The sequence below is a fragment of the Kitasatospora sp. NPDC056651 genome (assembly GCF_042792155.1).
Lineage (GTDB): Bacteria > Actinomycetota > Actinomycetes > Streptomycetales > Streptomycetaceae > Kitasatospora.
This window is the reverse complement of the sequence record NZ_JBHTWX010000060.1, coordinates 1-52,401: the sequence shown is the minus strand read 5'-3', so window position 1 is coordinate 52,401 and position 52,401 is coordinate 1. Positions and strand designations below refer to the sequence as shown.

The 52,401-nt window shown below is 72.2% G+C and carries 44 protein-coding genes and 1 riboswitch; of the genes, 18 read left to right on the top strand and 26 right to left on the bottom strand.

The genetic code is table 11. The features are described 5' to 3' along the window. Positions 1–240: 240 nt before the first annotated feature. From ACFRAR_RS22935 to ACFRAR_RS22925, 3 genes are read right to left on the bottom strand one after another with little or no spacing between them, the layout of a single operon-like run. Positions 241–1,317, bottom strand: coding sequence for a threonine aldolase family protein (locus ACFRAR_RS22935; RefSeq protein ID WP_380700002.1), 1,077 nt, complete (start codon positions 1,315–1,317; stop codon positions 241–243). Beyond that, a complete protein-coding gene (locus ACFRAR_RS22930; protein WP_380699998.1) occupies positions 1,314–2,072 on the bottom strand; it encodes an SDR family NAD(P)-dependent oxidoreductase in 759 nt (252 codons plus the stop codon). Before ACFRAR_RS22930 ends, ACFRAR_RS22935 begins: the two co-directional genes overlap by 4 nt. Beyond that, entirely contained in the window at positions 2,069–3,469 is a 1,401-nt protein-coding gene (locus tag ACFRAR_RS22925; RefSeq protein WP_380699997.1) for a DUF6421 family protein, read from the bottom strand. The genes ACFRAR_RS22930 and ACFRAR_RS22925 overlap by 4 nt, the downstream gene beginning before the upstream one ends. Positions 3,470–3,995: 526 nt before the next feature. On the opposite strand from ACFRAR_RS22925, the gene ACFRAR_RS22920 reads away from it, so the two are divergent. From ACFRAR_RS22920 to ACFRAR_RS22900, 5 genes are all read left to right on the top strand, one after another. Beyond that, positions 3,996–4,883 carry an ABC transporter substrate-binding protein gene (locus ACFRAR_RS22920; RefSeq protein ID WP_380699996.1) on the top strand — a complete coding sequence of 296 codons (888 nt, stop codon included), beginning with the start codon at positions 3,996–3,998 and terminating at the stop codon, positions 4,881–4,883. Between the two features lie 89 nt (positions 4,884–4,972). Continuing rightward, complete coding sequence (locus ACFRAR_RS22915; protein ID WP_380700001.1) at positions 4,973–5,857, top strand: amino acid ABC transporter permease; 885 nt, start codon at positions 4,973–4,975, stop codon at positions 5,855–5,857. Further along, positions 5,854–6,612, top strand: coding sequence for an amino acid ABC transporter ATP-binding protein (locus ACFRAR_RS22910; protein WP_380699995.1), 759 nt, complete (start codon positions 5,854–5,856; stop codon positions 6,610–6,612). Before ACFRAR_RS22915 ends, ACFRAR_RS22910 begins: the two co-directional genes overlap by 4 nt. Before the next feature lie 225 nt (positions 6,613–6,837). Continuing rightward, positions 6,838–7,479 (top strand): DUF5134 domain-containing protein, encoded by a 642-nt coding sequence (locus ACFRAR_RS22905; RefSeq protein WP_380699994.1) that lies wholly within the window; start codon positions 6,838–6,840, stop codon positions 7,477–7,479. A 155-nt stretch (positions 7,480–7,634) separates the two neighbouring features. Continuing rightward, positions 7,635–8,582 (top strand): M56 family metallopeptidase, encoded by a 948-nt coding sequence (locus tag ACFRAR_RS22900; protein ID WP_380699993.1) that lies wholly within the window; start codon positions 7,635–7,637, stop codon positions 8,580–8,582. 93 nt (positions 8,583–8,675) lie between these two features. Here ACFRAR_RS22900 and ACFRAR_RS22895 read toward each other — a convergent pair whose 3' ends face one another. Continuing rightward, on the bottom strand, positions 8,676–9,119 hold the full coding sequence (locus ACFRAR_RS22895; RefSeq protein ID WP_380699992.1) for a MarR family winged helix-turn-helix transcriptional regulator: 444 nt from the start codon (positions 9,117–9,119) through the stop codon (positions 8,676–8,678). Positions 9,120–9,206: 87 nt separating this feature from the next. Between ACFRAR_RS22895 and ACFRAR_RS22890 the strand changes: the two genes are divergently transcribed. After that, positions 9,207–10,727, top strand: coding sequence for an MFS transporter (locus ACFRAR_RS22890; RefSeq protein ID WP_380699991.1), 1,521 nt, complete (start codon positions 9,207–9,209; stop codon positions 10,725–10,727). 234 nt (positions 10,728–10,961) lie between these two features. After that, positions 10,962–11,567 carry a TetR/AcrR family transcriptional regulator gene (locus ACFRAR_RS22885; protein ID WP_380699990.1) on the top strand — a complete coding sequence of 202 codons (606 nt, stop codon included), beginning with the start codon at positions 10,962–10,964 and terminating at the stop codon, positions 11,565–11,567. An 80-nt stretch (positions 11,568–11,647) separates the two neighbouring features. Here ACFRAR_RS22885 and ACFRAR_RS22880 read toward each other — a convergent pair whose 3' ends face one another. Next, the gene (locus ACFRAR_RS22880) at positions 11,648–12,514 is read right to left on the bottom strand and encodes a helix-turn-helix domain-containing protein (RefSeq protein WP_380699989.1); all 867 of its coding nucleotides are present in this window, start codon (positions 12,512–12,514) and stop codon (positions 11,648–11,650) included. A gap of 416 nt (positions 12,515–12,930) precedes the next feature. On the opposite strand from ACFRAR_RS22880, the gene ACFRAR_RS22875 reads away from it, so the two are divergent. Next, a complete protein-coding gene (locus ACFRAR_RS22875; protein ID WP_380699988.1) occupies positions 12,931–13,506 on the top strand; it encodes an ATP-binding protein in 576 nt (191 codons plus the stop codon). Positions 13,507–13,896: 390 nt separating this feature from the next. Here the strand turns inward: ACFRAR_RS22875 and ACFRAR_RS22870 are convergent, their stop codons facing one another. Next, positions 13,897–14,160 (bottom strand): DUF397 domain-containing protein, encoded by a 264-nt coding sequence (locus tag ACFRAR_RS22870; RefSeq protein WP_380699987.1) that lies wholly within the window; start codon positions 14,158–14,160, stop codon positions 13,897–13,899. A gap of 553 nt (positions 14,161–14,713) precedes the next feature. Between ACFRAR_RS22870 and ACFRAR_RS22865 the strand changes: the two genes are divergently transcribed. Next, on the top strand, positions 14,714–15,667 hold the full coding sequence (locus ACFRAR_RS22865) for a sirohydrochlorin chelatase (protein ID WP_380699986.1): 954 nt from the start codon (positions 14,714–14,716) through the stop codon (positions 15,665–15,667). Between the two features lie 489 nt (positions 15,668–16,156). Further along, positions 16,157–16,327, top strand: a riboswitch (cyclic di-AMP (ydaO/yuaA leader). Further along, a complete protein-coding gene (locus ACFRAR_RS22860; protein ID WP_380699985.1) occupies positions 16,314–17,609 on the top strand; it encodes a transglycosylase family protein in 1,296 nt (431 codons plus the stop codon). It overlaps the preceding riboswitch by 14 nt. Positions 17,610–17,964: 355 nt before the next feature. On the opposite strand, the gene ACFRAR_RS22855 is transcribed toward ACFRAR_RS22860, so the two are convergent. The 5 genes from ACFRAR_RS22855 to ACFRAR_RS22835 form a co-directional block, all read right to left on the bottom strand. After that, positions 17,965–18,984, bottom strand: a complete 1,020-nt coding sequence (locus tag ACFRAR_RS22855; protein ID WP_380699984.1) for a LacI family DNA-binding transcriptional regulator — start codon at positions 18,982–18,984, stop codon at positions 17,965–17,967. A 25-nt stretch (positions 18,985–19,009) separates the two neighbouring features. Then, positions 19,010–20,725, bottom strand: a complete 1,716-nt coding sequence (locus ACFRAR_RS22850; RefSeq protein WP_380699983.1) for a glycoside hydrolase family 13 protein — start codon at positions 20,723–20,725, stop codon at positions 19,010–19,012. A 109-nt stretch (positions 20,726–20,834) separates the two neighbouring features. Further along, positions 20,835–21,740, bottom strand: a complete 906-nt coding sequence (locus tag ACFRAR_RS22845; RefSeq protein ID WP_380699982.1) for a sugar ABC transporter permease — start codon at positions 21,738–21,740, stop codon at positions 20,835–20,837. Positions 21,741–21,780: 40 nt separating this feature from the next. Further along, on the bottom strand, positions 21,781–22,782 hold the full coding sequence (locus ACFRAR_RS22840) for a carbohydrate ABC transporter permease (RefSeq protein WP_380699981.1): 1,002 nt from the start codon (positions 22,780–22,782) through the stop codon (positions 21,781–21,783). Between the two features lie 189 nt (positions 22,783–22,971). Then, positions 22,972–24,249 carry an extracellular solute-binding protein gene (locus ACFRAR_RS22835; RefSeq protein ID WP_380699980.1) on the bottom strand — a complete coding sequence of 426 codons (1,278 nt, stop codon included), beginning with the start codon at positions 24,247–24,249 and terminating at the stop codon, positions 22,972–22,974. 311 nt (positions 24,250–24,560) lie between these two features. On the opposite strand from ACFRAR_RS22835, the gene ACFRAR_RS22830 reads away from it, so the two are divergent. Continuing rightward, positions 24,561–25,061 (top strand): GNAT family N-acetyltransferase, encoded by a 501-nt coding sequence (locus ACFRAR_RS22830; protein ID WP_380699979.1) that lies wholly within the window; start codon positions 24,561–24,563, stop codon positions 25,059–25,061. 75 nt (positions 25,062–25,136) lie between these two features. Here the strand turns inward: ACFRAR_RS22830 and ACFRAR_RS22825 are convergent, their stop codons facing one another. Then, the gene (locus ACFRAR_RS22825; RefSeq protein ID WP_380699978.1) at positions 25,137–26,201 is read right to left on the bottom strand and encodes an aldose epimerase family protein; all 1,065 of its coding nucleotides are present in this window, start codon (positions 26,199–26,201) and stop codon (positions 25,137–25,139) included. A 326-nt stretch (positions 26,202–26,527) separates the two neighbouring features. After that, a complete protein-coding gene (locus ACFRAR_RS22820; RefSeq protein WP_380699977.1) occupies positions 26,528–29,545 on the bottom strand; it encodes an ATP-binding protein in 3,018 nt (1,005 codons plus the stop codon). A 309-nt stretch (positions 29,546–29,854) separates the two neighbouring features. Here ACFRAR_RS22820 and ACFRAR_RS22815 point away from each other — a divergent pair, with 309 nt between their 5' ends. From ACFRAR_RS22815 to ACFRAR_RS22805, 3 genes are all read left to right on the top strand, one after another. Continuing rightward, on the top strand, positions 29,855–30,802 hold the full coding sequence (locus ACFRAR_RS22815) for a terpene cyclase (RefSeq protein ID WP_380699976.1): 948 nt from the start codon (positions 29,855–29,857) through the stop codon (positions 30,800–30,802). Positions 30,803–31,298: 496 nt separating this feature from the next. Next, positions 31,299–32,822 carry an aldehyde dehydrogenase family protein gene (locus tag ACFRAR_RS22810; protein ID WP_380699975.1) on the top strand — a complete coding sequence of 508 codons (1,524 nt, stop codon included), beginning with the start codon at positions 31,299–31,301 and terminating at the stop codon, positions 32,820–32,822. 257 nt (positions 32,823–33,079) lie between these two features. Then, positions 33,080–33,403 carry a nuclear transport factor 2 family protein gene (locus ACFRAR_RS22805; protein WP_380699974.1) on the top strand — a complete coding sequence of 108 codons (324 nt, stop codon included), beginning with the start codon at positions 33,080–33,082 and terminating at the stop codon, positions 33,401–33,403. A 3-nt stretch (positions 33,404–33,406) separates the two neighbouring features. On the opposite strand, the gene ACFRAR_RS22800 is transcribed toward ACFRAR_RS22805, so the two are convergent. Continuing rightward, entirely contained in the window at positions 33,407–34,630 is a 1,224-nt protein-coding gene (locus tag ACFRAR_RS22800) for a serine hydrolase domain-containing protein (RefSeq protein ID WP_380699973.1), read from the bottom strand. A gap of 183 nt (positions 34,631–34,813) precedes the next feature. Here ACFRAR_RS22800 and ACFRAR_RS22795 point away from each other — a divergent pair, with 183 nt between their 5' ends. The 3 genes from ACFRAR_RS22795 (at position 34,814) to ACFRAR_RS22785 (ending at position 38,392) form a co-directional block, all read left to right on the top strand. Further along, positions 34,814–35,323, top strand: a complete 510-nt coding sequence (locus ACFRAR_RS22795) for an NUDIX hydrolase (protein ID WP_380699972.1) — start codon at positions 34,814–34,816, stop codon at positions 35,321–35,323. Positions 35,324–35,356: 33 nt separating this feature from the next. Further along, on the top strand, positions 35,357–36,262 hold the full coding sequence (locus tag ACFRAR_RS22790) for a TetR/AcrR family transcriptional regulator (RefSeq protein WP_380699971.1): 906 nt from the start codon (positions 35,357–35,359) through the stop codon (positions 36,260–36,262). Positions 36,263–36,493: 231 nt separating this feature from the next. Continuing rightward, on the top strand, positions 36,494–38,392 hold the full coding sequence (locus ACFRAR_RS22785; protein ID WP_380699970.1) for a hypothetical protein: 1,899 nt from the start codon (positions 36,494–36,496) through the stop codon (positions 38,390–38,392). Positions 38,393–38,498: 106 nt separating this feature from the next. Here ACFRAR_RS22785 and ACFRAR_RS22780 read toward each other — a convergent pair whose 3' ends face one another. The 12 genes from ACFRAR_RS22780 to ACFRAR_RS22725 all read right to left on the bottom strand — a co-directional run bounded on the left by ACFRAR_RS22780 (position 38,499) and on the right by ACFRAR_RS22725 (position 50,954). Then, positions 38,499–39,593, bottom strand: coding sequence for a TetR/AcrR family transcriptional regulator C-terminal domain-containing protein (locus ACFRAR_RS22780; protein WP_380699969.1), 1,095 nt, complete (start codon positions 39,591–39,593; stop codon positions 38,499–38,501). A 165-nt stretch (positions 39,594–39,758) separates the two neighbouring features. Next, positions 39,759–40,469, bottom strand: coding sequence for a spermidine synthase (locus tag ACFRAR_RS22775; RefSeq protein WP_380699968.1), 711 nt, complete (start codon positions 40,467–40,469; stop codon positions 39,759–39,761). A 91-nt stretch (positions 40,470–40,560) separates the two neighbouring features. Continuing rightward, on the bottom strand, positions 40,561–41,673 hold the full coding sequence (locus ACFRAR_RS22770; protein WP_380700000.1) for a YeiH family protein: 1,113 nt from the start codon (positions 41,671–41,673) through the stop codon (positions 40,561–40,563). 59 nt (positions 41,674–41,732) lie between these two features. Continuing rightward, positions 41,733–42,314 (bottom strand): cysteine dioxygenase, encoded by a 582-nt coding sequence (locus ACFRAR_RS22765; protein WP_380699967.1) that lies wholly within the window; start codon positions 42,312–42,314, stop codon positions 41,733–41,735. Positions 42,315–42,390: 76 nt separating this feature from the next. Further along, on the bottom strand, positions 42,391–43,296 hold the full coding sequence (locus ACFRAR_RS22760) for a LysR family transcriptional regulator (RefSeq protein ID WP_380699966.1): 906 nt from the start codon (positions 43,294–43,296) through the stop codon (positions 42,391–42,393). A 245-nt stretch (positions 43,297–43,541) separates the two neighbouring features. Beyond that, positions 43,542–44,411: an amino acid ABC transporter permease gene (locus ACFRAR_RS22755; RefSeq protein WP_380699965.1), complete on the bottom strand. Its 870-nt coding sequence runs from the start codon at positions 44,409–44,411 to the stop codon at positions 43,542–43,544. Continuing rightward, positions 44,408–45,052, bottom strand: a complete 645-nt coding sequence (locus ACFRAR_RS22750) for an amino acid ABC transporter permease (protein ID WP_380699964.1) — start codon at positions 45,050–45,052, stop codon at positions 44,408–44,410. Before ACFRAR_RS22750 ends, ACFRAR_RS22755 begins: the two co-directional genes overlap by 4 nt. 12 nt (positions 45,053–45,064) lie before the next feature. Then, a complete protein-coding gene (locus ACFRAR_RS22745) occupies positions 45,065–46,003 on the bottom strand; it encodes a glutamate ABC transporter substrate-binding protein (RefSeq protein ID WP_380699962.1) in 939 nt (312 codons plus the stop codon). A 9-nt stretch (positions 46,004–46,012) separates the two neighbouring features. Beyond that, a complete protein-coding gene (locus ACFRAR_RS22740; RefSeq protein WP_380699999.1) occupies positions 46,013–46,741 on the bottom strand; it encodes an amino acid ABC transporter ATP-binding protein in 729 nt (242 codons plus the stop codon). Positions 46,742–46,788: 47 nt separating this feature from the next. Further along, entirely contained in the window at positions 46,789–47,034 is a 246-nt protein-coding gene (locus ACFRAR_RS22735; protein ID WP_380699961.1) for a LapA family protein, read from the bottom strand. Between the two features lie 253 nt (positions 47,035–47,287). After that, positions 47,288–49,060 carry an ABC transporter ATP-binding protein gene (locus tag ACFRAR_RS22730; RefSeq protein ID WP_380699960.1) on the bottom strand — a complete coding sequence of 591 codons (1,773 nt, stop codon included), beginning with the start codon at positions 49,058–49,060 and terminating at the stop codon, positions 47,288–47,290. Between the two features lie 118 nt (positions 49,061–49,178). Next, positions 49,179–50,954 (bottom strand): ABC transporter transmembrane domain-containing protein, encoded by a 1,776-nt coding sequence (locus ACFRAR_RS22725; protein WP_380699959.1) that lies wholly within the window; start codon positions 50,952–50,954, stop codon positions 49,179–49,181. A 511-nt stretch (positions 50,955–51,465) separates the two neighbouring features. On the opposite strand from ACFRAR_RS22725, the gene ACFRAR_RS22720 reads away from it, so the two are divergent. Beyond that, positions 51,466–52,329 (top strand): aldo/keto reductase, encoded by an 864-nt coding sequence (locus tag ACFRAR_RS22720; RefSeq protein WP_380699958.1) that lies wholly within the window; start codon positions 51,466–51,468, stop codon positions 52,327–52,329. Positions 52,330–52,401 lie beyond the last annotated feature (72 nt).

Genomic DNA, 52,401 nt, shown 5'->3' with positions numbered 1-52,401 from the left:
AGGAACGGACGCTTCCTTCGGACTGCCTTCCAGCAGGCCCTCCGGGCTTCGTTCTTTCGTGTTTCCAGCTTACCAGACGCTTTCCGCTCCGTTTTCCGGAGTTTCATTCATCGGATTTGCTTTCCGCTTTGTCCGCCCCGGTCTCCCGCGGCGACTCCGGAACTGTACGGGCACCGGCCCGCCACATGCAAATCGTCCCGCCCTGCTCTCGCAGGACGGGACGATCTTGTTCCGGCACCGTCAGGCACGGCCCATCTCTTCGACGATGGCCTCCACGAAGGCGTCGATGTCGGCCTCCGTGGTGTCGAAGGAGCACATCCAGCGCACCTCTCCGGTGTGCTCGTTCCAGAAGTAGAAGCGGTAGCGCTTCTGGAGCCGCTCGCTCACCTCGCGCGGAAGGATCGCGAACACCGCGTTCGCCTGGACCGGGCGGACCAGCTCGATGCCGTCGATCTCGCGGACCGCGGCCTCCAGGCGGCGGGCCATCGCGTTGGCGTGGCCGGCGTTGCGCAGGTACAGGTCGTCGGAGAGCAACGCCTCGAACTGGACCGAGGCGAAGCGCATCTTCGAGGCGAGCTGCATCGAGGTCTTGCGCAGGTACTTGATGTTGCGCACCCGCTCGGGGTTGAGCACCACCACGACCTCGCCGAACAGCAGGCCGTTCTTCGTCCCGCCGAAGGACAGCACGTCGACGCCGACATCGGTGGTGAAGGCGCGCAGCGGCTGGCCGAGCGAGGCGGCGGCGTTGGCGAGCCGGGAGCCGTCCACGTGGACGAGCATGCCCAGCTGGTGGGCGTGCTCGGTGATCGCGCGGATCTCGTCGACGGTGTAGAGGGTGCCGAGCTCGGTGCTCTGGGTGATGGAGACCGCGAGCGGCTGCGCGCGGTGCTCGTCACCGAAGCCAAAGGCCTCCTGGTCGAGGAGTTCGGGGGTGAGCTTGCCGTCCGGAGTGGGGACGGTGAGCAGCTTGATGCCGCCCATCTTCTCCGGGGCGCCGCCCTCGTCCACGTGGATGTGGGCCGTCTGGGCGCAGACCACCGCGCCCCAGCGCGGGAGCAGCGATTGGAGGGCCACCACGTTGGCGCCGGTGCCGTTGAAGACCGGGTAGGCCTCCGCCTTCTCGCCGAAGTGGCGGCGGAAAACGTCCTGCAGGTGTGCCGTGTAGTCGTCCTCGCCGTAGGCGACCTGGTGGCCACCGTTGGCGAGGGCGATCGCGGCGAGGACCTCGGGGTGCACGCCCGCGTAGTTGTCGCTGGCGAAGCCGCGGACGGCGGGGTCGTGCCGCCGTACCGCGTCCGTACGGGTGAGGTCGGTCATCGAGCTGTCAGCCACAGGTGCTGTCCGTTCAGTTCTGCTGCGGGGCGGTCCCAGAGGCCCGCCAGGTGTCCGGCGAGGTCGGCCGTGTCGGTGAAACCGGCGAACTTCGCCTCCGGCTTCTCCGCCCGCATCTCCGGGCTGACCAGCGCCTTGATGACCAGGATCGCAGCCGCGGCGGTGGGCTCGCCGTCGGGGGCGGTGGTCTCCTTCTTGAAGGAGTCGGCCATGGCGAGGGTCCACGCCTCGGTGGCGGCCTTGGCGGCGGCGTAGGCGGCGCCGCCGGCGGTGGGCTTGTGCGCGGCCGCGGCGGAGATCATCGCGTAGCGGCCGGCGGAGCTGCGGACCAGCGCGGGCTGGAAGGCGAGCGAGGTGTGCTGGAGGGTGCGCACGACGGTGTCGTGCAGGAAGTCCCAGTCGTCCAGCCGGGTGTCGAAGAAGGTCTTGCCGCCGCGCCAGCCGCCGACCAGGTGGAACAGGCCGTCGACGTGGCCGTGCTCGGACTCCAGGTGGTCGGCCCAGTCGTGGACCTCCTGCGGGTCGAGCAGGTCGATCACCTGGCCGCTGACCTTCGCTCCGCGGACGGCCACCCGGGTGGCGTCCAGCGCGGACTCCAGGCGCTGGGCGTCGATGTCGGCGCCGATCACGGTGGCGCCGTCGGCGGTGAGGCGGCGCAGCACGGCGCGGCCGGCCGGGCCGCTGGCTCCGGCGACGGCGATGACCTTGCCGGCGAGCGGGGCGTTGGTGGAGGTGGTCACGCGGCGACTCCCTGGGTCCCGGCGCCGGTGATGCCGGCGGTGGCGGCGATGACGCCGCTCAGCTTCTTGTTGAGGGCCTCGTAGAACATGCTCAGCGGGAACTCGTCCGGGACCACGGCGTCGCACAGGGCCTTGTTGAGGGCCTTGCCGTCGGTGATGTCCAGCGGCAGGGCCTCGGGGCCCTTCGCCCAGGTGGAGGCCGGGTGCGGGGTGAGGTAGCGGGAGACCAGCTCGTAGGCGGCGATCCAGTGGGCCGACTTCGGCCGGTCGATGCCGTCGCGGTACAGGGTCTCGATCTCGGCGCAGAGCGCGTTGGTGACCTTCGGGGCACGCTCCCAGTCGATGCTGAGGCGGTTGTCGCGCCAGCGCAGCGCGTCGTGCTTGTGCAGGTAGGCGAAGAGCAGCTGGCCGCCCATGCCGTCGTAGTTGCGCACCCGGTCGCCGGAGACCGGGAAGCGGAACAGGCGGTCGAAGAGGACCGCGTACTGGACGTCGCGGGCGTGCGGGTTGCCCTCGGCCTCCAGCTGCACCGCCTCCTTGAAGGTGGTGAGGTCGCAGCGGAGCTCCTCCAGGCCGTACATCCAGAACGGGCTGCGCTGCTTGATCATGAAGGGGTCGAACGGCAGGTCGCCGTGGCTGTGGGTGCGGTCGTGGATCAGGTCCCACAGGACGAAGGTCTCCTGCGCGCGCTGCTGGTCCTGGAGCAGGCCCTCGGCGTCGGCCGGGATCTCCAGGCCGAGCTGCTGGACGGCGCTGGTGGAGACGGCGCGGAAGCGGGCGGCCTCGCGGTCGCAGAAGATGCCGCCCCAGGTGAAACGTTCCGGCGCCTTGCGCACGGCGACCGTCTCGGGGAAGAGCACGGCGGAGTTGGTGTCGTAGCCGGCGGTGAAGTCCGTGAAGGTGATCGGCACGAACATCGGGTTGTCGAAGCGAGTGCGCTCGAGCTCGGCCAGCCAGTCGGGCCACACGACGGTCAGCAGGACGGCTTCCAGGTTGCGGTCCGGGTTGCCGTTCTGGGTGTACATCGGGAACACGACCAGGTGCTCCAGCCCGTCCTCGCGCTGGTCGGCGGGGTGGAAGGCGAGCAGCGAGTCCAGGAAGTCGGGCTCGCGGTAGCCGGTGTCGGCCCACTTGGCGAGGTCCGCGTCGACGGCGGCCAGGTAGGCGGCGTCGTGCGGGAAGTTCGGAGCGAGCTCCTCGATGGCGGCGCGGACGGTGGCGACCAGCGGGTCGACGGTGTGCCGCTGGACAGCGGACAGGTCGATCGAGCCGTCCTTGGACTGGAGCGGGCGCAGCGTCTCGACGGCCTCCTTCAGGCGCAGCCAGGCCGGGTGGCCGGCGAGGGTCGGGACCGGGGCGTCGGCCGCCACAGCGAGCCTTGGCGAAAGATTCTGCATCGTGGACTCACTTCGACAGGAGTTATTTCAACGGGAACACCATAAGTACGAAAGGTTCTCCCGTTCAAGGGGGGCATGGCCGACAAAGTTCCGGCGCGCCGCCGCTTCGGCGCCGAATCCTTCGGCGGGAAGGGGGTTGTCCGGCATGTGGACAGTGATCTGGAGGTTCTGGACAGATGTGCCGTTCTGATGCGAACCTCCCGGCATGCTCCCGGCGGTGATCACGGTGGCCGAATGCCACGACAACCCCTTCCGGGTGCCCTCCCGTCGGCAGGTCGGCCGTCGCTGTCGCGCGCGCGGCCTCCGCTGCCGCTGTCGCCGCTGCTGTTGACCGGCCGCCGCTTCGGCCGCTGCCGATCCGGCTCGGGGGGCGCCGCGGACGCGGGCCCGTACGCCGACCATGCCGCGTGTGTTCCGGCACCGCCACCGGGGGGAAGTGACCCGCCGGGCTGCGGGCCGCCGACCACGGCCCTCCCGCGCCCTCCCCTCTGTTCCCGTCCCGCCGGTCCTTCCCTGGAGCCCCGCCATGACCATCCGCAAGCCGTCCGTCGTACTGCCCCTCGCCGCGCTGGTCGCCGCCGCGGCCGCGCTGACCGCCTGCGCGCCGCAGGACTCGAAGTCCGACGCCGCTTCCGGCGCTCCGGGCGCAGCCGGGTCGGCGACGAGCTGCGCGCCCGGGGCGCTGGCGACGCGCACCGCCGGGACGCTCACCGTCGGTACCGACAAGCCCGCCTACGACCCGTGGTTCTCCGACGACAAGCCGGAGAACGGCAAGGGCTTCGAATCCGCCGTGGCCTACGCGGTGGCGGAGAAGCTGGGCTACCCGAAGGAGAAGGTCAGCTGGGTGGTCGCGCCGTTCAACAAGGCGACCGCCCCGGGCGCCAAGGACTTCGACTTCGACCTCAACCAGGTGTCCATCAGCGACGAGCGCAAGCAGGCGGTGGACTTCTCCTCCGGCTACTACGACGTGCGCCAGGCCGTCATCGCGCTGAAGAACTCCAAGGCGGCGAACGCCAAGAGCATCGCCGACCTCAAGGACGCCAAGCTCGGCGCCCAGGTCGGCACCACGAGCCTGGACACCATCACCGACACCATCAAGCCGAGCACCCGGCCGGCCGTCTTCGACTCCAACGACCTGGCCAAGGCCGCGCTGAAGAACGGCCAGGTCGAGGCCCTGGTGGTGGACCTGCCGACCGCCTTCTACATCACCGGCGCCGAGGTGCCGGAGGCCCAGGTGGTCGGTCAGTTCGAGACGACGGCCAAGGCCGAGCAGTTCGGCCTGGTGCTGGACAAGGGCTCCAAGCTGACGGGCTGCGTCTCGCAGGCGGTGGACGCGCTGCGCGCCGACGGCACGCTGGCGAAGCTGGAGAAGCAGTGGCTGTCCGACGCCGTCTCGGCACCGGTGCTGAAGTGAGCACAGAGCTGAGTCCCGAGACGGGCGGGGACGTCCCGGGCCGTGCGACGGGCGCCGCGGCGGGCGGGGACGGACCGGGTCCCGCGGCGGTGGGGCCGGCCAAGTCGCTCGCGCCGGTGGCCCAGGACGACTACCACCCGTCCGAGCGGCGGCTGGCGCACGAGGCGTACCGGCGGGACCGGGCCCGCCGCTCGGCGCTGATCGCCGCCGCGTCGACCCTGGCGACGGCGACCGTCCTCTATCTCCTGGTCGTCAACTCCCCTGGCTGGGAGGTGACTCGACGGACCTTCTTCAACCTCGACTACGCCCGCCAGGCGCTGCCCGAGGTGCTGAAGGGGCTGCGGCTCAACCTGGAGCTGATGCTCGGCTGCGGGGTGCTGATCCTGCTGTTCGGGCTGCTGCTGGCGGTGCTGCGGACCCTGTGTGGGCCGGTCTTCCTGCCGGTGCGGCTGCTGGCCACCGCGTACGTGGACTTCTTCCTCGGGCTGCCGATGATCATCTGCCTGCTGGTGATGATCACCGGGGTCCCCGCGCTCCGGCTGACCGGGGTGACCACTGATCCGCTGCTGCTGGGCGGCGCCGCGCTGGTGCTCACGTACTCGGCGTACGTGTCGGAGGTGTTCCGCTCCGGCATCGAGTCGGTGCACCCGAGCCAGCGGGCCGCGGCGCGATCGCTGGGGCTCACCAACGCGCAGGCGATGCGGTACGTGGTGCTGCCGCAGGCCGTCCGGCGGGTGGTGCCGCCGCTGCTCAACAACCTGGTGAGCCTCCAGAAGGACACCGGCCTGGTCTCGATCGGCGGCGCGATCGACGCGGTGTACGCGGCGAAGATCATCGCGTCCCGGTCCTTCAACTTCACCCCGTACCTGGTGGCCGGGCTGGTGTTCATCGTGCTGACCATTCCGCTGACCCGGTTCGCCGACTGGCTGACCGGCCGGATGAACCGCCGCCAGCTCCAGGGAGGTGCGGTGTGACGTCGAACGAGGTGCTCCGGCTGGAGTCGGTGCGCAAGACCTTCGGCAGCCAGCTGGTGCTGCGCGACGTGGACCTCGGTGTGGCCGAGCACTCGGTGACGGCGCTGATCGGGGCGTCCGGCTCGGGCAAGTCCACGCTGATGCGGTGCGTCAACCTGCTGGAGGGGATCGACGACGGAGCGATCTTCCTGGACGGCGAGGAGATCACCGATCCGCGCGCGGACGAGGACGCCGTGCGGCGCCGGATCGGTGTGGTGTTCCAGTCGTACAACCTGTTCCCGCACCTGACGGTGCTGGAGAACATCACGCTCGCCCCGCGCCGGGTGCACCGGGTCGCCCGGGCCGAGGCGGAGGCGCGGGCACTGGAGCTGCTGGACCGGCTCGGGCTGGCGGCCAAGGCGAAGGAGTACCCGGACCGCCTCTCCGGCGGACAGCAGCAGCGGGTCGCCATCGTGCGCGCGCTGGCCACCGGGCCCCGGCTGCTGCTCCTGGACGAGATCACCGCGGCGCTCGACCCGGTGCTGGTCGGTGAGGTGCTGTCGGTGGTGCGGGACCTCAAGGAGCAGGGGATGACGATGGTCATCTCCACCCATGAGATGGGCTTCGCCCGCGAGGTCGCCGACCGGGTCTGTTTCCTGGACGGTGGGGTGGTGCTCGAACAGGGGCCGCCTGAGCAGGTGTTCGGCGACCCGCAGGAGGAACGGACCCGGCAGTTCCTCGGCCGGGTGGTCGCCTCGGGTCGGCTCCAGGGCTGAGCCTTCGACCGGTCGGGCCGCCGGCCGGGGTGGGCGGGGCGACGGGGCTACAGGGGCGTGCGACCCGGTGTGCGGCCGAGGATTTCACAACGACGGGCACCACCGTGCGCCCCTGTACGCGCCCTGGCCGCATCCGGCCGGGTGCGGTGATCGTGGGACCGGACGTCCGTCGCCGCGTACGAGAGGGCGGCGGACAGCCGACAGCGAACAGATGACAGATGACAGATGACAGATTTCATCATCTGTTCGCTGTTCACTGACACCTGTTCGCCGTTCGCCGCCCTCCGCGCCCACCGCCCCGGGAGGCCGCCGTTGCACGGACCCGCCCTGGTCAACTGGCTCCTCGCCCTCCTCACCACCGGCGCCGGAGCCTCCTGCCTGATCCGGCTGCGCCACTCCCCCTGCACCCCGGGCGGCGCGCACCCTGCGCTCGCCCGCGAGTCCGACGCCGCCGAGGCCCTGATGGGCCTCGGGATGGCCGCGATGGCCGTCACCGGCGCCACCGTTCCGGCCACCGTCTGGGCCGGACTCTTCGCCCTTCCCGCGACCGCCTTCCTGTTCGCCGCCGCCCACGCCCCGGCCGGCCGGGTGCACCGACTGCACCACGCGGTCGGTGCACTCGCCATGACGTACATGGCCATCGCGATGGCAGCCGCCTCCGGCGGTGACCACCACCACGCCGCCTCCCTGGGCCTGCCGGTGCTGACCGGTACCCTCCTCGTCTACTTCGGCGGGTACGCCCTGTGGACCGGCAGCCGACTGCTGCGCACCCCGACGGGCGCCCTCGCGCTGGGCACCGCCGGCCTGCCGCAGGCCTGCCGGCTCGCCATGGGCATCGGCATGTTCGCCATGCTCCTGACCATGTGACGACCACCCGCCACGCCCGGCCGGCACCCCAAGACCCCCACCCGGGCGTGGCGTTGGTCACTGGCCCGTCGAAAGCCGTTCCACCGGACCTCGCCAGCACGTAGGTTGGCCGGGAGCGCGCTGTCGCGCTCCGTGCGTACTCGGGGAGCCCATCGATGCCCGCCCTGCTCGGCCTGCTGCTGCTCGGACTGCTGCTCTCGACCGTCTCGCCCAGGCTGCTGACCCGGGCCCGCTGGGCGGAGCGCGAACCGGTGCTGGCCCTGCTGGTGTGGCAGTGCCTGGTGGTGGCGGTGCTGCTCTGCTGCGCACTTGCCCTGCTGCTGGCCGCTTCCGCCGCCCTGCCGGAGCTGCGCGCGCTGGTGTTCGCGGGCGCGCCGCACGGCGTCGAGGCGGCGTACGGCCTCCAGGACGCCGAGGGCTGGGGTCGGCTGTGCGCCGCGGTGCTCGCGGCCGGCGGGCTGCAGACGGTGCTGGCGCTCACCCGGGAGGTCCGGACGGCCAAGGCCCTGCGCCATCGGCGGCACGCCCAACTGGCGACCCGGGCACCGGAGTTGCCCGGAAGCATCGAGACCGCCCGCAGCCGCCGGGAACGGCTGGTGGTGCTGGAGAACGTCCGCCCGGAAGCATGGTCGCTGCCCGGACCGGACTCCCGGCTGGTGGTCACCACCGGCGCCCTCCAGCAGTTGACCGACCGGGAACTGGCGGCCGTGCTGAGCCACGAACGCGGCCACGTGCGGGCCCGCCACCACTGGCTCCAGCAGTTCGCCCAGGCCCTCGCCTCCGGCTTCCCCGGGGTCGGCGTGTTCAGCGCCTTCCGGAACCAGGTGGCGGAGCTGGTCGAGCTGGCCGCCGACGACCGGGCCGCCCGCCGGCACGGCCGGCACACCACCGCCCTCGCACTGGCCGAACTCAACCTGGACCGGGGGGTGTTCGGCTCCTGTCCGCCCGGCCTGGCACAGTCCCCGAAGCGGGTCGACCGGCTGCTCGCGGGCCGACCGCGACTCTCCGTTCCGCACCGGCTGCGGCTCACCGTCGCGGCACTCGCCACGCCCGCAGTGGTCGTCCTGCTGGCAGCAGCTCCAGGCCTGCACTCGCTGATCTGAGTCCGATTCCGCGCCCAGCGCCGCACACTTGACGACCAATCAGTCAGGTCGTCGACCAAGGTCCGCCGGCCGGGGGTCATCGGCCGGGTCCCGTCAGCCCGAGGGGGTCTCGCAGGCCCGACCGAGTCCGCCACCGAGGCCGCCACCGAGGGTCAGCGCCAGCACTTCACGGTGGAGCGGCCTGGCCTGCTCGTAGCGCTCCCGGCCGGCCTCGGTCAGGGTGAGCTGGACACCCCGCCGGTCGTTCTCGCACATCGCGCGGACGACCAGTCCGGCCTTCTCCAGCCGGGCGATCAGCCGCGAGAGCGCGCTCTGGCTCAGATGGACGGTCGGGGCCAGCTCGGCGACCCGCACGGCGTACCCGTCGCCCCTGCACCCCTCGACGAGACGCTCCAGCACCTCGAACTCGCTCATGCCCAGCCCGTACCGCTCGCCCAGCTCGCGATCGAGCGTGCAGGCGGCGGAGGCATGCCGAGCCAGCAGCTCGCGCCACTGCGCAACAAGACCGGCTTCCGCCGGGGAGTCGAGTTCAGCCACGCCGCCACCCTAGCATATGCATCGGCAATTATTGCGTTAACATTTAATTCACTTGCATTGAATGCACACGCATGTACTGTGCTCCCCATGACCACCGCGACCGTCACGCCCCATGACGCCACGTCAACCACCGGGCCGCACTGGACTCCCCGCCTCTGGGGCACCCTGATCGTGCTCTGCGCCGCCATGTTCCTGGACGCCCTGGACGTCTCCATGGTGGGCGTCGCACTCCCCTCCATCGGCTCCGACCTGCACCTGTCCACCTCGGCCCTGCAATGGGTGGTCTCCGGCTATGTTCTCGGCTACGGCGGACTGCTGCTGCTCGGCGGGCGCGCCGCCGACCTGCTCGGCCGCCGCCGGGTGTTCCTGGTGGCCCTGGGCGTCTTCGCCGCCGCCTCGCTGGTCGGCGGCCTGGTCGACGACGGCGGACTGCTGATAGCGGCCCGCTTCCTCAAGGGCGTCAGCGCCGCCTTCACCGCTCCGGCCGGCCTGTCGATCATCACCACGACCTTCGCGGAGGGCCCGGCCCGCAACCGCGCGCTGTCGATCTACACCACCTGCGGCGCCAGCGGCTTCTCCCTCGGCCTGGTACTCAGCGGACTGCTCACCTCGGTCGGCTGGCGCTGGACCTTCCTGATGCCCGTCCCGGTCGCCCTGCTCGCCCTGCTCTTCGCGGTCCGACTGCTCCCCCGCCCGGTCGAGGAGCGCGCCAAGGGCGGCTACGACATCCTGGGCGCGATCACCGGCACCTCGACCGTGCTGCTGCTGGTCTTCACCGTGACCGAGGCCCAGGGCGCCGGCTGGCTGAGCCTGCGCACCCTCGGCTCACTGCTCGTCGTCGCCGTGCTGGCCGCCGCCTTCCTGCTGGTGGAGAGCCGCACCGCACACCCGTTGGTCCGGCTCGGCATCTTCCGCAACGGCTCGGTCGCCCGGGCCAACGTGGTCGCCTTCGCGATGACCGGCGCGTACGGCGGGTTCCAGTTCGTGGTCACCCTCTACCTCCAGCACCTGCTCGGCTGGTCGGCGCTGGAGATGGCCCTCGGGCTGCTCCCGGCCGGGGCGTTCATCGCGCTGTCGGCACCCTTCATGGGCCCGATCGTGGACCGCTTCGGCACCGGGCGGCTGCTGCCGGTCGGTCTGCTCTCACTGGTCGCCGCGTTCGCGCTGTTCCTGCGGCTGGACGAGCACAGCTCGTACCTCGGCCTGGTGCTGCCCTCGATGCTGCTGCTCGGCGTGGGCTTCGCGTTCGCCTTCCCCTCGGTGAACATCGCCGCCACCGACGGCGTGTCCGACGAGGAGCAGGGCCTGGCCTCGGGTCTGGTGAACACCGCGATCCAGGTCGGCACCGCGGTGGTGCTGGCCGGGGCGACCGCGATGATCACGGCCGGCAGCGCGGGCGGCGACAGCCCGCAGGCCCAGCTGGACGGCTACCGTCCGGCCCTGCTGCTCGTCACGGTGGTCGCCTTGGTCGGCCTGGTGGTCGCGGCGGCGGGTGCCGTGGTGGACCGGCGCCGGAACGCAACTCCCGTGCGGGTGACGAACCATGATGGCCCGTCGGACGAGTCGACCGCGGCCCCGGCCCGGGCCGAGGTCCTGGTCAAGCGCTGACGAAGGCCCCCGCAGCCCACGTGCGGCCTCCGGGCCTCCGGGCCATGGTGCCGGCTCCACCAAACCCCCGTGTTGGTGGAGCCGGCCGTCTTCGTGGCGGCCGCCGCCCGGGCAGCGCCCGTCGGGGCACGGTTCCCCGGTGCGGCTGTCGGCTCCGCAAGTATATTGGCCTGGAGCCAACGAACGTTCGGAGCAGACACGATGGCACCTCGCGGGGATTCGGTCAATGAGGAGATGCGGCAACGCTCCCGCCGGCGCATCATGCGGGCCACCGTCGAGCTGGTCGACCGGTACGGCTACGCGGGCACCACGCTGACCGACATCGCCGAGCGGGCCGGGCTCGCCCGCGGACTGCTCTCGTACTACTTCGACGGAAAACGGCTGCTGATGCAGTCCGCGACGCACCGGATGATGCACCAGTCGCTGTCCGTCGCGCTGGCGGAACTGGCGCCCGGCTCCTCCCCCGAAGCCCGGCTGGCCCGGGCGATCGACACCGTCCTCGGACTGGCGATGGACCACCCCCGGGTGATGCGCTCGCACCTGGCGCTGATCCTCGACCCGGACACCGGCGCCTTCGTCCAGGACCCCGAGCAGCAGCAGCTCGGCGCCATCCTCCAGGGCCTGCTGCGCGACTGGGGCGCACCCGATCCGATCGCCGAGCACGCGGTGCTGCGCAGCGCGCTGATGGGGGGCTGCATCGGAGTGCTGCTGCCGGGCGCCGAGATCCCGCTGGCGCCGATCCGGGCCGACCTCTTCCGCCGCTACGACCTGGACTGGGAGCTGGGCCTCCCGCCGCAGCCGGGCCCGCCGGAACGCGAAAGGCCGCCGGCCCGCGGCTGACGGCGGGTGGGCGGCCTGGCGACCGGCTGCCGAGGGGCCTCGCGAGGGAGGGGGTCTCACAGGCTCCCGACGGCAGCGGCTCAGCGTTCCTTCAGGATCGAGGCGAGCAGGTCGATGGTGCGCTCGGGCGTGAGACTGTCCACGCAGAGCCGCTCCATGACCTGGATGTAGGCGTCCACGTCGTCCCGCTTGTCCAGGTAGAGCGCGCTGGTGAGCTGCTCCAGGTAGACCACGTCCGCGAGGTCCTGCTCCGGGAAGCGCAGGATCGTGAACGCCCCGGACTCGCCCGCGTGCGCGCCGAAGCGGAACGGCATGACCTGGATCACCACGTTGGCCTGCTCCGCGACGTCGATCAGGTACTGCACCTGACCGCGCATCACCTTGGGCCCGCCGACCGGCCGGCGCAGCGCGGCCTCGTCGATGACCGCCCACAGACGCGGGCTGGCGCCCTCGGTGAGCAGCTTCTGGCGGCGCAGCCGGAGGCTGACCCGGCGCTCCACCTCGTCCTCGCTGACGACCGGCCGACTCTGGCCGAAAACCGCCCGTGCGTACTCCTCGGACTGGAGCAGTCCGGGGATGAACTGCACCTCGTAGGTGCGGATCAGCTGGGCGGCCTCCTCCAGGCCGACGTAGGTCTGGAACCAGCCCGGCAGCACGTCGTTGAAGCTGTGCCACCAGCCGGACTTGTTGGCCTCGCGGACCAGGCCGAGCAGGGCTTCCCGCTCCATGCCGTCGTCCACGCCGTACAGGCTGAGCAGGTCGGCGACATCGCGCTCCTTGAAGCTGACGCGGCCGAGCTCCATGCGGCTGATCTTGGACTCGGAGGCCCGGATCGCGTACCCGGCGTCCTCGCGGGTGATGCCGCGCGCCTCACGTAGGCGCCGCAACTGCGAGCCGAGGAGGATCCGGCGGACCATCGAGCCGCCGCCCGGCTGAACTGTGGTCATGCGGTCGAAACCTCCACCTAGGGCAAACAGCGCACAGTCTGCCATCAGTTGAGCGCTCACGGTGCCGATACTGACGGATGTTCCTATCAGTTCTCCACTCCATGCACCAGGATGCACGTGCATCCGGCGCTTGCATATGCCAATAGTGCGACTGCACGTGAATCGACTCTTGCATCTGCAGTGAGCGCACACCACCATGGTGCACGTGCACCTGCACATCCCTGGCAATCCCGCGGGCTCCGCGTCGACCCCACGCGCGACTCCGTGCACCGACCCGACGACGTCCCCGCGTCATCGGGCGTTCGAGTGCGCGCGCGCCTGGTCGAGGGGCGGCCGAGCGGCCGAGCGAGTCGGAGGTGACCGGCATGACCCCGGCGGGTCCAGCCGTGTCCGCCCCCTTATGGGAGGAGCTCTTCATGAGCACCGGTACGGCTTTGGCGGTTGACCCCCATGTGGTCACCTGTACGCTCGCTCCTCGCTTCGAAGCCGTCAGAACCGCGCGCGACTTCGCTCGGACCACGCTCCAGCACTGGGGCCTGACGGAACTGTTCGACGACGTCGCGCTGGTGGCCTCGGAACTCGTGACCAACGCGCTCCGGCATGCGATCGGCGCACGGCCCGACCCGTCGGGCGGCGCCCAGGGCGAGTACGACTTTCCCATACAGCCGACCCCGGAGGGCCGGCTGCCGATCCGAATAAGCCTGGTGCACCGCGCGCCCCAGGTGGTCTGCGCGGTGAGCGATCCGAGCAGCCTCGGGCCGATCGCCCGGGAGGCCGACTTCGTCGCCGAATCGGGCCGCGGACTGCACCTGGTGGAGTCGTTCAGCCGCTCGTGGGGCTGGCACCCGCTGGGCAGCGGCAAGGTGGTCTGGGCGATGTTCGAGGCGGAGACGGTCGGCGGCTCCCCGCTGGACGGTCACCTGGAGCTCGGCGGTCGCTCACCTCTCGACGGCCCGGTCGACGCCGGCGGACGGCATCGGCGCTCGGCCTAGGACCGACACGGCGCCCGAGCCGGGCCCCGCCCCCGGGTCGGATCTCATGGCCGGACAGGTGTCATGGCCGGGTCGGCATCTGCGATCGGGGCGGGACGTACGGTCGGGTCAGGACCTGCGACCAGGAGCGGCCCTGCGTCCGGGTCAGGCTCCGTGGCGGACGGCGCGCGGCAGGTCGAGGAAGCCCCGGGAGGACCACACCCCGGGCCCTTCCACCAGGCCCCGCCGAAGCCCTTGCCACGCCGCGGCCCCGCGGGCCGTCCGGTCCACCGGAACGGCCGGGCGGAAGCGGACGGACGAGGGACAGAAAACTGGCGACGGGCAAAAGACAAAGGCCGTCGCGGTGTCGGCACCCACGACGGCCCCCCGATGATGGAGCACGGCGGTCGGTCAGACCGCCAGGTGGTCGAACTCCCCGTCCTTCGCCCCCAGCAGCAGGGCGGCGATCTCGGCCCTGGTGTAGATGAGCGCCGGACCGTCCGGGAACCGCGAGTTGCGCATCGCCACATCGCCGCCCGGCAGGGCCGCGAACTCGACGCAGTTGCCCTGCGAGTTGCTGTGCAGGCTCTTCTGCCAGACCACCCCTCGGAGATCGGCGGCGGCCATCCCGTTGTAGGTGTCGTACGAGCCGTGCGTGTCCTGCGAGTCGTGCATAGAAATCTCCCGAAGAGCTCCGGAGTTGTCGTCCAGCGCGGCGCCCCCGGCACCGCCGAACGAACGGACCGGCCCCGTACCGGCCCGGCACAACGCCTCACTTGACGTGATGATAGCCGCAGTGCACGTGCATCAGCACGGGACAGTGCAGGTGCACGAGGCCTTTCATTCGCGGCCTCGAACTCTTCACGGACCCTTCCCCTGACCGTACGTAAACGGACATAGCCCATGGAATCGTCGGGCTCGCGATAACCGGCCGTGAGCGCCTCCCCGCTGAATGTTGATCTTCGAGCGCCGGGAGTCGCACCCCCGTGACCCTCCGTCAAGCGCCGCCGCGGCTGTGAGACATCTCACGCGCCACGGCTGCAACGCCCGCCGCCTCGGATGGCGTCAGGACCGTGACGGTCCACGCCGAGTTGGACGAGGAATGTCCGGATTGTAGGCAAAGCGCCTGAACGGTGGCGGAGACGCACCGAGTCCGCACCACGACCGCGCGAAACCCGTACGGCAGCCGACTGCAAGCCGGACGGGGCGATGTCCTACGATCTCCGGCATGAGCACCGCAGCCATCCCGGGCGCGCCACTGCCCGTCCGTACTCCAGGCTCCCGTGCGCGGGGGCGCCACCGTCGTCCTGAGCGCCCCGAGATCCCGGCCGGCGCCCCGGCCCTGGTGCTCGCCGTGCCCGCGACCGCCGGGCCCGAGTCCCGTTCGGTCGTCGAGGAGCTGCTCTCGATCGTCCGCACCGAGCAGAACGGCGTCCGGACCGCGGTCGGCTACCTCCCGGGCAACGGCTCCGAGGCCGCCGACAGCGAGGAGCGCACGGTGGCCGAGCTGCTGGCGCTGGCCGCCGAGACCGGGATGCCGATGCCGATCCTGGTGCCCCTGGTGCCGGGCCCGCACACCTTCCTGACCGAGCTTCACGCGCTCGCCGCCGAGTACGGCGCGCCCGTCACCGACCCGCTGGGCCCGCACCCGCTGCTGGCCGAGGCCGTGCACGTCCGACTGTCCGAGGCCGGACTGGCCCGCGCCGACCGCGCCCGGCTGTTCGCCATCGCGACCGCCGCGGACGGCGTGGTGCTGACCACCGTCGGCGGCGAGGACGCGGCCGCCGCGGCCGGCATCACCGGCGTGCTGCTGGCCGCCCGACTGGCCGTGCCGGTCGTCGCCGCGGCACTCGACGTGCCCGGCTCGGTGGCCGCGGCCGTCAACCACCTCAAGGACACCGGCTCGCAGCGCCCGGCGCTGGCCCCGCTGGTGATCGGCCCGGAGGCGGACTCCGAGCTGCTCGCCACCGCCGCCGAGGAGACCGGCTGCCCGTCGGCCGCGCCGCTGGGCGCGTACCCGTCGGTCGGCCAGCTGATCGCCTCCACCTACCTGGCCGCACTGCCCGCGCCGTCCCCGGAGGACCTCGCCCGGGCCGAGGCGGCGGCCGCCGCCGGGGCCGAGGGGGTCACGGAGGGCGCTCGCGGCGCCCACGCGGCCGCCGAGGGGTACGCCGGGCAGTAAGTCGACACCGCGCGCCGGTTCGCGCGCACCGAAGGGCCTGGAGCGGTTCGCGCTCCGGGCCCTTCGTCCTGTCCCGCTCGCGGCCTCTCTCCGCCCCTCATCGCCTTTCCATTTCCGGGCATTCCGTGCGGCTCGGAAGTCGGGCGGCAACGAAGCGGAATGTCCGTTCTGGCGCTATTTGAAAGGAAATAGGCCGCATGCGCCCGGGCTCCCGGATCGCCATCGCCCCGACTCCTTCCGCGGCGCCCCACGGACCGCCTCGACGCCCCGTCACGTTGCCGCTGAAGCAGAGCCAGTTGTCGAGTTCCTCAACGGGATTGCCGGAAAACGATCATTTACGATCTTGAAAGAGCAGGCTTTTGGCGGTTTCCACTAAACCGTGACGCGTATCACAAGGTTTGCAGTTTGAACTTGAGTCTGATTAACGTGCTCTCCGTTCGTGACCACACGAACCCGGTTCATCCGCGACGCCGAGTCCTGCCGTCGGATGTCCTGGCAGCGCCAGAACGCACCACGGCAGGAGCGGGGGACCCACAGGTAAGTCGCCCCGGACCGATCCCCGGAACGGTCCAGGGCTAGGGGTGAAGCCGCGCTCACCGCGCGGCCGGGCAACTCCAGCCCGAATCCGACAGCTCACCTCGCAGGCGTGGGAGAGGACCGCGTCTTCATGCTGCCCACCAACGGCACCAGCCCGTCCAGTCGCGCCCGCCGCGTGATCGCCGCCCTCGGCGTCGCGGGCGTCGGACTCACCGTCCCGTGCCTCACCTCCGGCACCGCCTCCGCGGCCACCGTCGCCACCTGGGACAAGGTCGCCCAGTGCGAGAGCGGCGGCAACTGGAGCATCAACACCGGCAACGGTTTCTACGGCGGTCTCCAGTTCACCTCCAGCACCTGGTCCGCCTTCGGCGGCACCGCCTACGCCGCGCGCGCCGACCTGGCCACCAAGGGCCAGCAGATCGCCGTCGCCGAGAAGGTCCTCGCCTCGCAGGGCCCGGGCGCCTGGCCGGTCTGCTCCGTCAAGGCCGGTCTGACCAAGGGCGGCGCCGCCGCGTCGGTGGACACCTCGGCGGGCTCGACCGCCGGTTCGACCGCCGGTTCGGCCACCACCAAGCCCGCCCAGAGCGCGAAGCCCGCCGCTCCGGCCGTCAAGCCCGCCCCGCAGACCCCGGCACCGGCCGCCAAGCCCGCCGCGCCCGCCCAGGACGGCGCCCAGGCCGCCTCCGGCTCCGCCGCGAGCAACTGGGTCCAGAAGCGTCAGCAGCAGGCCCAGGGCGGCGACTACACCGTGGTCGAGGGCGACTGGCTGTCCTCGATCGCCGACCAGCACAACGTGCAGGGCGGCTGGCAGCGGCTGTACGACCTCAACCGCGGCACCCTGACCGAGGGCCCGGACACCATCTACCCCGGCCAGCACCTGTCCACCGACGGAAAGCCCGCGAACGGCGGTGCCGTGAACGCCCAGCCGACCGCGCGGCCCCAGGCCCCCGCCACCAAGCCGGCCGCCAAGCCCGCCCCGCAGACCCCGTCTCCGGCACCGGCGCAGCCCCAGGCCAAGCCCCAGACCCAGGCTCCGGCCGCCACCGGCAGCATGGCCGCCGCGGTCGCCTTCGCCGAGTCGAAGGTCGGTCAGGCGTACGTGTACGGCGGCACCGGCAACGGCGGCTGGGACTGCTCCGGCCTGACCCAGGCCGCGCTGCGCGCCGCGGGAATCTCGGTGCCGCGCGTCGCCGCCGACCAGGCCGCCGCCAGCACCCACGTCTCGCTGGACAGCCTCCAGCCGGGCGACCTGCTGTTCTGGTCCAACAACGGCAAGGACTCCGGCGTCTACCACGTCGCGATCTACGTCGGCAACGGCAAGTACGTCGAGGCCGCCAACCCGAGCTCGGGCGTCCGCGAGCAGAGCATCACCAACTGGGCCCCGCACTTCGCCGGCCGGGTCTGAGGACGGCGAACGGCCGACGGGCGCGCGGTGACGGCCGACGAGGAACAGATGACGGATAACAGATAACAGATTTCAACATCTGTCACCTGTCATCTGTTCTCCGTCAGCCGTCAGCCACCGCCCGAACGCTGACCACCCGCCACCCCCGGGGAGAGTCTGGTCGCTCTCCCCGGGGGTTCCGTCGTTCCCCCTGCACGTCCCCGCGCCCAGCCACCCGGCGGTTCCGTCCGACCACCCAGGAGGGCTGAGCGACCCGCCGCCCACGGCGGCCGGCCCCAGGCACGCCGACGGGCCCCGGAGAGCAACCGCCCTCCGGGGCCCGTCCGTCCGACGCGGCGGCCGCGACGGCCGGCGCTCAGCGCGCGCAGGCCCCGGTGGACCCGCGCATCACCAGCTCCGGCTGGAACATGAACTCACTGCGCTGGGCGGCGTTCCCGCCGACCTCCTCCAGCAGCGCGTCCACCGCCGCCGTGGCCATCGACTCGACCGGCTGCCGGATCGTGGTCAACGGCGGCTCGGTGAAGGCGATCAGCGGCGAGTCGTCGAAGCCGACCACCGACACGTCCTGCGGCACCGACAGCCCGCGCTGCCGCACCGCCCGGATCGCCCCGAGCGCCATCATGTCGCTTCCGCAGACGATCGCGGTACAGCCCTTGTCGAGCAGCGCACCGGCCGCCGCGTGCCCGCCCTCCACGCTGAACAGCGTGTGGTGGACGAGGTTCTCGGCGTCCTCCCGGCCGTGCCCGAGCACCTCGCGCATCGCCGCCGTGAAGCCCTCGATCTTGCGCAGCACCGGCACGTACCGGCGCTGGCCGACGGCCAGCCCGATCCGCACGTGCCCGAGTTCGGCCAGGTGCTGGACGGCCATCCACATCGCGGCCCGGTCGTCCGGCGAGATGAACGGCGCGTCGATCTTCTCGCTGTAGCCGTTGATCAGCACGAACGGTACCCCGCGCCCGGCCAGCCGGGCGTAGCGGTCGTGGTCGGCGGTGGTGTCCGCGTGCAGCCCGGAGACGAAGACGATGCCCGCCACGCCCCGGTCCACCAGCATCTCCACCAGTTCGTCCTCGGTGGAGCCGCCCGGTGTCTGGGTGCACAGCACCGGGGTGTAGCCGTGTCGGCTGAGCACCTGTTCGATCACCTGCGCCAGCGCGGGGAAGATCGGGTTGCTCAGCTCCGGCGTGATCAGGCCGATCAGCCCCGCGCTGCGCTGGCGCAGCCGGGTCGGCCGCTCGTAGCCGAGCACGTCGAGGGCCGCCAGCACGGTCTGCCGGGTGGCGGCGGAAACGTTCGCCTTGCCGTTGAGTACGCGGGAGACGGTGGCTTCGCTGACCCCCGCCTGTGCCGCGATGTCTGAGAGTCGCGCCGTAGTCACGGTCCCAGAGCCTATTCCAACCACGTCAGACCGCCCACCAGCCGGTGCTGTCCGGAGCGAGCACCGTCTCGCCGCCGTCCACCACGAGGTCGGTCGAGGCCAGCAGCAGCGTGCCCGGGGCCGCGATCCGCACCGGCTCCGCGGAGGTGTTCACGGTGCACACGAAGGAGCCGCGGCGGAACACCAGGGTGCCCTCGGCACTGTCCAGCCACTCGACTTCGGTGCCGGCGCCGAGATCGGGCTGCGCCCGGCGGACGGCCAGTGCGCTGCGGTAGAGCTCCAGGGTGGAGTTCGGGTCGTCGGTCTGCGCCTCGACGCTCAGTTCGGCCCACTCGGCCGGCTGCGGCAGCCAGGACGGCCCGCCGGCCACCGGTCCGAAGCCGTACGGGGCCTCGGTGCCGGACCACGGGATCGGGACGCGGCAGCCGTCGCGGTAGCCGTCCTGTCCGGCCTGCCGGAAGAAGGACGGGTCCTGGCGGACCTCGTCGGGCAGGTCGGTGACGTCCGGCAGGCCGAGCTCCTCGCCCTGGTAGACGTAGGCCGAGCCGGGCAGCGCGAGCATGAGCAGGGTGGCGGCGCGGGCCCTGCGCAGGCCCAGCGGGCGGTCACCGGGCGTGCGGATCTGGGTGCCGAGGCCGGGCTCGTTGGCGAACCGGGTGGCGTGCCGGGTGACGTCGTGGTTGGACAGCACCCAGGTGGTGGGGGCGTCGACCGGGCGCATCGAGTCGAGCGAGAGGTCGATCACCTCGCGCAGCGCGGCGGCGTTCCAATCGGTGCCCAGGTACTGGAAGTTGAAGGCCTGGTGCAGCTCGTCGGGGCGGACGTAGTTGGCGGTGCGCTGGACGGTCGGGGTCCAGGCCTCGGCGACGCCGATCCGCTGCCCCGGGTACTCGTCGAGGATCGTCCGCCAGCTGCGGTAGATCTCGTGCACGCCGTCCTGGTCGAAGAACGGCATGACGTCGTTGCCGAGCAGCTTGAGCTGGTCGGCGCCGCCGAGGTCGGGCAGGCCGGGGGCCTTGACCAGGCCGTGGGCGACGTCGATCCGGAAGCCGTCCACGCCCATGTCGAGCCAGAACCGCAGGATCGAGCGGAACTCGTCGGCGACCGCCGGGTTCTCCCAGTCGAAGTCGGGCTGCTCCGGGGCGAACAGGTGCAGGTACCAGTCGCCGGGGGTGCCGTCCGGGTTCTCGGTGCGGGTCCAGGCCGGGCCGCCGAAGATGGACTCCCAGTCGTTGGGCGGCAGTTCGCCCTGCTCGCCCTTGCCGGGGCGGAAGTGGTAGCGGTCGCGCAGCGCGGAGCCGGGGCCCTCGCGCAGGGCGCGCTGGAACCACTCGTGCTGGTCCGAGGAGTGGTTGGGGACGAGGTCGACGATGATCCGCAGGCCCAGGTCGTGGGCGTCCCGGATGAGGGCGTCGGCGTCCAGCAGGGTGCCGAACATCGGGTCCACTGCCCGGTAGTCGGCGACGTCGTAGCCGGCGTCCGCCTGCGGCGAGGCGTAGAACGGCGAGAGCCAGACCGCGTCCACGCCGAGGTCGCGCAGGTAGGGCAGGCGGCCGCGGACGCCGGGCAGGTCTCCCATGCCGTCGCCGTTGGAGTCGGCGAAGCTGCGCGGGTACACCTGGTAGATGACCGCGTCCCGCCACCAGTCTCTGGACGCGCTGCCAGTCACAGAAGCCAGGGCGGCCGCCTCGTGAGCGGTGTCGGCGGCAGGCCGGGAGGTGTCGGCCAGGTTCTGGGTCATGGACGGTATCCCTTGGGGACTAGAGGAGCGGAAGGCGCTGGGACGTTGGGTCGCGTGACGTTGCGGCGGCGCGACGCGGCGTGGGGCCGTGGTACGAATCAGCGGCGGGTCAGGACTTGGAGGCGCCGGCGGTCAGGCCGGTGACCAGGTGGCGCTGCACCAGGTAGAAGAAGGCCGCGGACGGGATCGCGATCAGTACGGCGGTCGCGGCCATCAGGTTCCACTGGGCGTCGTGCTCGCTGACGAAGGTCTGGAGGCCCACGGCCAGGGTGTACTTGTCGGAGCTGAGCATGAAGGTGGAGGCGAACGGCACCTCCGCCCAGTAGGTGAGGAAGGAATAGAAGGCCGCCACCGCCAGACCCGGTCGGGCGAGCGGCAGGATCAGCCGCCAGAAGGTGCCGAACGGGGTCAGCCCGTCGACCCGGCCGGCCTCGTCGATCTCCACCGGGATGGTGTCGAAGTAGCCCTTCAGCAGCCAGGCGCAGTAGGGCACGGTGGTGGTCGTGTAGACCAGGATCAGGCCGGTGTAGCTGTCCAGCAGGCCGAGTTCGGAGAGCATCGTGTACATCGGCACGATCAGCACCGCGATCGGGAACATCTGGGTGACCAGCAGCGACCACATCAGCGGCTTGTGCCCGGGGAACTTCATCCGGGAGACGGCGTAGCCGGTGGTGGCGGCGGCGAGCACGCCGAACACGGTGGTGACGCCGGAGACCAGCACGGCGTTGCCGAACCAGGTGAAGAAGTCGGTGTCGGTCAGCACGTGCTGGTAGTTCGACAGCGTGAGCTTGTCGAGGATCCGGCCGGGGTGGAGGTAGTCGTTCTTGTCCGGGCCGAGCGAGACGAACAGGATCCACGCGACCGGGAACAGCGCGATCAGGCCGGCCAGGACCAGGATCCCGTGGGACAGCGCCCGGGCCAGCGGGCTGCGCTCGCCCCGGCGGCGGACCTTGGCGGGCCGGGCGGCCGGGGCGGTGGTCGCCGCGCGGGCCGGGAGTTCGGTGGTGGTGCTCATCGGGGGTACCTGCCTTCGTGGGTCAACTGGGTCCGGGGCCTCAGCCGTTGGCCTGCTCGTTGCGGGCGAGCCAGCGCCGGTAGAAGGCGGTGAAGACGATCAGGATGGACAGCAGGATCACGCCGTAGGCGGCGGACTGCGCGTAGTCCCGGGGGATCTGGCCGAAGCCGAGCCGGTACGCCCAGGTGACCAGCAGTTGGGCGTCGGGGGCGCCGGTGCCGAACAGCAGGAAGATGACGTTGAACTGGTTGAACGTCCAGATCACGCCGAGCAGCACGACCGTGGAGGACACCGAGCGCAGCCCGGGCAGGGTGACGTAGCGGAAGCGCTGCCAGGCGGTGGCGCCGTCCATCTCGGCGGCCTCGTACAGCTCGGCCGGGATCGACTGGAGGCCGCCGAGCAGCGAGATCATCATGAACGGCACGCCGGCCCAGGTGTTCACGATGATGGCCGCCGCCTTCTGCGCCCACGGATCGGTGAGCCAGCCGGGCTCGGGCAGGTGCAGGAAGGAGAGGACGCTGTTGACGACACCGCCGTCGGCGAGCATCAGCCGCCAGGAGAAGACGGTGACGAAGGTCGGTACGGCCCAGGGCAGGATGAGCAGCATCCGGTAGGCGGCGCGGCCACGCATCTTCTGGTTGAGCAGCAGGGCGAGGCCGAGGCCGAGGGTGTAGTGCAGGAAGACGCAGACGGCCGTCCAGGCGATGGTCCAGACGAAGTGCGACCAGAAGCGGTCGTACGAGCCGGGGCCCCAGAGGATGTCGGCGTAGTTGTGGAAGCCGACGAACTCGTAGCTCGCCGGGATCTCGTTGACGCCGATCTTGCGGGCGACGTTGAGGCTGTTGGCGTCGGTGAGGGTGAGCCAGACGCCCTCGACGAGCGGGTAGATCACCAGCACGCCGAGCACCAGCACGACCGGGGCGATCATCGCGTAGGCGTACCAGTGCTTGGCATAGGAGCGCTTGACGCGTTCCAGCAGGCCCGGACGCTGCTCGCGCTCCCGGCTGCCCTTGCCGGTGGCGCCCTGCACGGCGACTGACATCGTTTGCACCTTCTCGGGGGAAGTCTCGGGGGAAGCCGACGGCCCGGCCCGCCGGGGGTGGTGGCGGGTGACAGGCGGCGACGAACCGCGAACAACTGACGACTGACAGATGATGAAATCTGTTTGCTGTTATCTGTTCGCTGTCATCCGCCCGCTGTCATCCGCCGGTCGGCGGGCCGGGCGCGGGAACTACTTGGCGAAGCCCGGCAGGAGCTTGGCGTAGTCGGTGGCGACGGTGTTCAGCGCGTCCTGGGTGCTCGTGCCCTGGAGGGCCTTGCCCAGGTTGGTGTTCAGCGAGGAGAGCAGCGAGCTGTACTCGGGCAGCTCGGGGCGCGGCTTGGCGCTGCTCAGCACGGCCTGGAAGCCGGCAATGCCCGGGTCGGCCTTGACGTCGGCGGTGAAGGCGTCGGAGCGGGTGGGCAGGGTGGCGTTCTTCTGCGCGATGAACGCCTGGCTCTCGGCCGAGGTCATGAAGGCGGCGAACTTCTCCGCGGCGGCCTTGTGGGCCTTGTCCGCGCCGGCGTAGACCGAGATGTTGTGACCGCCGGTGGGAGCGGCACCCTTGCCCGCGGAACCGCCCGGGACGGCGGCGATGCCGAGGTTGTTCTTGTCGGCGAAGGCCGGGCCCTTGTAGATGTTGGTGATCTCCCAGGGGCCCTGGATGATCGCCGCGACCTTGCCGTTGTTGAAGGCGTCCATCATGTGGGCGTAGGCGTCGGTGGTGACGTCGGCCTTGGCGGTGCCGGGCGACGTGAACATCGTCTTGTACGTCTCGACGGCCTTGACGGCCTCCGGCGAGGTGATGGTGATCTTCTTGCCGGCGGCGTCGACGGTGTCGGTGCCCTCACCGAAGAGGAACGGCAGCGCGTAGTAGCCGTCCGCGGCCTTCAGCCAGAAGCCGTCCACACCGGCCTTCTCCTTGACGGCGGCGGCGTCGGCCTTCAGCTCGTCCCAGGTCTTCGGCGCCTCGGTGATGCCCGCCTTGGTGAACAGCTCCTTGTTGTAGAGCAGGCCGAGGGTGTCGGTCACCAGCGGCACGCCGTACAGCTTGCCCTCGTACTTGGCCTGCTGGATCAGGCTCGACTGGAAGGCGGAGGTGTCCGCGGCGGCCGGGGTGCCGTCCAGCGGCTCCAGGTAGCCGGCCTTGGCGAAGGCGGCGGTCCAGCCGACCTCGGAGCGGAACACATCCGGAGCGCCCTTGGCCCCCATGGCGGTCTGGAGCTTGTTCTGGGCCTGGTCGAACGGCACGTTGACGAAGTCGACCTTGATGTTCGAGTTCGCAGCCTCGAACTTCTTGACGAGCTCCTGGTAGTTCGGGGCCTCGTTGGTGGCGTTCGACGTGTCCCAGTACGTGAGGGTGACCGGCCCGTCGGCCTTGCCGTCCGAGCTGGAGCCGCTGCTGCCACAGGCAGCCATCGAGACCGCGAGGGCCACAACGAGGGCAGAGGCCGCGATGCCACGCCGCATGAGAACTCCTTGGGAGGGTGGGGGTGCCCGAGATGTTGGGAGACAGGCGCATAATGGCTGCCTCGCACCGACCGCACCGTTGCTGCCGTCGGGCTCGGGAAGGAAGTTAACAGCGGCGCGAGAGCGACGGAAAGTCCTTGCAGCAAGTTTCTGCAAGAAATGGGGATCGTTACGCCCGCGTGTCCTGGACGTTGCCACACGGTAGTTGACGGTGGAGCGGAATATCACGATTTGTCCGATTCCACCCCTCTCCGTCCTGGCCGACGAAACCACCCTGCGTGGCCGGAATCCGCCTCCAGCAGACTGGACGCATGCGAATCAGAGCCGTCACCAGAGACGAACTTCCACTCCTGACCGAGCTGGAGCGGGCCGCCGGCGCGCCCTTCACCGCGATCGGCATGCCGGAGATCGCCGAGGACGAACCCCCGGCCCCGGAGGAACTGGCGCACTATCTGGAACGGGGCGTCGCCCTGGTCGCCGAGGCCCCCGACGGAACCGTCGCCGGCTACCTGCTGGCCGAACCGGTGGACGGCGCCCTGCACATCGAGCAGGTCTCGGTGCACCCCGACCACGCCCGCCGGGGCATCGGCCGGTCGCTGATCGAGCACCTCGCCGCGACCGCCGACGCCCCCGCCCTCACCCTCACCACCTTCGCCGACGTCCCCTGGAACGCCCCCTACTACGCCCGCTGCGGCTTCCACCCGCTGGCCCCGGAGGAGCTCACCCCGGGCCTGCGCGCTATCCGCCGGAAGGAGGCCGAGCACGGCCTGGACCGCTGGCCCCGGCTCTGCATGCGCCGGGACCTGACCTGACCCCGGGAGCGTGAACAGCCCCGGGGCGCCGACCAGGGCCGAATCGCGGGGCCGGACCCCGGGCCCGGACCAGCCCTAGACGGCCCCCAGCCGGAGCACCGTCGTCGAGCGGAACTCCTCCCCCGGCCGCAGCTCCGTGCTGGGGAAGGCCGGGTGGTGCGGGGAGTCCGGGAAGTGCTGGGTCTCCAGCGCGATCCCGGCGAACGGCCCGTACGGAACACCGCTCGCGCCGGTGACCGCGCCCTGGAACTTGTTCGCCGTGTAGACCTGGATGCCCGGCTCGGTGGTCAGCACCTCCAGGGTGCGGCCACTGACCGGGTCCTCCAGCAGCGCGGCCCGCGCCGGGCTGCCGTCGGCCGGCCGGGCGCGCAGCACCCAGTTGTGGTCGTAGCCGCCGGGACCGGTCAGCTGCGGGTGCTCGTCGTGCACCGACTTGCCGATCGGCGTGGCCACCGTGAAGTCGAACGGCGTGCCGGCCACCGGCTCGATCCGGCCGTACGGGATCTGCCTCTCGTCGGCCGGGGTGTACGCGTCGGCGTCCAGGGTGAGGAGGTGACCGAGGACGTCGCCGCGACCTTCACCCGAGAGGTTGAAGTACGCGTGGTTGGTCAGGTTGACGACGGTCGGCTTGCCGGTGACGGCGCGGTAGTCGATCACCAGCTCACCTGCCGCGTCCAGGGTGTAGGTGACGGTGACGTCCAGCGCACCCGGGAAGCCCTGGTCCCCGTCCGGGCTGTGCAGCCCCAGCCGCACCCCGCCCTCAACCGGCTCGGCCGCCCAGATCCGGTGCGCGAAGCCGTCCGGGCCGCCGTGGATGGTCACGCCACCGCCGGTCGGGGCGAGCTGGTGCTCCTCGCCGTCGATGGTCACCGACGAGCGGTCGATCCGGTTGGCGTACCGGCCCACCACCGTGCCGTAGTGCCGGGCCGGGCCGAGGATCTCGGACAACCGGTCGGTGGCGAGCAGCAGTTGGGCGCTGCGGCCGGAGCGGTCCGGCGCGCTCAGGGTGTGCAGGGTGGCGCCGAGGGTGAGCACGCTCGCCTCGTACGGGCCGGCCGTGAGCGTCCAGCGCTCGATCGCGGCGCCGGCGCCCGAGGGGTCTAGGGGTTCGTGCCGCACGCTGGTGGCCTCGCTCGCCATGGCCTGCTCCTCACTGGTGGCGGCGTCGCACTGCGGCCGCCCGGTTCCGGGTCCGTCGAGGGGTGCCGTGGCAACCCCGTGTCGGTCAGCCTAGCGACGGCGGCGGCCGCGGGGGCGCTTCCGCGCACCCGCACACCCATCCGCCTCACCCGCCGTCAGCCGCGGCCGTACGCCCGCCAGAGGCTCGCCGACCGCCCGACGCGGCCACCCCGGCCGATCGCCCGGCGCCCCGGTCGGACCTCGCGGTGCCCCGGCGGACCACCCGGCGCCCACCGGACCTCGCGGTGCCCATCGACAATCCGGGCCACCCGACGGCCGGACAGGGCCTAGTCGTCCAGGTCCTCCAGCCACCCCGCGTCCCGCTGCTGCTGGGGCAGCCCGAGCGCCGAGGCCAGACCGTCCGGCCCGCTGCCCGCCTTGCGGTAGACCGCCGCCAGCCGACGGTTGACCAGCCCGACCGGCACCCCGAGCTCCTCGGCGATCCGCTGCGCCGGCACGCCCTGCACGGCTCGCTTGGCGACCTCCCACTCCGCGCTGCTGAGCGTCTCGATGGTCTCCCGGAAGTCGCGCAGCCCCAGCCGGTTGGGCCGCAGGCCGTAGTTGGCCAGCTCCCGGCGGGCCCGGTCGACCAGCCCCTCCGCGGAGCAGTGCTGGGCCAGCTCGATGCCCTGGTACAGGTACTCCTGGGCGTCGTCCAGCCGTCCGACCCGGCGCAGCGCGGCGCCGAGGTCGACCAGGGCGACGGCGTGTTCGTAGCCGGCCGGGGACTGCCCGAGGTACATCACGGCGTCCTCCAGCAGCTCGACCGCGGCCCGGGCGTCCTCGGTCTGGGCCTGCAGGCGCAGCGCGCTGCCGATCGCCGAGGCGGTGCCGAAGGCGCGGGCGTCCCGGACCGCCCGCTGGGCGTAGTCACGGGCGCGCTCGGGCTCGTCGCGCGCGATCGCGATGGCGAGGTGCCCGGCCCAGGGTGCCCAGACGGTGTTGCGCCAGCCGCGGACCTCCAGTTGGGCGCCGGCCTCGGTGAGCGCGGCGGCCGCGCCCGCGTACCTGTCCTTGGCGACCAGCAGCTTGCCGTAGAGCGAGGCCGCGTCCGGGAGCACCATGGCCGTCGGGTGGTACGGCGGGTGGAAGCCGAAGTCGTTGGCCATGGTCCAGGCCTCGTCGACCCGGCCGCGGGCGATCAGCGTGTCGACCAGCACGCCGATCGCGTCCCAGGCCAGCGGCAGCTTGTCTCCCATCCGCTGGGAGATGCGGTGAGCCCGGCGCAGGAAGTCCTCGGCCTCGGCGAGCAGGCCGCGGCGGAACCGGGCCAGGCCCATCAGGAAGTAGGCGAAGCCCCGGTGGGCGCCGCTCCAACCGGCGATCTCGAACTGGATGATGGCGTCCGCGGCCAGCCGCTCGGCCTGGGCGATGCGGTCGTTGTAGATGTACGTCAGGCAGAGCATCGACGGCAGTTCGAAGCCCCAGGTGGTGTCCGTCCAGCCGAGGCCCTTGGGCAGCCGACCGCTGTCGAGGACCTCGTCGGCGAGTGCCAGCGCCTCGGCGGAGGGGGCGCCGCGCAGGGGGAGGTCCCAGGCGCGCATGGCGAGCACGGCCCGGTCGGCCGCGTCCCGGCTGCGCAGGCTCCGGCACATCTCGCCGAGCCGGGCGGAGCGGCCCTGGCCGTCCTCCTCGGACTTGCGGAAGGCGTGCCACATGAACGAGGCGGCCTGGAGCCGCTGGCGCCCGGCCGGATCGACGGTGACCTCGGCCGCGTCCTGGCAGACCACGGCGGCCTGGCCCAGCTCACCGGCGTGGGCGAGCACCTCGGAGAGCCGGAAGGTGGCGTCCACCCGCAGTTCGGGGCGCAGCGGCAACTCCTCCGGGGAGAAGAGTGCGAGCTTGAGCTGGTTGACGGTGGCGACGGGGTCGGTGAGCAGTGCGGAGCAGCCGAGTTCGTAGAGCACCTCGGTCTTGATCGCATCGGCGGGCGGCTCGTTGAGCGCGCGGTTCAGACAGCGCTGGGCGGCCTCGGGGGCGCCGATCAGCTGGTGTTCGATGGCGGCGCGGCGCAGTTTCCTCACGATCCGGTCGTCGCCCTCGCCGGAGTGGGTCTCGACCAGGTGACGGGAGGCGGCGAGCAGGCCGAGTCCGGCGTTCTCGATCTCGGCGGCGGCGATGCCGTGCATGCCGAGGCGGGTGGCGTCGGGCATGGTGTTGTAGATCGAGCTGGCGATCAGCGGGTGGACGAACTCCAGGGTCCCGTTGGGGCTCTGGGTCAGCACGCGCTGCTTGCGTAGCTGCTTGATGGACTCGCGGGCGCCCTCGGTGCTCTGGGTGGAGATCCGGGTCGCGAGGTCGACCCGGATGTCGGTGCCCAGCATCGCGCAGGCCCAGGCGAACCGCAGGGTGCTGGCGCCGAGCCGGTCCAGCCAGCTCTTGAGGGTCATTCCGGTGGCGTCGACGGCGAGTTCGTGCAGCTGCCGGGAGTTCTCCTCGACCGGCTCCAGTTCCTGGTCGCGGACCTGGTCGAGCAGGGCGATGGCCTCGAACGGGTTGCCGTTGACGACGTTCCAGAACTCGTAGCAGAAGGCGTCCTCGGCCTTGTCGCCGAGTTCCGCGCGGATCATGTCGGTGACGGAGCTGAGGGTGAGGCGGTTGAGCTCGTGCTTGCGGGCCTTGAGTTCGAGGACGCTCCGGCGGAAGTCGTGGGTCTCGGTGGGCCAGTCGTTCTCGTCCTCGCGGAAGGCGAAGACGAGCAGGACGGGCAGTTCACTCGATCGGATGGCGAACTTGGTCAGCCAGGAGAGTGACTCCCCGTCCGCCCAGTGCAGGTCGTCGACGATCATCACCATCGGCGCGCGGCGCGGCGCGAGCTGGGCGAGGACGTAGTCGAGGCCGTCGCGCACACCCTGTGGGTCGAGGCGGCGGGCGCCGGCCTTGGGCTGCTTGAGGCCCATGGCCGGTCCGACGACCTCCTCCCAGGTGCCCATGACCTGGCGGAACACGTCCGGTTCCAGGTCGCCGAGCACGTGCTGGAGCAGCTGGCGCAGCACGTGGTAGGGCTCCTTGAACTGCCGTTCACCTCCTCGGGCGAACAGCACGGTGGCCTTCTCCCGGAGCTTGGCGATCCGCCGGACCTCGTGCAGCAGGCTGGTCTTGCCGATGCCGGGGCGGCCGGAGAACGTGAGCAGGTCGCCGATCTCGGTGCCACCGGCGGCGAATCCACGACAGAGCCGCTCGACGGCGGCCTCCACCGAGCGCAGTTCGGCGTCGCGGTCACGCAGCCGGACCCGCGGCGCGTTCGCGTCGTCGTCCCGGCCGGAACCAGCGCCCGCCCGAAGTTCGTTCTCCTGCTCGGTCACCGTCGCGCCTCCGCCTCTCCTGTTTGCGTCACAGCTTCATCACTGCGTGGAGCCGAGGTTAGCGCCGCGCGGGCCTTCCCGTGGGGCATTCGTGCAGGCTGGGACGGACGGTGAGGGTTTGGGGGACCACCCGAGGGCAACTGCCCTATATCCCTAACGTGCGATCAATACATCAGATACCCTACGGCCTTCGAGGCGTTGATGATCATTCCTGATCCCCCCTCACCACAGCGCACCGTCGCGCCAACTCCCCCCACGAACAGTGTTCGAACCACAAGCGCCCCCACCCTTCGCCGCACCGGGAGTCCGATGTCTGACGACACCTCACTTCAGATTCCGTTCCCGCACCGTCGCAGTCCGCACGGCCGACAGGCCACCGCACTGCACCGGGACTGGCTGATCCGCCACCCCCTGCTGCCCGACGCCGACCACCCCGGCTACGCCCACTGGGAGGTGGTGGACCTCGCCGCGCTCGGCTACCCGGACGCCGGACCGGACGAACTCGCCCTGGCCGCCGACCTGATGGGCTTCTACTTCCTCTTCGACGACCAGTTCGACGGCCCGCTCGGCCGCCGTCCGGCCGAGGTCGCCCCGATCTGCGAGCGGCTGATCGCCGTCCTGCACGGCGCCCGTCCCGACCAGGGCTCCGCGGTCGAGACCGCCTTCGCCGACCTGTGGGACCGCAGCGTGCGGGGCATGCCCGCCCGCTGGCAGGCCCGTGCCGCCTACAACTGGGAGTACTACCTGGCCAGCCACCCGGCCGAGGCGGCCGGCCGGATCTCCACCCGGCCACCGGACCGGGACGGCTACCTGGAGCTCCGCCGGGGCACCGCGGCCATGGAGACCATCTTCGACATGGTCGAACGCCTCGGCCACTTCGAGGTGTCCGCCGCCGTCCTGCACCACCCGGTGCTGCGCCAACTGCGACAGCTGGCCGCCGACATACCGTCGCTCAGCAACGACGTGCGGTCCTACCCACTGGAGGCGCCGCGCGGGGACGTGAACAACCTGGTCATGATCGTCCAGCGGGAGCGGCGCTGCTCGGCCGAGGAGGCCTGCGCCGCGGTCATCGCCGAGGCCCAGCTGATGGTCGACCGGTGCGCCGAGCTGCGCGACCGGCTCCCGGACGTCTACCGCGAGTTGGGCCTCTCCCGGATCGAACGCACGATCGCCCAGCGGTACGCGGACGGACTGCTCACCTGGCTGGCCGGCTACCTCAGCTGGGAGGCCCGCACCGGCCGGTACCACGCGGTCTGACCGACGCGCTCCCGGAGCCGTCCGACGGGCGGGCGGCCGCGCGCGGCGGCGCGCCCGGTGAGCGCCGGCCCGGCCACGCGGCGGCAGGCGACGACGCGCGGCGCCCGACCCGGGGCGGCCCGGCCGACCCGCGACGGCGGGCGGCAGCACGCGGCAAGGACGCGCCCGGAACGCGCGCCCCCCGACGATCCGAATCCGGAGCCCCGCGGCGGACCGGCGAGGAGCATCCGCGACAGGCCCTCGGAGGACACCCGGCGGCCCACCCGCCGGGACGACCGGACGCCCCACCCTCCGTACGGGACACGCGTACGGACCGTAGCCGCACCGGGTGCCCGACGGTTATCGTGCTCGACGGCGGGCGCCCCGGCGGGGCACCGGCCCGATGGCGTGTCCCACCCCTCCCGCCGGACCGCCCCCTGACCGGGTGGTCCGGCGCGCCGCCCGCGGCCCCGCGCCGAACCCGGGCGGCACCCGACGCAGCGAGGAGACACCGAGCATGACGGTCTACCAGCCCCCCGGTACCCCCGGCAGCATCGTCGCCTACCGCTCCCGGTACGAGCACTGGATCGGCGGCGAGTGGACTCCCCCGGTGCGCGGTGAGTACTTCGGCAACCCGACTCCGGTCACCGGCGAGGTGTTCACCGAGATCGCCCGCGGCACCGCCGCGGACATCGAGGCCGCCCTGGACGCGGCCCACGCCGCCGCCCCCGCCTGGGGCCGCACCCCGGCCGCCCAGCGGGCGCAGGTGCTGCTGCGGATGGCCGACCGGATGGAGGCCAACCTGGAGCAGCTGGCCGTCGCCGAGAGCTGGGACAACGGCAAGCCGGTGCGCGAGACGCTGGCCGCCGACCTCCCGCTCGCCGTCGACCACCTGCGCTACTTCGCCGGCGTGCTGCGCGCCCAGGAGGGCAGCCTCTCCCAGCTGGACGAGGACACCGTGGCGTACCACTTCCACGAGCCGCTGGGCGTGGTCGGCCAGATCATCCCGTGGAACTTCCCGATCCTGATGGCGATCTGGAAGCTCGCCCCGGCGCTCGCGGCCGGCAACGCGGTGGTGCTCAAGCCCGCCGAGCAGACCCCGGCCTCGGTGCTGCTGCTCGCCGAGCTGACCGCCGACCTGCTGCCGCCCGGCGTGGTCAACATCGTCACCGGCTTCGGCGAGGAGGCCGGCGCCCCGCTCGCCGCCAGCACCCGGATCCGCAAGCTCGCCTTCACCGGCGAGACCACCACCGGCCGGCTGATCGCCCACTCGGCGGCCGACAACCTGATCCCGGTCACGCTGGAGCTCGGCGGCAAGAGCCCCAACGTGTTCTTCGCGGACGTCGCCGCCGAGTCGGACGCCTTCTACGACAAGGCCGTCGAGGGCTTCGCGATGTTCGCCCTCAACCAGGGCGAGGTCTGCACCTGCCCCAGCCGCGCGCTGATCGACTCCGCGATCTACGACCGGCTGCTCTCCGACGGCCTGGACCGGGTGCGCGCGATGCGCCAGGGCGACCCCCTGGACACCGAGACCCAGGTCGGCGCCCAGGCCAGCGTCGAGCAGCTGAAGAAGATCCTCTCCTACTTCGAGATCGGCCAGGACGAGGGCGCCCGGATCCTGGTGGGCGGTGAGCGGGCCGAGCTCGGCGGCCCGCTGGCCGGTGGGTACTACGTGACGCCGACGGTCTTCGAGGGCGACAACTCGATGCGGGTCTTCCAGGAGGAGATCTTCGGCCCGGTCGTCTCCGTCACCCGCTTCGACGGCTTCGACCAGGCCGTCACCCTCGCCAACGACACCCAGTACGGGCTCGGCGCGGGCGTGTGGACCCGCAGCCTCAACACCGCCCACCGGGCCGGGCGCGCCATCCAGGCGGGCCGGGTCTGGACCAACTGCTACCACGCCTACCCGGCCCACGCGGCCTTCGGCGGCTACAAGAACTCCGGCATCGGGCGGGAGACCCACAAGACGCTGCTGGAGCACTACCAGCAGACCAAGAACCTGCTGGTCAGCTACTCCCCCGACGCGGTCGGCTTCTTCTAGGCCCGGACGGCTCCGATTTATAAGAGACTGGCCCCGGACGGCTCCGAGCCCCCGGCGGAAACCGGAGCGGGCGGTCGGGCCGGACCTCCCGCTCCGTCGCCACTCCCCGTGGCGGGCTCCGGGGGCGCATCGCCGCTTCCGGGGATCCAAGCACACCCATCCCGGCATTTCCCCGACGCGCCGCCGACATGCCCGGACGACCCGCGCGAACGCCGTAGACAGGACTCCCGAACCCCTCGTCCCCCCGGGAGTCCCCCGTGACCATCGCCATCGCCAAGCTCAGCGACCCCGTCGTGCGCGCCGTCGTCACCGCGATCAACGCGGGCGACCGCGAGGCCTTCGTCGGGCTGCTCGCCGACGGCGCGACCATGTCCGACGACGGCTCCGACCGGAACCTGGCGGACTGGATCGACCGTGAGATCTTCACCGCCCACGGCCGGATGGACGTCCAGACCGAGTCGGACGGCGGCCGCGCGCTGGTCGCCAACTTCACCAACGACACCTGGGGCGAGATGCGCACCGCGTGGCGCTTCGCCGTCGACGGCGGGAAGCTCAGCCGTTTCGAGACCGGCCAGGCCTGATCCTCACCGGTCCAGCCCCAGGCACCCCCGCACCGCGCGGATCAGGTTCCGCGAGCGGACGTCCCCGGTGACGCCCGGCTGCATGCCGTTGGTCACGTAGCCGAAGCCCAGCCCGAGACCGGGGTCGGCGAAACCCAGCGAGCCGCCCCGGCCCGGGTGTCCGAAGCTCGCCGGGGAGGCCATCGGCGCGGTCGGGCCGTGCCGCCAGAATCCCAGGCCGAAGGTCGAGTTGACGATCAGCACCCGGTCCGGCCCGCTCGCCACCGGTTCGACCGCACGGGCCAGCACCTCGGGGCCGAGCAGCGGCGGCACCAGGGCGCCGGAGCCGTCCGGGCGGTCGGCCGCACCGATCAGGGCCGCGTAGAAGCGGGCCAGCGAACGGGCGGTGCCGATCCCGCCGGCGCCGGGGATCTCGGCGGCCTGCACCGCCGGGTCGTTGAGGTCCACCCCGGGGCGCACCGAGGCGAAGGACCGGGCGGTCAGCGAGGCCGGGTCCTGGTAGGCGTCCCGGACGGACTGCTTGGGCCGCAGCCGCAGCCCGCTCGGGCCGGTCCGGGCCGCCTCCGGAGCCGGCAGGTCGACCAGCTTGCCGACCCGGGGCGCGGCGCCGGCCGGCAGCCCGATCCACAGGTCCAGCCCGAGCGGCCGGGCGACCTCCTCGGCGAAGTACTGTCCTACCGTCCGGCCGCTCACCCGCCGCACCACCTCGCCGACCAACCAGCCGAAGGTGTACGGGTGGTAGCCGTGCGCGGTGCCCGGTTCCCAGGCGGGCGCCTGCGCGGCGACGGCGGCGGCCGCGCGCTCCCAGGTGAGCACGTCCTCCAGCCGCAGCGGCGCGTCCAGCGCCGGCACCCCGGCCCGGTGCGAGAGCAGCCAGCTCACCGGTACCCGGCCCTTGCCGGCCGCCGCGAACTCCGGCCAGTACGAGGCCGCCGGCGCGTCCAGGTCGAGCAGGCCGCGCTCGGCGAGGAGCAGCGCGGTGGTCGCGGTCAGGCCCTTGGTGACGGAGCGCAGCACCTGCGCGGTGTCCGAGGTCCACGGCACCGCGGGCGCCGGCCGGCCGCCGACCTCCGGCCGGGCGTCGCCGCCCCACAGGTCGACCACCTTGCGGCCGTGCGCGTACAGCGCGAAGGCGGCGCCGAGCTCGCCGTACTCGGTGAAGTTCCGTACGAAGGCCGCCCGTACGGGCTCGAACCCCTCGGCCGTCTCGCCCCAGATCTCCGTCACCGCGCGCCGCCCTCGACCAGTTCCGCTGTTTCTCGTGCCACTCGTACTCAGTCCCGATCCCCTTCGATCTATTCCGATTCGATCCGTTCCGACCGGGTCGGACCGGGTCGGACCGGGTCGGACCGGGTCGGATCGGGTTGGATCGAACGCGGGACCGAGCCCCGGAACCCTAACCTGTCCCCCATGACCAACCCTGCCGAAGAACTGCTGGACGTCGTGGACGAGCACGACCGCGTGACCGGGACCGCCCTGCGCGGCGAGGTCTACCGGCGCGGGCTGACCCACCGCTGCGTCTTCATCCTGGTCCACGACCCGGCCGGACGGATCTTCGTCCACCGCCGCACCGACACCAAGCTGTTCGCCCCGGGCGCGTACGACATGTTCGTCGGCGGCGTGGTCGGCTCCGGGGAGGCCTACGCCGAGGCCGCCGTCCGCGAGGCCGAGGAGGAACTCGGCGTCCGCGGCATCGCCCCGCGCCCGCTGTTCAAGTTCCTCTTCGAACAGGACGGGCTCTCCTGGTGGTGCGACATGTACGAGGCCGAGTGGGACGGACCGGTCTCCCCCCAGGAATCCGAGGTCGCCTGGCACGCCTGGCTCACCCCCGCCGAACTCGCCGAGCGCCTCGGCCGCGACGCCTTCGTCCCCGACGGGCTGGAGGCCTACCGCCGTTACCTGGACTTCCGGGCCGCGTAGGCCCCCGCGTGGCATCCGGATAGGGTGGCGCGCATGGCCTCCCGTACACCGTCGCCGACGGCCGACCGAGCCGCCCGGACCTCCGCATCCGCCCGGGCGGCGGGCGAACGGCCGCGTCGGCGGCTGAGCGTGGACGAGCGGCGGGAACAGCTGATCGCCGTGGCACTGGAACTGTTCAGCCGCCGGCCTCCGGAGGAGGTGTCGATCGACGACATCGCCGCCGCCGCGGGCGCCTCCCGGCCGCTGGTGTACCACTACTTCCCCGGCAAGCAGGCGCTGTACGAGGAGTCGCTGCGGCGGGCCGGGCGGGAGCTGTCGGCCCGGTTCGAGGAGCCCATGGCGGGGCCCCTGTCGGAGCGGCTGTACCGGGTGATGGGCCGCTACCTGGACTTCGTGCAGAGCCACGGACCGGGCTTCGCCGCTCTGCTGCGCGGCGGCTCGGTGTCGGCCAGCGCGGGCACCTCCGCGGTGATCGACGAGGTGCGCCGGGCCGCGCAGGAGCAGATCCTGGCCCACCTGGCGATCCCCGCGCCGAGCGTCGGGCTGCGGCTCACCGTCCGGGCCTGGATCGCCAACGCCGAGATCACCTCGTTGGAGTGGCTGAACGAGCGCTCGGTGCCGCTGGAGGAGCTCCAGCTGCACCTGGTGCAGGAGTTCGTCGCGGCACTCACCCTCACCGCGGCCCGCGAGCCGGCCCTCGCCGCCGAGCTGGCCTCCTTCTTCGCCGGCGAGCGCCCGGACGGCCCGACCGGGCGTCTGGTGCGGGACCTCGCGGCGCTGTTCGCCGTGCCGGGGATCGTCGGGGCGGTCACCGCGCTGGCCGCCCCGGACCCTGATGCCGGGTCCGCCGGGGAGGCCGAGGCCGCCGGCACCGCCGAGGCTGCCGGAGCCGCTGGGCCCGCCGAGGCCGTCGACGCCGTCGAGACCGCCGCCGAATAGCCTGGCAGGGCCGTCGGAGTGGCCACGGGGCCGGTCGCCGGAGTCTTGGCCGCGACCACCGTCGCGGACACCCTCGCGGTGCTGGTCCGCGTGATCATCGGGTCATCCTGCGGTTCGGTCAGGACGGTGGGCTCTGATAGGAATGAGCGGGGATCCGACGGTGCGTCGCCGCGGCGCGCCCGGTCCCACCCGAACCACCGACGGCACGGAGCAGAGCGGGGGGCTCACCAGTTGACCCAGGACGTCCAGTTCAGCGCGGAGGCCAACCCCTTCGCGGCAGCGGAGCAGGTCTGCGCGACCCTCGGCACCCTCACCGACGCCCTCTTCGACGAGCACACCTCGCGCCACCCGGCAGCCTCGCTGAGCGCCCTGCGGACGGCCGAACACCCCGCCGCCGAGGCGCTGTTCGGCCTGCCGCTGGCCCCCAACGGCCCGGTGCACGCCACCCTCGACCGGCTCGGCACGGTGACCACCGCGGGCACCGCCCGGCCGGGCACCGGCGCGCGGGTCGCCGAGCGGACAGTCGCCGCGCTCCAGACCCGCTTCGGCGGCGGAGCGGTGCGCGGCGCCATCGCCGACCGGGGCACCACCTCGGCCGCGCTGTTCCAGCTGCCGGTCACCGGCGAGTTCGCCGACGCCAAGCTCCGCCCGCCGTTCGCCCCCGCGCTGGCGGCGCTGGCGGCCGGGCAGCAGACCCGGCAGCCGGTCGAACTGCCCACCGGCGCGGGCGCCGAGATCCGGTTGGTCGTCCCGCCCGGCTTCCACGCGCTGACCTCCCCGGGCGGTCCGCCCGGTGTCTCCTCCCGTGCGGTGCCCCCACTGCCCGACGGTGCGGACCGGGCCGACGGAACCCCGGCGACCGTGGCGGCCGCCGACGAGCTGGCCCGGCACCTGGCCGAGGTCGCCGAGGAACTGTTCAGCGCCACCGGCCCGGAGCCGCGGCGCGACTTCGCGGTGATCTCCGCCACCCTGGCCGACCTGGTCCGCGACGCGGGCGTCGGATACGCCGGCGTCTGCGCGCTGGAGCTGGACGGACGCGCCTCGGACGCCGCACTCGTCGTCTCGCTCGCCCGGCACCCGCTGCCGATCACCGCGCTCGCCACCGAACTGGCCACCGTCCGTCGGCACGCCGAGGTGTGGACCGTCCTGCTGCCGGCCGGACCGGCCGCCGTCCTGGTCGAGGGCCGGACCGCCCCGGTGCCCGGGCCGCTCGCCGCCGACGGGCAGCGGCGCTGGGTGGTCACCTCGGCCGTCCAGGCCTTCGTACCGCTGCCGGACGGCGGGACGGTGCTGTGCGTCCAGCTGTCCACGGCGCGGCCGGAGGACTGGGAGCTGTACACGGAGGCGTTCGCGGAACTGCTGAAGAGCATCCAGTTCGGCTGGGACGGTGTGCCGACGGCGGTGGCCGCGGCTGCCGTACCGGCGACGGTGCCGAGCGCCGTTCCGGCCCAGGCTCCGGCTCCCCCTCCGGCCCAGGCTCCAGCCCCGGCCCCGGCTCCCACCGCGGCTGCAGCCGTTGCCGCCGAGGAGGAACCGGAGGAGGTGCCGCTGCACCTGCGCGGCACTCCGGTACGGGTGCCTCCGGCGGACTTCAACCCCTTCGCACCGGCCACGGACGCCTCCGTCGCCCACGAGGGCGGCGCGGCTCCGGATGCCGGAGACCCTCCCAAGGGCACCCCGGTGCGGATCCCGCCGCCGGACTTCAACCCCTTCGCCTTCGAAGGTCTCCCCGACTCACCGGCCGCCGCGCCCGCCACGCAGCCCGCCGGGACGGCACCGGTCGCCGACCCGTTCGGCACCACGGTCGCGGCGGAGCAGAAGCCTGATCCGTTCGGCACCACCCTCCCAGCCCAGGGCCCGGCAGTCCCGCCGCCGCCCTCGACCCCGCCGGTCGTCCCCGCCCAGGCACCGCCCGTCAGCGCTGAAGCCGCCACAACCGCGGCCGGGGCGGCAGAGCAGGGCGAGGCCGAGACGGAGCTCGCGCGTCGCAAGGACACCCCGGTACGGGTCCCGCCGCCGGACTTCAACCCCTTCGCCATGGCGGGCCTCCCGAGCCCGCCGGAGACCGCGCCCGAGCCGGAGACCGCGAACGGGGCGGACGCTCAGGCGGAGCACCGGCCGTTCGGCTGAGCGGGCCGGGGGACACGCAACAGTCGACGGGTGACAGGCAACGGATGACAGATTTCAGATTTCAGCGAACGAAATCTGAAATCTGTTACCTGTCATCTGTCACCCGTCACTCACCGCCCGCCCCCAGCCCTCCCCCGCCCGCACCACCCCGCCGCTCGATCACCACGCCGAGCCCGTCGAGCATCCGCGCCATCCCGAACTCGAACAGCGCCTCCAGACTCATGTCGATCTCCGGCCCCCGACTCATCGCGTCGAACATCGGGAAGCGCTCCGGATCCGCCATCAGCCGGCCGCGCTCCTCCTCGTCCACCTGGTCCATCCACTCCTCCGCGGACAGTCCGCTGTCCTGCTCGGCCTGCGCCTCCCGCTCGAAGTGGACAGCCAGCCCGCACACGAACGCCGCCAGCGCGACGGACGCCTGGACCATCTCCTCGCCGCTCAACCCCCGCCCCGCCAGCACGGCCATCGACCGCTCGGTGTGCAGGGCCGCGTCCGGAGCCGGCACCGGACGGGTGAAGGACATCGTGGAGGCCAGCCACGGGTGCCGCCGGTAGATCCCCCACTGCAACCGCGCGACCGCCTCCAGCCCCTCCCGCCAGTCCGACGCCGGCGGCTCGGGCAGCGGCTGCTCGCCGAACGCCACATCCATCATGAGCCGCAACAGCTCGTCCCTGCCGGGCACATGGCGGTAGAGCGACATCGTCGCGACGCCGAGCTCGGTCGCGACCCGGCGCATCGACAGCGCCGACAACCCCTCCTCATCGACCACCCGGACGGCCGTCGCGACGATCCGTTCCCGGGCGAGGTCGTGCTCGCCGCCCGCCCGCTCCTGCCGCTCCCCGCCCGGCTTCGCCGCCGACCGCGCCTCCCGCCGCCCCGCTGCCCGTTGCGAGGGCTGTTGCGGTGACTGTCGCGACTGCTGCTGCCGGCCCCGCCGAACCTCCCGGGACGGGCCTCCGGCCGGAGCCGTAACCGGCGCCGGAGCGCCGGCCACCACCGTGCCCACCCCCGGGACGGCCCGGACGAGCCCTTCCTCCCGCAGCCGGTTCAGCACCTTGGTCGCCGTGGCCATCGCCACGCCCCACTCCTGGGTGATCCGCCGGGTGGACGGCACCCGAGCCCCGGGTGCCAACTCCCCTGCCACGATGCGCCGTCGTAGCTCGACCGTGATCCGCTCCGAGGGACTCCCGCTCTCAGCCACCCAAACCCACCGCCCACCCGCCGCTCAACTACCGCTGCACCGCCGCCGGTTACCGCCCGAGGCGCCAACCACCGGCCACCACGGCCAAGTTCACCCGCGAGTCGGCCCGAATCCCGCCCGGCACGACTCGACACCGGCCCGAACCGCGCCGACCCACGCCCGCTCTCAGCCCGCCCGCCGGGCCAGGTGCACCACGTCCGGCACCCCGCGGGCCACCGGAATCTCGTGCGTCACCACGTCCGAGAACCCGACCGCCCGCAGCGCCTCCTCGAAGACCTGCGACGGCTGCGCGCTCCACACGGCCAGCACCCCGCCCGCCCGCAACCGGTGCCACAGCACCGCGAGCCCGTCCGCGCCGTACAGACCGTCGTTGGACTCCGTGACGGTCCAGTCCGGCCCGTTGTCGATGTCCAGGCACAGCGCGTCGTACCGCTCGCCGTCCGCCGCCGCGAGGTACTCCAGCAGGTCGGTGTGGAGCACCTCGACCCGCTCGTCGTCGAGCGCCCCGCCCGAGAACGCCCCGAGCGGGCCGGTCCGGTGCCACTCGATGATCGCGGTCTCCCGTTCGACGACGGCGATCCTCCCCCAGCGCGGCTCGGCCGCCGCGTACGCCAGCGAGAAGCCGACCCCGAGGCCGCCGATCAGCACCGACGGCCGCTCGCCCCGGGCACCGGTGCGGTCCAGCTCGTCCAGCGCCGCCTGGATCAGCAGCCGCTCCGAGCGCCCGTCCGCGGTGTCCATCAGGAAGCACCCGTTGGCGATGATCTCAAAGTCCCGACCGCGTCGCCGGAGCACCACCTCGCCGTACCGGCCCTCCCGTCGGTCGAGGGTGACGGCGGCCTGGTGGCCGTCGCGTTCGGGCAGTGCGGTGGTCATCCGTCCTCCTCGGCGAAGCGCGGGTGCGGGCCGCCCCGGTCGGACGGGACGGGCACCCGCCCGACAATAGCCGAGTCCGCACCCGGACCGGTCAGGTCGTGACCAGCACTCCCGCGTACGAGACGCCCGCGACGACCACCCAGGAGCCGAGTCCGAGCAGGGCGATCCGTCCGCCGGTACGGATCATGGTCGGCAGGTGCACCGCGCTGCCGAGCCCGAACAGTGCGGCGGCCAGCAGCAGCTCCTGGGCGTCCGCGGCCAGCCCGAGCGCCCGCTCGGGCAGCACGCCGGTGGTCCGCAGGACGATCATCGCGAGGAACCCCGCCACGAACAGCGGCACGATCGGCGGCCGGCCGCCGCCCCTCACCGACCGCTCAGCCGTCTTCCCGCCCGGAATCCCATCCGGACTCCCACCCGGGTTCCCCGCATCTCCGGCCGCGCCCGAAGCCGCACCCGAAGCCGCGCCCGAAGCCACCTCCCGCGACACCCGCGCCGCCCGGAGGTTGCGCCGCGCCACCACCGCCACCCCCGCGACCAGCGGCGCCAGCAGCACCACGCGCATCAGCTTGACCAGCACCGCCTCCCGCAGCGCCCCGGCCCCACCGGTCTGCGCGGTGGCGACCACCTGCCCGACGTCGTGCACGCTCGCCCCGACCCAGCGCCCGAACTCCAGCTCGCCGAGCCCGAGCGGGTGCTGGAGCAGCGGCAGCACGGCGATCGCCAGCGTCCCGCACAGGGTCACCAGCGTCACCGAGGCCGCCACGTCCTCCTCCTCGCTGCCCGCCGCCTGGCTGACCGCGCCGATCGCCGAGGCCCCGCAGATCGAGTACCCGGTCGCGACCAGCAGCGGCTGGTCCCCGGGCAGGCCGAGCCGTCGGCCCAGCCAGAGCGTCCCCGCGAAGGTGGCCGCGACCACCGCGAGCACCATCGCGACGGTGGCCCAGCCGAGCCCGAGCACGTCGTCCAGGCTGAGCTTGAGCCCGAGCAGCACGATCCCGAGCCGCATCAGCCGCTTGCCGGCCGTCGACAGCCCCGGCCGGGCGACGCCGCGGACCACCGGGCGCAGCCCCGGCAGGTGGGCCACCGCCATGCCGAGCACGACGGCGGCGGTGAGTTCGGGCACGGCCGGCACCAGCGCGTGGACGCCCAGCGCGGCGGCCACCCCGAGGGCCGCGAACAGCAGTCCGGGGGCGTCCCCGCGCATCGGGGGCAGCGAGCGGGTACGGGCGGCGCGCTGCCGGAGGGTGAGTGCCACGCCGCCGCTCACTGCTCCGGGTCGGCGGGCAGTTGGTAGACCCGACGGATGCTGGTGCCGAGCCGCGAGACGTCCGCGCCGTACACGTGGATGGAGATCGCCGTGCTGCTACAGGAGTTGCGCACCAGGTGGATGTCGCCGGGCGGGGCGAAGGCGGCCACGGTGCCGGCCGGGCCGGCCACGTGCTCGGTCTCGACCAGCCGGGCGGTGCGGCCGCCGGAGACCAGCCGGTAGCGGGTCTCGCTCTCCTGCCCCTGGTGGACTCCGGCCACGCACCAGGAGACGTGGTCGTGGATCGGGGTCAGCTGCCCGGGCAGCCAGACCAGGGCGACGACGGAGAAGCTGCCGTCCCCCTCGGCGTGCAGGACGTGCTGGCGGTAGCGCTGCGGGTCGCCCTCGCGCTGGGCGGCGGTGAGCAGCGCGTCGGGCCCGTCCGGGTCGGCGAGCAGGTGCGGGGCGAGCCTCTCGCCGACCAGGTAGGCGGTGAGTTCCGGCGGGAGCCCGCGGTCCACGACGGCGCGGATCTCACTGATCAGCGCGGTCATCCGCTCGGTGAGCCGGTCGCTGCCGACCGTGGCTGAGGGTGTCATCCCAGCAGGTTCGGACGTACCGACCTATCACGTCCAAGGAGGGTCTGTAAGCGACCTCCCCACTGCTGCTTATACGTCAGCAGCCGACCCGGCTCGCCGCGGCCTGCCGCAGGTGGTCCAGCACCAGCCCGGTGGCCGGGATCCGGCGGTGCTCGCGCAGCACGTACGCGCTCACCTGCCGCCGCAGGTGCGGTTCGACGGCCCGCCCGGTGACCTTGCGGTGGCACATGAAGGAGAGCACCAGCGCCGGCATCAGCGCGATCCCGACCCCGGCGGCGACGAGCGACTGCACCGCGAGGTTGTCGTCGGTGGAGAAGACGATGTCCGGCGCGAAACCCTCATCCGCGCAGACGTGCAGCAGGTTGGCCCGGCAGCGCGGACAGCCGGCGATCCACCGCTCGCCGCCGAGGTCGGCCAGCCGTACGGCGTGCCGGCGGCCGAGCGGGTGCCCGACCGGCAGCAGCACCGTGAGCAGGTCCTCCATCAGCGGGATCTCGTCCAGGCCCTCGGGCACTTCGGTGGCCCCGCCCGGATAGCGGAAGGCCAGCGCGATGTCGCACTCCCCGCGCAGCAGCCGCTGGACGGAGTCCGGCGGCTCGGCCTCCAGCAGTTCGACCCGTACCCCGGGGTGCTCGGCCAGCAGCCGGGCCATCGCCTCGGGTATCAGGGTGGCGTTGGCGCTGGGGAAGGCGCAGACCCGCACCCGCCCGGCACGCAGCCGGGCGAGCGCGGTGAGCTGCTTCTGGGCGGCGGACATGCTGCCGAGGATCAGCTCGGCGTGCCGGGAGAGCGCCTCGCCCGCCTCGGTGAGCCGCAGTCCGCGCCCCGCGCGGGTGAACAGCGGGACGCCGACGGTCCGTTCGAGTGCCTTCATCTGCTGGGTGATGGCGGGCTGGGTGTAGCCGAGTTCGCGGGCGGCGGCCGAGTAGGAGCCGGCTCGGACGACCTCGTGGAACGTCCTGATGTGCCGCGAATCGAACACCGGCTCCATGATCCCCGCGCCCCCTCGTCTGCTTCCGGTCACGCGTCGGCCTCGGCTCCGGCGCCCGAAAATCATAAGAGGAATTTGGAGGTAGCGCCCCCGACCCCACCCACACCTTTGGTCGATCGTCGGAACGCCCGCCCGTCGAACCGCCCACCCCCGGACCGCCCGCCCGTCGGAACGCCCGTCGGACCGCCCGCCCGTCGGAACGCCCGTCGGACCGGTCGCCCGTCGGACCGGTCGCCTCACTGCTGGGCCGACGGCGGCAGCCCCATCGCCACCCCGGCCTTGACCACCGGCGCCCCGCCGCGCACGCTCGGACTCCGCCGGCTGCGCCGCTCCACGAACCGGGCGAGGCAGGAGAGCAGCAGACACATGCCGATGTAGATCGGCGCGATCACCATCACCACCGGGATGAACGGCAGGTCGTAGTCCAGGTTGGTGGCGATCAGCTTGCCCGCGTGCAGGAACTCCTCGTAGGTGATCAGGAATCCCAGCGAGGTGTCCTTGAGCGCGACCACCAGCTGACTGATGATCGCCGGCAGCATCGCCCGGACGGCCTGCGGCACCAGCACGTACGTCATCACCTGGGTCTTGCGCATGCCCAGCGCGAACGCCGCCTCCCGCTGCCCCTTGGGCACCGCGAGCACGCCCGCCCGGAACACCTCGGCCAGCACCGAGCCGTTGTAGAGCACCAGCCCGGCCACCAGGGCCCAGAGCGGCTGCACCTTGAGCGCGACGAACACGAAGAAGATCATCACCAGCAGCGGCATGGCCCGGAAGAACTCCACCACCAGCGTGGCGGCCCAGCGCACCACCCGGTGGTCGGAGAGCCGCCCGGCCGCGAACAGCGCGCCGAAGGGCAGCGCGAACAGCACCGACCAGCCGAACGCCGTCAGGGTGTTGCCGAGCCCGCGCAGCAGCAGGTTCTGCACCCCCCGGTACTCGAAGGGCTGCCACTTGGCGGACGTGAACTGGTGGGTGTGGAACAGCATGTAGACCACCCAGCCGATCAGCGCCGCGAACAGCAGCAGCGCGATCCCGCCGTACAACCGGTGCCGGGAGAGCGCCTTCGGGCCGGGGATGTCGTACAGTGCCGAGGATTCAACGGTCATCGGGACACCGCCACTCGTCGTTCCAGCAGGTTGAAGACGGCGCTGACGGCCAGGGTGATGATCAGGTAGCCGATGGCGATCCAGACGAAGGTCCAGATGATGCTGTAGCCCAGCTCGTTGATGGTCCGGTAGGTGCCCAGGAGTTCGGTGACGCTGAAGGAGCCGGCGATTGCCGTGTTCTTCGCCAGCGCGATCATCACACTGCCGATCGGCGCCACCACCGAGCGGTACGCCTGCGGCAGCACCACCAGGCTCATCGTCTGCCCGAATCCCATGCCGAGGCTGCGGGCCGCCTCGCCCTGCCCGGTCGGCACCGTGTTGATCCCCGCGCGCATCGACTCGCAGACGAAGGCCGAGGTGTAGCACCCGAGCGCGAGCACCGCGAAGGTGTAGAAGGGCAGCGTGATGTCGAACCGGGGCAGGCCCAGCACCACGATGAAGAACAGCAGGGTCAGCGGCGTGTTGCGCAGCACCGTCACCCACAGCGTCCCGAACACCCGTAGCGGCTTGACCGGCGACACCCGGAAGCCAGCGATCAGCACGCCCAGCACCAGGGACAGCACGGCGCTCACCACGAACAGCGAGAGCGTGCCGAGGAACCCGTCCCAGTAGGTCGACCAGTTGTCGGTCAGCGTTTTCACGGCGCGGCCCTCTCAGTACCGGACGATCTGCGGCGGGTTCGGCGCAGGCTCCCCGGAGAGGCCGAGGGTCGCCTCGAAGGCCCTCTTCCAGTCGCCGTTCTGCATGTGGTGCTCCAGCGCGTCGTTGATCGCGGCGCGCAGCACGGTGTCCTCCTTCGGCACCCCGATCCCGTACGGCTCGGTCGAGAACAGCGGGCCGACCACCTTGAGCTCGTCCGGCACCTTGGCCGCGTAGCCGAGCAGGATCGCGTTGTCCGTGGTCACCGCGTCGACCTGGTTGGTGATCAGGTTGTCCACGCAGGCCGAGTAGGTGTCGTAACCGATCAGTTTGGCCTTCGGGTACTGCGACTGGATGCGCTGGTACGGCGTCGAGCCGGCCGCCGAGCAGACCTTCCTGCCGTCCAGGTCCTGCGGGCCGTGGATGGTGGTGTTGTTCCTCCGCACCAGCAGCGACTGTCCGGCGATGAAGTACGGGCCGGCGAAGCCGACCAGCTTCTTCCGATTCTCGTTGATGGTGTAGGTGCCGACGTAGTAGTCCACCTGGCCGTTCTGCAGCGCGGTCTCGCGGTTGGCCGAGGCGATGGTCTTGAACTGGATCCGGTCCGCCGGGAAGCCCAGGGACGCGCCGACCATCTTGGCGATCTCGATGTCGAAGCCGGAGTACACGCCGGTGGCCGGGTTCTTCTGGCCGAGGTACGGCTGGTCCTCCTTGGCACCGACCACCAGGTGGCCCCGGCTGCGGGCGGCGGCCAGGGTCGGCGAGCCGGTGATCGCGGAGGCGTCCTGCACCTGGTAGGTGGGCAGCGCGCTGGGCTGGGGGCCCTTGGGCGGCGGGGTGCCGGGCTTGCCGCAGCCCGCCGCCAGCACGCCGAGCAGCAGGAGGGCGGCGAGCACGCGCCTGCCCGCCCACCCGACGGCGGAGGCCGCGACGGACGTCGTCTCACGGTTCACGGGGCCGCCTCAGTGCTTCAGGATCTTGGACAGGAAGTCCCGGGCGCGCTCGCTCTCCGGGGCGCCGAAGAAGTCCTCCGGGGCCCGGTCCTCGACGATCCGGCCGTCGGCCATGAACACCACCCGGTTCGCGGAGGCCCTGGCGAAGCCCATCTCGTGGGTCACCACGACCATCGTCATGCCCTCGCTCGCGAGCTGGCGCATGACGTCCAGCACCTCGTTGATCATCTCGGGGTCGAGCGCCGAGGTGGGCTCGTCGAAGAGCAGGGCCTTGGGTTCCATGGCCAGCGCGCGGGCGATCGCGACCCGCTGCTGCTGCCCGCCGGAGAGCTGGGCCGGGTACTTGTCGGCCTGTGCCGCCAGTCCCACCCGCTCCAGCAGCGCGCGGGACTTGGCGTCCGCCTCCGCCTTGGGCCTGCCGCGGACCTTGATCTGCGCGAGCGAGACGTTCTGGAGCACCGTCTTGTGCGCGAACAGGTTGAAGGACTGGAAGACCATGCCGACCTCGGCGCGCAGCCGGGCGAGGCCCCGACCCTCCGCGGGCAGCGGCCGGCCGTCGATCAGGATGGTGCCGTTCTCGATCGGCTCCAGCCGGTTGATCGCCCGGCAGAGGGTGGACTTGCCGGAGCCCGACGGGCCGATGACCACGACGACCTCGCCGCGTCCCACCGACAGGTCGATGTCCTGCAGCACGTGCAGGTCCCCGAAGTGCTTGTTGACCCCGCGCAGTTCGATCAGCGGGGTGAGGACCGAGGCGCCGGCCGGGTCCGGCCCGGGAGCGGCGGTCACTTGCCGCGCCGTCCCTTCAGCAGCCAGCCCAGGACGACGCCCGCGATCAGCGTGGCCAGGAGTGCGATCCAGAGCGGCGCGGTGACGGTGAAGACCCAGAACTGGATCTTCACCTTGTCGAGGTTGGCGAAGAGGAACCACACGGCGAGGACGACGATGGCGCCGATCCCGATGTACCGCGTGGGAATGCCGCCGATCTCACTGCGCGAGGAGCGGGACGAGCCGTCTGAAATCTTGGTCACCGGAGCAGTCTGCGGCCCGGACGGTCGATTTGCCCGGTTTACACGCCCTTCCGGGGGAGGGAGTAACCCGTATGGGTCAATCCACCTCATACGGGTTTGAAAGCACTCCCATCCCCCGTCCGGCCGACCGCGACCGCCTCCGCCCCTCCTCAGGCCGCCCTCTAGCGCCCGTCCACCGCCCCGCCTCAGGCCGCCCTCTAGCGCCCGTCCACCACCCCTCCACCACTCGCCCACCGCTCCTCCGGCGCCACCGCTACCCCTCGTCCTGCCACGAGCGCCAGAGCTCCGCGTACGTGCCCCCGGCCGCGACCAGGTCCGGGTGACTGCCGTACTCGCTGATCCGCCCGCCCTCGACCACCGCGATGACGTCCGCGTCGTGCGCGGTGTGCAGCCGGTGCGCGATGGCGATGACCGTCCGGCCCTCCAGCACCCGGGAGAGCGAGCGCTCCAGGTGGCGGGCGGCCCGCGGGTCCAGTAGGGAGGTGGCCTCGTCCAGCACCAGGGTGTGCGGGTCGGCCAGCACCAGCCGGGCCAGCGCCAGCTGCTGGGCCTGCGGCGGGGTCAGCGCGGCACCGCCGGAGCCGACCTCGGTGTCCAGGCCCTCCGGCAGCACGTCCACCCAGTCCCCGGCCGCCACCGCGTCCAGCGCGGCCCGCAGCGCGGTGTCGTCCGCCTCGGGCGCGGCCAGCCTCAGGTTGTCCCGCAGGGTGCCGACGAAGACGTGGTGCTCCTGGTTCACCAGGGCGACCTCCCTGCGCACCCGCTCGGCCGGCATCCGCGCCAGCTCCGCCCCGCCGAGGGTGACACTGCCCCGGCCGGGGGCGTAGATCCCGGCCAGCAGCCGGCCGAGGGTGGACTTGCCCGCGCCGGACGGCCCGACCAGCGCCACCCGGCTGCCCGGGGCGATGTCCAGGGTGATCCCGTGCAGGACGTCCGCGCCCTCGCGGTAGCCGAACCGGACGTCCTTCGCCTCGACCCACCGGCCGTCCGGCCGCAGGGACTCGTCCCCCTTGTGCTCGGGCACCTCGTGCACGCCGACCAGCCGGGCCAACGAGGCCTGGCCGATCTGCAGTTCGTCGTACCAGCGCAGGATCAGGTCCACCGGGCCGGTCAGCATCTGCGCGTAGAGCACGCCGGTGGTCAACTGGCCCACCGTGATCCAGCCCCGGAGGACGAACAGCCCACCGAGCACCATGGTGGCGAGCACCGCCATCGTGTAGACGGCGTCAATGGTCGGGAACCAGAGCGAGCGCAGCCACAGGGTGTACCGGTACCAGTCCAGCCAGGCACCCAGCTTGCGGTCGGTCAGCCGGACCCTCCGGTCGCCCAGCCGCAGCGCTTCGACGGTGTGCGCCGCGTCCACCGTCTCGGCCAGCACGTTGGTCACCGCCGCGTGCGCGGCGGACTCGCTGCGGTAGGCCTGCGGCGCGCGCCGGAAGTACCAGCGGGAGGTGGCCAGCAGCAGCGGGAGACCGATCAGCGAGGTCAGCGCGAGCAGCGGGGAGGTGACCAGCAACGCGCCGACCACCAGCAGCAACGACAGGACGGCGACGACGAGTTCGGGCACCGCCTCGCGCACCGACTTGTCCAGCCGGTCGATGTCGGTGGTGCCCCGGGAGACCAGGTCCCCGGTGCCCGCCCGCTCCAGGACGCCCGCCGGGAGGGCCACCGAGCGGACCAGGAAGTCCTCGCGCAGGTCGGCCAGCACCCGCTCGCCGAGCACCGCGCTGCGCAGCCGCGACCAGCCGGTGAACGCGGCCTGCGCCACCAGCGCCAGCAGGTACCAGGAGACCGCCACCGCGATGGCGGACTCCGTGGTGCCGGTGGCCAGCGACTCGACCAGACCGCCGAGCACCCAGGGCCCGACCAGCCCGGCCACCATGGCGACCAGGTTCAGTGCCACCACCGCGGAGAACGCGGAGCGGTGCCGCCGCACGAGCAGCAGCAGGTACCCGCGCACGGCGGCCGGGGAGCCGACCGGCAGGGCGACGGCCGGCCCCTGTTCCTCCTGGACGGGGGGCTTCATGACGTACTCCTCGCTTGCCTGGCAGGGAAGTTGACGGCACTGCTCATGACAGCACCGCTCATGACGGCACTGCTCATGACGCCACCGCTCATGGCGGCGGTACTCGCGCCGACCGTTCTCATACGGCCCCGCCCACCGGCTGGGCCGCCTCCTCGTCACGGGTGACCACGGCCCGGTAGGCCGGTTCGGTCCGCATCAGCTCCCGGTGCGGCCCGACCGCGGCGACCCGGCCCTCCCGCAGCAGCACCACCCGGTCGGCCTGGTCGAGCAGCAGCGGGCTGGTCGCGAACACCACCGTGGTGCGGCCGGCCCTGATCGCCCGCAGCCCGGCGGCGATCCGCGACTCGGTGTGCGCGTCCACCGCGCTGGTGGGCTCGTCCAGCACCAGCACGGGCGGGTCCACCAGCAGGGAGCGGGCCAGCGCGAGCCGCTGGCGCTGGCCTCCGGAGAGGGAGCGTCCGCGCTCGGTGATCCGGGCTCGCATCCGGTCTCCCCCGCTCTCCGGCGAGCCGTCCGCGAGGGACTTCAGCACGTCGTCGGACCGGGCCGCCGACAGCGCCTCCGCGATCGGGACCCGCCCCGAGGACGGGACGTCGAACAGCTCGGCCACGGTGCCGGAGAGCAGCACCGGCTCCTTGTTCTGGACCAGCACCGCCCCCCTGGCCTCGGCCAGCGGCACCGCGTCCAGCTCCGCGCCGCCGAGGCGCGCCGAGGCCTGCGCCCGCTCGCCCTCGGCCGGTGTGACGTGGCCGCCGAGCCGCTCGGCCATCGCCCCTGCGACGTCCGGGTCCCCGCAGACCACCACGGTCAACTCACCTGCCCGCGCGGTCAGTCCGCTCACCGGGTCGTACAGGTCGCCCTTCTCCGGCCGGACCAGCGAGGCCTCGGTCGCGGCCCCGCCCCGGGTCAGCGAGAGCACCCGCACGGCCCGCCCGGCGGAGACCCGCGCGACGCTCCGCGCCTGCGCCGCCTCACCCAGGACGCGCAGCGGCGCGACCAGGAAGGCGGTCGCCCCGTAGACCGTGACCAGGGTGCCGACGGAGATCTCACCGGAGACCGCCAACCGGGCGCCGTACCAGGTGACACAGACCACGAACAGTCCTGGCAGCAACACCTGCTGAGCCTGCATCAGCGCCCAGATCCGGGCCGAGCGGACGGCCGCCGCCCGGACCTTCTGGGAGGCCGCCCGGTACCGCTCCAGGAACAGCTCCTCGCCACCGATGCCGCGCAACACCCGCAGCCCCGCCACCGTGTCGGCGGCCAGCTCGGCGGCCCTGCCGCCGAGGGCGCGCTGCTCGTCGAAGCGCCGCTCGAACGGCCCGACCAGCGGCAGGACGGAGAACGACAGCATCGGGACGCCGATCAGCACCCCGGCGCCCAGCACCGGATCGACCGCCACCACCATCGCTCCCACGGTCAGCCAGACGATCACCGCGGACCACACCCGGGCGATCAACTCGATGTACCAGCTGATCCGTTCGACGTCCCCGCCGCCGACCGCGACCACCTCGCCGGTGGATATCCGGCGGGACAGGCCGGACCCGAGGTACGAGGTCTTCCGGGCCACCAGCTGCCTCACCTGGATGGCCGTGTGTATCCAGTTCCACATCGCCTGACGGTGCATCAACACAGTGCCGAGCGCGGCGCCGACGCCCAGCAGCAACAGCAGCAGGCCGGCCCGCCGGATCCCGCCGGAGTCACCGTCCACAGCGGCCTGCACGCCGAGGCCCAGCGGCAGCGGCAGCGCGGCCTTGCACCCCATCTCGAGCAACGTCCAGCAGGTGGCGAGTAGTTGGCCGCGGCGCTGGCTGCGCTGCAACCAGCGCAGGAAGGCCGGCGGCGAGGAGAGATCGGGACTGCCGGGATCGGCCAACGGCAGAGGTATGAGCAGCATGACACTCCGATACGAACGGTACGAGGGTACGAGGGTGCAAAGGTGCGGGAGCACGGGAGCACAGCAGTACGGAGGTATGGAGAACGGGGCGCGCGAAACGCCTCGGTGACGTGTGCACAGCACGGATGCGCGGCGCCGCGACACGGTGGCGGCATGGCACAGCGACATCGTCGAAACATCCGGTGCAGATAGCCGGACGACGACAGGACGGGCACGAACGGCCCGGAAGTCAGGAGATCATGGCCGCGAGCGTGCCAAGCTCCTCACGATCGAAGCAACAGGTTTTCTCATCGCGGTCCACCCCCGCTCGCCCACCGGATTCGCACGCCCCCGCGCAACGAATCCGCACGTCTCCGGCGCAAGCCCGAACCCGTGCTCACCAGCACGGTCTCCACCCCGGGCAAGCCCCCGCAAAGCCTGGGCCAAGATTAACCCGATCGGCGGGAACAATCACACCCGAGCGCCGGTTGCCTCCACTGGAACACCGGACGACCAGGAGGACATTCCTTCCGTGAGCAGCATCCCCACCGTCACCCTCAACGACGGCACGCAGATCCCGCAGCTCGGTTTCGGCGTGTGGCAGGTACCTGACGCCGAGGCCACCCCCGCGGTCCGCACCGCGATCGAGGCGGGCTACCGCTCCATAGACACCGCGGCCGTCTACGAGAACGAGGCCGGTACCGGCGCGGCCATCACCGAGGCGCTGGCGGGCGGCGTGGCCCGAGAGGACCTCTACGTCACCACCAAGCTGTGGAACTCGGGCACCCGTGACTGGTCCGGCGAGCAGGGCCGCGACGCGGTGCTGCGCGAGTTCGACGCCTCGCTGGCCAAGCTCGGCCTCGACTACCTCGACCTCTACCTGATCCACTGGCCGCGCCCGATGCACGGCAGCTACCTGAACGTCTGGAAGGCCTTCGAGCAGCTGAAGGCGGACGGCCGGGTCAAGTCGATCGGCGTCTCCAACTTCGGCGCCGAGCAGCTGACCCGCCTGCTGGACGAGGCCTCGGTCGCCCCGGTGCTGAACCAGGTCGAGCTGCACCCGTACTTCCCCCAGACGGAGCTGCGCGCCTTCCACGCCCAGCACGGCATCGCCACCGAGGCGTGGAGCCCGCTGGGCCAGGGCAAGGAGCTGCTCTCCGAGCCCGCGCTGGCGGAGATCGCCGGGAAGCACGGCCGCACTGTCGCCCAGGTGGTGCTGCGCTGGCACCTCCAGAGCGGTGTGATCGCCATCCCGAAGTCGGTCACCCCGTCCCGGATCCGCGAGAACCTGGACGTCGCCGGCTTCGAGCTGGACGCCGAGGACCTCGCGGCGATCGCCGCCGTGGCCACCGGCAAGCGGATCGGCCCGGACCCGCAGGACTTCGACTGGAACTGACGCCGGGCCCCGGGGCCGGGCCCCGGAATTCCTGACGACCGGTCAGCGGAAGGGGGCCCGGGGGCCGCCGGC

Bases quoted from the DNA above. Each gene is read 5' to 3' on its own strand.
- ACFRAR_RS22730 (WP_380699960.1), bottom strand. From the start codon at position 49,060: ATGAAGCCCCCCGTCCAGGAGGAACAGGGGCCGGCCGTCGCCCTGCCG.
- ACFRAR_RS22755 (WP_380699965.1), bottom strand. From the start codon at position 44,411: ATGACCGTTGAATCCTCGGCACTGTACGACATCCCCGGCCCGAAGGCG.
- ACFRAR_RS22825 (WP_380699978.1), bottom strand. From the start codon at position 26,201: ATGGCGAGCGAGGCCACCAGCGTGCGGCACGAACCCCTAGACCCCTCG.
- ACFRAR_RS22840 (WP_380699981.1), bottom strand. From the start codon at position 22,782: ATGTCAGTCGCCGTGCAGGGCGCCACCGGCAAGGGCAGCCGGGAGCGC.
- ACFRAR_RS22765 (WP_380699967.1), bottom strand. From the start codon at position 42,314: ATGACACCCTCAGCCACGGTCGGCAGCGACCGGCTCACCGAGCGGATG.
- ACFRAR_RS22770 (WP_380700000.1), bottom strand. From the start codon at position 41,673: ATGCGCGGGGACGCCCCCGGACTGCTGTTCGCGGCCCTCGGGGTGGCC.
- ACFRAR_RS22850 (WP_380699983.1), bottom strand. From the start codon at position 20,725: ATGACCCAGAACCTGGCCGACACCTCCCGGCCTGCCGCCGACACCGCT.
- ACFRAR_RS22900 (WP_380699993.1), top strand. From the start codon at position 7,635: ATGCCCGCCCTGCTCGGCCTGCTGCTGCTCGGACTGCTGCTCTCGACC.
- ACFRAR_RS22870 (WP_380699987.1), bottom strand. From the start codon at position 14,160: ATGCACGACTCGCAGGACACGCACGGCTCGTACGACACCTACAACGGG.
- ACFRAR_RS22790 (WP_380699971.1), top strand. From the start codon at position 35,357: ATGGCCTCCCGTACACCGTCGCCGACGGCCGACCGAGCCGCCCGGACC.
- ACFRAR_RS22905 (WP_380699994.1), top strand. From the start codon at position 6,838: ATGACAGATTTCATCATCTGTTCGCTGTTCACTGACACCTGTTCGCCG.
- ACFRAR_RS22875 (WP_380699988.1), top strand. From the start codon at position 12,931: ATGAGCACCGGTACGGCTTTGGCGGTTGACCCCCATGTGGTCACCTGT.
- ACFRAR_RS22865 (WP_380699986.1), top strand. From the start codon at position 14,714: ATGAGCACCGCAGCCATCCCGGGCGCGCCACTGCCCGTCCGTACTCCA.
- ACFRAR_RS22835 (WP_380699980.1), bottom strand. From the start codon at position 24,249: ATGCGGCGTGGCATCGCGGCCTCTGCCCTCGTTGTGGCCCTCGCGGTC.
- ACFRAR_RS22775 (WP_380699968.1), bottom strand. From the start codon at position 40,469: ATGACCACCGCACTGCCCGAACGCGACGGCCACCAGGCCGCCGTCACC.
- ACFRAR_RS22815 (WP_380699976.1), top strand. From the start codon at position 29,855: ATGTCTGACGACACCTCACTTCAGATTCCGTTCCCGCACCGTCGCAGT.
- ACFRAR_RS22935 (WP_380700002.1), bottom strand. From the start codon at position 1,317: ATGACCGACCTCACCCGTACGGACGCGGTACGGCGGCACGACCCCGCC.
- ACFRAR_RS22890 (WP_380699991.1), top strand. From the start codon at position 9,207: ATGACCACCGCGACCGTCACGCCCCATGACGCCACGTCAACCACCGGG.
- ACFRAR_RS22925 (WP_380699997.1), bottom strand. From the start codon at position 3,469: ATGCAGAATCTTTCGCCAAGGCTCGCTGTGGCGGCCGACGCCCCGGTC.
- ACFRAR_RS22830 (WP_380699979.1), top strand. From the start codon at position 24,561: ATGCGAATCAGAGCCGTCACCAGAGACGAACTTCCACTCCTGACCGAG.
- ACFRAR_RS22885 (WP_380699990.1), top strand. From the start codon at position 10,962: ATGCGGCAACGCTCCCGCCGGCGCATCATGCGGGCCACCGTCGAGCTG.
- ACFRAR_RS22880 (WP_380699989.1), bottom strand. From the start codon at position 12,514: ATGACCACAGTTCAGCCGGGCGGCGGCTCGATGGTCCGCCGGATCCTC.
- ACFRAR_RS22725 (WP_380699959.1), bottom strand. From the start codon at position 50,954: ATGCTGCTCATACCTCTGCCGTTGGCCGATCCCGGCAGTCCCGATCTC.
- ACFRAR_RS22810 (WP_380699975.1), top strand. From the start codon at position 31,299: ATGACGGTCTACCAGCCCCCCGGTACCCCCGGCAGCATCGTCGCCTAC.
- ACFRAR_RS22920 (WP_380699996.1), top strand. From the start codon at position 3,996: ATGACCATCCGCAAGCCGTCCGTCGTACTGCCCCTCGCCGCGCTGGTC.
- ACFRAR_RS22845 (WP_380699982.1), bottom strand. From the start codon at position 21,740: ATGAGCACCACCACCGAACTCCCGGCCCGCGCGGCGACCACCGCCCCG.
- ACFRAR_RS22795 (WP_380699972.1), top strand. From the start codon at position 34,814: ATGACCAACCCTGCCGAAGAACTGCTGGACGTCGTGGACGAGCACGAC.